This is a genomic window from Pseudochrobactrum lubricantis (genome assembly GCF_041929865.1).
GTDB lineage: Bacteria > Pseudomonadota > Alphaproteobacteria > Rhizobiales > Rhizobiaceae > Pseudochrobactrum > Pseudochrobactrum saccharolyticum.
Genome location: NZ_JBHEEE010000008.1, coordinates 56,906 through 114,576, shown reverse-complemented (window position 1 = coordinate 114,576; position 57,671 = coordinate 56,906). Strand labels below are relative to the sequence as shown.

Sequence of the window (57,671 nt, the reverse complement as noted above, 5' to 3'; positions counted from 1 at the left end):
ACAGCCAGAGCCGAGACTGTGAGCGCAACAGTCCAGGGCAATCCGCGAATGATATAGGAGAAATCTGCCAGCATTTAACGCTCATTCACCGCTTTGAGGAAACGCTGCGCCCGCTCCGTCTGCGGATTGCGCATCACTTCTCGGCTGGGCCCGCTTTCAATCACATTACCGTCGGCCATTACCATCACTGTGTCGGAGACATTCTCGGCAAAGCCCATCTCATGGGTCACAACAATCATGGTCATGCCACTGTCGGCCAGCCTGCGCATGACGCTCAGCACTTCCAGCCCCAGTTCGGGATCAAGTGCCGAGGTCGGTTCGTCAAACAGCATCACTTTCGGATCAAGTGCCAGAGCGCGGGCAATAGCGATACGCTGCTGCTGTCCACCGGAGCAACGCATCGGATATTGCTGCGCTTTATCAGCAAGGCCGACTTTCTCCAGCAGATCCATCGAGCGCTCAGCGGCCTCCTTTTTAGAGCGGCCAAGCACACGTTCCTGCGCCAGACTGACATTGCGCAGCACGCTCATATGCGGAAACAGATTAAACGACTGAAACACCATGCCGATAGAATGGCGCAGATCATGCAATTGTTTGGCAGAGGCTTTTTTCTCGGCCTGCAGGGTCACATCACCAACCGTGACAATACCGGCATCCGGCGGCTCGATATAATTGATGCAGCGCAGCAATGTGCTTTTGCCCGAACCGGACGGCCCGATAATCGCCAGCACCTCACCGGAGGTCACAGTCAGATCGATCTCTTTGAGAACAATATGCGCGCCATAATGCTTTTGCAGTTTTTCAAGCCGGATAACCGTTTTCTGACTGGTTTTCACCCGCAGTTTCTCCCCTTACGTATTCTCCATGCCTGTCCGCAACATTGCACAACCGGCACAGGATATTTCAACGGATCGCAGCGTTCTTTTATCTGATTGCAGACCGACGCTTTATGCCGTCCGGCTTGTTTTTGTTTTTATTGTTATAAAACAAAGCCCGTCATACATATTTATAAACCGGACAGACTGAGAGCCTGTAACCGGCATAGTTCCTCTTATGCTTATCAGCTTAGGCAAACTGGCCGTGCCAGCGAGAGCATAAAAAATAGCGGTTCCGATAACCCGTGGTTATGACTTGACCGCTATTAAAAGTTATTGCTCTTTTTGCGCCCCGAAACACGCTTTTCCGGCATTATATGTCGCATTATCACAGACAGAATATCTGTCATGCAGAATATGCAAATCTTGCATAACAACCAAAAAACAAAGCATTGGCTCTGCCGGATTTTTTTTCATAGCTTCAGTTTCAGCAGATTCCCATAAAATTTTAACGCCAAGGAATGCGTTGTGAGCCGAATTGTATATGTAAACGGTGCCTATGTCCCTGAAGAAGAAGCCAAGATCTCGGTCTTTGACCGGGGTTTCGTATTCGCAGACGGGATTTATGAAGTCAGTGCAGTTATCGATGGCAAGCTCGTTGACAATGATGCCCATATGGCGCGTCTCGGCCGTTCTTTGAAGATGATTGATGTACCGGCGCCGATGAGCGACGAAGACATCATCACCATGCAAAAAGAGCTGATCAAGCGCAACAATCTCACTGAAGGTGTGGTCTATATGCAGATCACCCGTGGTGCTGCGGATCGTGACTTCGTTTACAGCGCGGATATGAAACCGACACTGGTTGCTTTCACACAGGTGAAAAAGCTGATCGGTTCCGCCTCCCAGCAGAACGGTATTGCCATTCATGTTGTGGATGATATCCGCTGGCAGCGCCGCGACATTAAAACTGTGATGTTGCTGGCTCAGGTACTTGCCAAGCAGGAAGCAACCGCGCATGGTTGTCAGGACGCATGGATGCAGGAAGACGGCTATATTACTGAAGGTGCGTCCTCCAGTGCATTCATCATCACCGCAGAAGGCGCACTGATTGTGCGCCCGAATTCGAATGCAATTCTGCCGGGCTGCACACGTCTGGCCATGCTTAAAATTGCTGAAGAACAGAGCCTGAAGATTGAAGAACGCCGCTTTACGCTTGAAGAAGCCTTCAAAGCAAAAGAAGCCTTCCAGACCAGTGCTTCCGGTTTTGTGACCCCTGTTGTGAAAATTGCAGGCACAGTCATTGCAGACGGCAAGCCGGGTGCAATTACCCGCAGCCTGCAGGAAAAATATATCGAGATTGCTAAAGCAGTTTAAAAAACAGAACCGGTTTTCTTTGAAAACTGTGTTTCTAAAAACTGTCGGCTTAATTTTTCGATAAAACTGAATTCATCCGGCCATAATTTCGTAATTCTGGCCGGATACCGTCATGATCGCAAGCGCCCCGTAAACGGTTCTGATCTTTTGGGCCTCCCCCGGAAAAGACCGTTTAATTTCCTTGGCACTGATCATATGTCGGGCATTAGCACCACACTGAAACGGCAGTATCGCCGCAGAAGTGATACTACGTTTCTTTTTAATGCCTGATGATAATGCCCTGACAGCCCCTCCGGAAACCGGTCGGGCTGTCATTCTTTATCTGCGATCTGTTTCTTACCGCATGCCTCTACGGATTTAGAGCCGTTGCATTTAAGATGGATTTTTTAACCGCTCTAAATCTTTGTTTTCACGCATTATCCGACGCAATCCGCTTCGCACTTTTGTTGGAAATGCTTTAACAGGAGTATCCTATGTCTGCTTCAGCACGCGATTTCGGTATTGTTTGCGGCATCATGCCGACCGGTGCGCATAATGCCATTACCGATGTTCCGGGCGTTAAAGTCGGCCACACCACCATCCGTGAAGGCAATATCAATACCGGTGTAACCGCGATTGTGCCCCATGACGGCAATATGTTCCGCAAGAAAGTTCTGGCAGCATCCGAATCCATCAATGGTTTTGGCAAAAGCGCCGGTCTTGTGCAGGTCAACGAGCTTGGCTCACTGGAAACGCCAATCCTGCTGACCAATACACTCAGCACCGGCACCTGCGTGAATGCACTTATCAAACGCGCTATTGCTGCGAACAGCGATATCGGCCGCACCACCTCAACCGTTAATGCGGTTGTCGGCGAATGCAATGACGGCCCGCTCAATGATATTCAGGCTATGGCCGTTACCGAAGAGCACGCTTATGCGGCACTCGATACTGCAACCACGGGCGCAGTGGCACAGGGCAATGTCGGTGCCGGCACCGGTATGACCTGTTTCGGCTTTAAAGGCGGTATCGGCACTTCATCCCGCCGCATCAAACTGGATGGCAAAGACTATCATCTGGGCACATTGGTGCTTTCCAATTTCGGTCGCAAAGGCGATCTGACACTGCCGGATGGTCGTCATCCGACACCGGATTTCCCCGACAACGAAGAAAAAGGCTCGATCATGATGATTATGGCGACCGATATTCCGCTGGAACACCGCCAGTTACAGCGTGTCATTCGCCGCTGCGGTGCGGGTATCGCACGCCTTGGTGCATTCTGGGGTCATGGCAGCGGGGATATTGTTATCGGCTTTACCACCGGCAACACTATTGATCACGACCAGAAGTCCGATCTGGTGACCATGCAGGCGCTGAATGAAGACAAGATTGACCAGTTGTTCCGTGCAGCAACAGAATCCACGCAGGAAGCCATCCTCAATTCCATGTGCGCTGCAGAGAGCTTTACCGGCCGTGACGGTAACAGCCGAAAATCGCTGGCAGACTGGCTGAAGCTCAATAGCTAATCGCCAATATTCCACCAATAAAAAAGCCTGCCGTGATAATCGCGGCAGGCTTTTTTATTTATGCAGAGACCGTGAAAGCCACATCAGCATTGGCTTTGAGCGTATTGCTGACCGTACACATGGCTTCAGCCGCTTCTGCCAGTTCATGGCGCTCATCATCAGACAGTTCACCGGCAATCAAAAACTGCACAGTGAACCGCGTGATGCGATATGGCTCATGCTCCGTTTTCTCACCGCTGACTTTGACCTCATAGCTGCTGATACGCTCAATCAAACCGAGCTTGCGCGCGGCTATACGTGCACTCATCACCAGACAGGCCGAGAGAGACGCATAAAGCAGATCAATCGCGTTGAAACCCGCACCGGAAACCGTATTTTCCAGCGTCAGCTCACCGCCGGTCAGCGAGCGGATCAGCGGCTTCTCCTGCCCCTGTAATGTCGCTACTGCGCCTGTTTCTCTGGTTCGTACTGCCAATCCAACCATGCTCTTATTCCGGTTTCAACCCAACGGCTTCTGCCAGCAATTCAAATGAATGCAGACGCGCCTGATGGTCAAAAATTTGCGCTGTAATCATCAGTTCGTCAACATCAGTACGGGCAACAAAAGCATCAATCTGCTGGCGTATCGTTTCTTTATTGCCCACAGCAGAGCAGGCAAGAGCGGCCTTGATAATCGGCACAAAGCGCGGATCGAGATTTTCTTCATAGCCTTCTACCGGCGGCGGCAACTGCCCTGCATTACCGGTACGCAAATTAACAAAAGCCTGCTGGATGGAAGTGAACAGCAAACGGGCTTGCGCATCTGTATCGGCTGCAAAGACGTTAAATCCAGCCATCACATAAGGTTTATCGAGATATTGCGACGGTTCAAAACGGTGCCGGTAAAGCGCAATCGCATCATCCAGATCACCCGGTGCAAAGTGGGAAGCGAAAGCATAAGGCAGGCCAAGCATAGCCGCCAGCTGTGCCCCGAACAGGCTGGAGCCAAGAATCCACACCGGCACATTCAGGCCCGAACCCGGATAAGCACGCACACGCTGCTCCGTAGTCGGCTCGCCGAAATAGCCCAGCAACTCCACCACATCCTGCGGAAAGGACTGCGCATCCGAGCTGGAATTGCGCCGCAAAGCATAGGATGTCACCTGATCCGTGCCCGGCGCACGCCCTAAGCCCAAATCAATACGGTTCGGATAAAGCGAGGCCAAGGTGCCGAATTGTTCGGCAATCACCAGTGGCGAATGGTTCGGCAGCATAATACCGCCTGCCCCGACACGGATGGATTTTGTGGCACCGGCCACATGGCCGATCAGCACGGCTGTCGCCGCACTGGCAATGCCCGGCATATTATGATGCTCGGCCAGCCAGTAACGCCGGAAGCCGAGTTTTTCGGTATGTTGTGCAAGCTCAACACTGTTCTGCATGGCTTGTGCTGCGGTGCTGCCGAGTGTGATCGGCGCGAGATCGAGTACGGAAAATTTGGTCATGGATCATATATATAGTAATGACTACACAATACCAGAGCCTGAAATCACCACAGTGAAAAATTTTGTATTTTTACCGGTAAAATTTGGAAGCAACATCTTCAAATAAAAAGGCCGGTCTTTTGACCGGCCTTTTTCTTATTTTATATAACCGCTCTAGTGATGGGCAGACTGCACTTCCGCCTTCAGCTCTTCCTCTGTAGGAACCGAAACCAGAGGTTTAACGGTCTTCGCAGAGATCAGCGTGTAGAACATCGGCACCACAAACAAGGTGAACATTGTACCGACCATCAGACCGGTGAAGATCACCAGACCCATGGAGTAACGCGCTGCCGCACCGGCACCGGTTGCCATCATCAGCGGCACAACGCCGAGCGCCATAGCTGCAGTTGTCATCAGGATCGGACGCAGACGGGTTTTAGCCGAAGCGATAATCGCATCGTGACGGCTCAGTCCGTGTTCATGGCGCTGCTGATTGGCAAATTCCACCATCAGAATACCATGCTTGGTAATCAGCCCCACAAGGGTAATCAGACCAACCTGCGTATAGATATTCAGCGTACCGAGACCAAGGTTCAGCGGCACAATCGCACCGAAAATCGACAGCGGAACGGTCATCATAATAATGAACGGATCGCGGAAGCTTTCGAACTGTGCAGCCAACACCAAATAAATCACAACAACAGCCAGCGAGAATGCGATCAGGATTGTATTACCCTGCTCGATTTCCAGACGCGACTGACCCGAATAGTCAATGAAGAAGCCTTCCGGCAGCTTGGCATTGGCAATATCAAGGATCGTTTTCAGACCATCACCGGTGGTAACACCTGGCAGCGGCAGAGCCGAAATCGTTGAGGAGTTCAGCTGGTTGAACTGTTCAATTGCAGTCGGGGAAGCCTGATTTACAATCTTCACCACGGCAGACAGTGGCACCATCTCACCCGAAGCACTGCGAACATAGAATTCACCGAGCTTGGACGGATTGCGGCGATACTCATCCGGCACCTGCATGATAATATCATAGCTGTTATTATCACGGTCGAACTGGGCAACCTTACCACCACCGGTCATCAGACCGAGGGTCGCGCCGATTTCGCTGACAGTCACGCCCATTGCGGATGCACGTTCACGGTCAACTTCAATCGTTGTCTGCGGAGAATTGAACGACAGGGAGTTCTGAACAATGATGAACTGTCCCGAAGCCTGCGCTTCATTCTTGATTTCCTCAGAGATTTCGAAAACCTGATCCGACGAACCTGTCGACTGGATCGCGATCGAAATCGGCAGACCACCACCGGTACCCGGCAGCGACGGCGGAGCAAAGATGAAGGCCTGTACGCCGGTCACATCTTTAATACGCTTGGTCAGGTCTTCCTGAATCTGCTTCTGCGAACGGTCACGCTGCGACCAGTCTTTCAATGCCCACAGAGCAATACCTTCGTTTGTCGCACTGCCGAAACCGACAATGTTAAAACGGGCTTTCAGTTCAGGCAGATCTTTTGTCAGTTCATCGATCTGGTCTGCATAAAGCTTGGTATAGTCTGATGTCGCATATTTAGGGCCGCTGAACATCGAGAACAACGCACCGGAATCTTCTTCAGGAGCGAGTTCCGATGAGGTGTTCACGAACAGGAAGCCCATAACACCAACCAGAGACACAACGACCAGCATGGTGATCGGACGATAGTTCAGAGAACCGGAAACCCAGCGTTCATAGCCGTTTTCAAAACGCGTGAACAAACGGTCTACAAACTGGGCAAAGCGGCTGGCTTCACCATGTTTCAGCATGCGCGAACACATCATCGGAGAGATGGTCAGCGCCGCCACACCGGACAGAATAACCGCACCGGCAAGTGTGAACGCAAATTCACGGAACAGCGAACCGGTCAAACCACCGGTAAAGCCGAGCGGTGCAAACACCGCAGCCAGTGTAATCGTCATCGCCACGATGGAAGAGGTAATTTCCTTCATGCCCACAAAGGATGCATGGATCGGTGTCAGACCTTCTTCAATATGGCGGTGAATATTCTCAAGCACCACGATCGCGTCGTCCACCACCAGACCGATGGCAAGAACCATCGCCAGCAAGGACAGAAGATTGATCGAGAATCCAAGAATGAACAGGAAGAAACACACACCGATCAGCGAGATCGGAATGGTAACAATCGGGATCAAAACCGAACGGAACGAGCCAAGGAACAGCAGGATCACGATAACAACGATAATCATCGCTTCTGCAATTGTCTTGAAAACCTCAACAATCGAAGAAGAAATCTGCTCGGTCGCATCATAAACCAGAATGATGTTCATGCCCTGCGGCAGGCTGTCCTGAATGCTCGGCAGTTCCTTGTTCACGGCTGTTGCCATGTCAATCGGGTTAGCCGAAGGCGTCGGGAATACACCGATAAATGTACCGCTGGAACCGTTGAATGTCACAACAGTATCCGTGCTCTTTGCGGCCAGTTCAACATTGGCAACATCACGCATACGGATAATATCGGAACCTTCCGCACGGATCGGCATCTCCGCAAAAGCCTCAGGCGTCTGCAAAGTGGAACGCAGAGTAATCGCAGTTGCGAAATATTCGTTCTTTGTCTTACCCGGTGCCGACAGGAAGTTGGATGCTTTAATCGCAGCCAGCACTTCCGATGCGGTTACATTACGGGCAGCCATACGGATAGGATCAACCCATACGCGCATGGAATATTCCTGACCACCGAGGATCTGCGCATCGGCCACACCTTCAATGGTGGACATGCGCGGACGGATCACGCGGTCAATATATTCCGTGATCTGCTCATTGGTCATATTCGGGTTCTGAACGGCGAGATACATGGTCGCAAAGGACTGACCGGTACCTTTGGAGATGACCGGATCTTCCGATTCACTCGGCAGATCGCCGCGAACCTGATTGACCTTGGAGATAACCTCTGTCAGCGCCGCATCGGGATTAGCCCCGAGCTTCATCTGAACCGTAACAGTGCTGAGTGACTGGCTACTTTTGGAAGTCACATAGTCAACATTTTCAGTCGTCGCCACTGCTTTCGCAATAGGCGCGGTGATGAAGCCCTGAATGAGCTCCGCGCTGGCACCGGCATAGGCGGTCGTAACGGTGATAACCGTTTCGTCCACTTCCGGATACTGCCGCACTGACAGATTAAAAATCCCCTGCAAACCAAGCAGGATAATCATCAGCGCAACAACAATCGAAAGAACCGGCCTGCGTATAAAACTATCAGAAAAGCTCATCTCTCGACCTTATGGTTTCTTCTGGGCATCGGCAGGATTGACCTTATTGTCAATATGCGCACCCATCCCGTTGCTCAGGCGGTTCTGGCCGGAAGTCACGACAATATCGCCTTCCTTAACGCCGCTCAGAACTTCAACATTATTACCGGTACGGCGGCCAAGCTTCACAAACACCTGATGCAGGATCAGATCATCAGCTGTTGCTGCTGCATCTGTCTTTGGTGCATCTGCTGCCTGAGCGGTATCGGTTTTCGCAGCTTCTTTTTTCACAACAGTGAAAACATAGTCACCATAAAGGCTGGTCACGACACTGGTCAGCGGCAGAACAATCACATTGTTTTCTTCCGGCAGCACAACACGAACCTGTACGAACTGACCCGGTACCAGTGATTTTTCAGAATTATCAACCTGTGCCTGAATGGAAACCAGACGGCTCGCAGGGTCGATTTTCGGGTCAATACCGATGATTTTGCCTTTGAAAGCGTAATCCGCAGCGGATGCACCGATCTGAACTTCCTGACCGATCGACAGGTTCTTCAGTTCCTGTTCCGGCACGGTGAAGTCCACACGCATCGTGTCAACATTCTGCAATGTTGCCACAACATTGCCGGGTGCCATGAACTGGCCGATATCCACACGGGAAATACCGATCACACCGGAGAAAGGTGCAATAAGACGCTTCAGATCAACTGTTGCCTGTGCCTTGGCAACATTTGCCTTTGCAGAAGACAAAGCCGCAGCGGTTGTATCAACATTGGATACAGCGCCGACGCCCTGTGTGCGCAATGTCTGCGCGCGCTTGTAATTCTGCTCGCTCAGTTCGGCTTCAGCCTTGCTTGCTGCGAGATCAGCTTTCTGGATTTCATCATCCAGCTGCACCAGAAGATCGCCTTTTTTGACGTGCTGGTTAGGCTTGAAGAGGATTTCTTTGACAATACCGTCGATCTGGAAAGTCAGATTGACACCGTCTTCAGCACGGGCGGAACCGATTGCTTCAACGCCGGGCAGCCACTGGCCCGGTTTGACCTCAAGGGTTGAAACGGCCTGTGACGGCTGCTTCATATTTGCAAAGAAGTCCTTAATGGCCTGCGCACGGAACAGGTTAAACCCGATCAGCCCTCCGCATACCAGAACAAGCAATATAATCGCGATGATGAAACGCTTAATCATCTTATGTGGCACTCCTGCCGCAGAATGGATACAGAACGAAGAATGTCCAATCGGCATGGCTGGACACACGTTTTTATTAAATAGGGTGCGATAACTGTACGTTAAGCTGAAAATTGTCAACTCATGCTTGGTCACGCTATGGTCATCAGCATTGTCCGGCAACGAAATTACCGGCTCATATCAGGCCGGTTGGTAAACCCGTTTCCGGCTCAACGCATTCACAAGAAGGAAAATGCGGATCAGAAATGTCAGGATTTACCCAATTTCGGCACAAGATTTTGTCTGCAAACGGTAAATTTATCTCCGATCAATATAATTTTTGCCGTTTTCACATCAATTCTTTGAAGCTTAGACTAAAAACCGGATTTTTACACCTTATATTATCGGCCGCGCATCTTCCGGCATTACTCACGAAATTGTTATGAATTTTAACCATTCCGCCGGCGCGATCCGGCGGTTGTGCACTACGGGAATTGTTTTCCTGCACTATATTATGCCATGATTCATTGCTGATTATGAAGACAGCTATTATGCCAAATTCATCTCAGCCTGTAACAAACGGACAATGCTTTCCCATGAGAAAACGACAAACGGCAACATTATCCGCATTCATGACAGGGGCAGCCCTGCTGCTGACCTTGCCCGCCACGGCTCAGGACATGCGCGCACCGGTAAAGGCAACGCAGGAAACTCCCGAACCTGTCTACTCCCTGCCCGGTGTTAAACCTGCCAAACCCATTGTGACACCGCCGCAGGCAGAACCGGATGAAACCTATCTTCAGAGCAATCCGGACGGCAGCTTTATGGTCGGCAAGACCAGAGTGAAAATCAGCGGCTCGATCATCATGGATATCGGCAACAATCCGCCGAGCAATAAATAACAAGCGCCGCTCAAAATTCGGGTCACATATATTCCTGCATAAAATAAAAGCCGCAGAGACCAGACAGTCTTCGCGGCTTTTTTATATCAATTCAGATCGGCCGGAAATTACCGGCACTTGCTGCTCTTGTTAAAAATCACAGCAATGCCGTTTCCGCAGATCTCTGGCAGAGCAGGAATAATCTGAATTTCCCCTGCCCTCGTCACAGACTGATTAGCTGTTAACAGCGTCTTTCAGGCCTTTACCAGCCGAGAATTTTGGTACGTTGCGCGCAGCAATTTCAACTTCCTTGCCGGTCGAAGGATTACGGCCTGTGGAAGCTGCGCGATGGGAGACGGAGAAAATACCAAAACCTGGCAGACGAACTTCGCCGCCGTCCTTCAATGCACCGGTGACGGATTCAAGCACAGCGTCAACGGCTGAAGCAGCATCGGTCTTGGTGAGACCTGATTTTTCTGCAACGGCAGCAACCAGTTCATTCTTGTTCATGAGGTAATTCCTTTCGTGTTTTTTTCCGCTGGTTACGACTCAGCCGGATTGGCGAAGTTTATTCAAAGAAACAGCTGAACCAAGCAGAGTTTTCCTTTTCGACCCCGCAAAAGCAGGGTTAAACACAGAAATAACCCCTGAAAACCGGCATTTTGCCCTCTCTAGCACCAAGAGGTTCCTAATTTCACACGATCCAAGGCACGAAATGCCGGCATTGCGAATCTACAGACTGCTAAGGGATTCTGTCGCTGACAGGCCAGGATTCACCTGTTTGCCGGTCATTTTTCATGCAAGTTTCCGGCCGTGAGCGCACAATAAAAAAAGCGGCCGGAGCCGCTTTTTTCAAATTATCCGCGAGGACATTCCTGCCCTGCTCTATAAATCAGCCGTGAACTTTAGCGGCGATTTCTGCAACGCGCTTGCCCTGGAAACGTGCACCTTCGAGCTCCTGCTCTGAAGGCTGACGGGAGCCGTCACCATCGGCAGTGGTTGTCATACCATAAGGTGCACCACCGCGAACAACATCATTACCGAGCTGACCCTGATAGGCATAAGACAGCGGAACAATGATCATACCGTGATGCTGCAGCTGCCACTGGGTGGAGATCAGCGCCAGTTCCTGACCGCCATGCTGTGTTGCAGACGAAGCCATAACGGAACCGATTTTGTTCACCAATGCGCCTTTGGCCCACAAACCGCCGGTCTGGTCAAAGAAGTTTTTCATCTGCGAGGACATGGTGCCAAAGCGCGAAGAAACGCCAACGATGATCGCATCGTAATTTTCGAGATCTGCAGGTGTTGCAACTTCTGCTTCCTGATTCAGCTTGAAGCCGGAAGCCTTGGCAACTTCAGCAGGCACCAGTTCTGCAACGCGTTTAATATCCACCTGAGCACCGGCTTCGCGCGCACCTTCTGCAGCGGCTTTCGCCATCTGTTCCATGTGACCATAAGCGGAATAATAAAGTACCAGAACCTTAGCCATATTCGAAAATTCTCCGTTTTAATCAGGTCTGCCGATGCTGTTCTGAGACAAAACCGACAACCACATTGATATCCATGCATCCTATTTAATACAGAAATTGAAATGCACCAGTCGCGACTTACAGGACGCACTGTTCAACATTCAGGACAATAACCGGCTGTTAACACAGCAATGCTTCCGCTTTATGAAACAATGCGGATCGCAAATCAGCACATCAGCATCACTTGACGATCGGTGCCCTGTCCGGTCATGTTCTGGTTGTGAATGGAGTCTCCCATGACGAATAAACAACCCGTGATTATCCGTGCGGCAATGCTGGCAATCGGCGACGAACTGCTCTCCGGCCGCACCAAAGATAAAAATATCGGCTATATGGCCGACCGCCTTTATGATGCCGGTATCGACCTGACCGAAGTTCGTATTGTCGCCGACGATCAGCCGGCCATTGTTAAAGCCGTGCTTGAGCTGAGCGAAGCATATGATTATCTGTTTACGTCCGGCGGTATCGGCCCGACCCATGACGATATCACTGCGGATGCCGTATCTGCCGCTTTCAGCCTGCCTTGTATTTATGATGAAAAAGCCATGGCCTTGCTGGCTGCTCATTATAAATCCAGAGACATGGAATTCACGCCGTCGCGCCAGCGCATGGCGCGTATGCCGCAAGGCGCACAGCATATTGACAATCCGGTTTCTGTTGCCCCCGGCTTCATTATTGCGAATGTCTATGTGATGGCCGGTGTGCCTTCCGTTTTTCAGGCAATGGTCGAGAATATTCTGCCGACTTTGCGTACCGGCAGCCGTTTTCATTCCCGCACAATTATCTGCCCGTTTGGCGAGGGTGTGATCGGCATTCCCCTGCGTGAAGTTCAGGAAACCCATCCTGAAACAATCATCGGCTCTTATCCGAAATTCGAGAACGGCAAGTTTTCGACAGAGCTGGTTGTGCGTGCACGCGATGAGGAAAAACTCGCCGCAGCAGCCGCAGCCGTTGAGAAAATGCTGGCAGATATTCAGCAATAATTGCAAGCATTTGCGTTTATCACCGCCATAAAATACGTTATAATACATGTCAGGTATTATTGAGGAAACGGACAGCAGATTATGACTGATCCCCCGCTATAAAAGGGGGATTGATGCCGAGAAATAAAATCATCTGAATTTGCGCAGCTTTCACGCGTAACGAATACGGAGTGTTATCCATGTCCTATCGTACCGTCATCGCCTATATCCGCAGCACACAGGAATTGCAGAGAATATACAGGGCTCTTGCGCTGCTCGCGCAAGACGGGGAGCCCATGCATGTAACCGGGCTCTATGTTATTCCGACACCGGTTATTTATTCTGATGCAAGCGGCTTTATAGATGCCAGTTTTTATGAAGGGCATCTTCGGCATCATCAGAAAAATGCCGAGGCTGTTGCCCACCTCTTTCAGGAACAGATTGCCCGCTATGCCACAACGTCTGAATTCCTGATCGTCCGCTCCGAAAGCGACAATGCGAGCCAGACCATCAATGAATTCGGCATGGCTGCAGATCTCATCCTTGCCGGACAGGCCGATCCGGATGATCCGGACACACAGATCACCCCTCTGGATCAGCTCGTATATAATACCAAAACCCCGACACTTATTGTGCCGTATAATTTCCATCCGCCCCGCAGCATCCGCCAGCTCGCTATCGCTTTTAACGGAAAATATGAAGCGTCCAGCGCTGCTTTCGATGCTTTGCCGCTGGCACGCCATTGCGCAACCGTGCGCATTGTCTGGGTCAATGCGCCAAAACCCGAGAGTGAAGAAGCGGCAACAACGGTTATCCCTGCCCCGCACCGCGACCCTGACGCGCCGCGCGAAGCACCGGAAATCGCGGTCAGATTGCAGCAGGCCTATCAGCGCCACGATATCTCAGCCAGAATTGATCTGATCCCTTCCGAAGGGCAAACCGTTCAGGATCGCCTGCGCGCCTATGTCGAAGCCAATGAAATTGATGTGCTGATTATGGGGGCTTACAGCCAGTCGCGCTTGAAAGAGCTGATCTTTGGCGGTGTCACACGCTCATTTTTGGCGAACATGCCCTGTCTGACACTGTTTTCACGCTGATCCTTGTTTCCAGAGCATTTCCGGCAAAAGTGCGAAGCGGTTTTGCGTAGGATAATGCGACAAACTAAAGAATCTAGAGCGAGTATTGCGATCCAGCATGGACGTAAACCGCTCTAGAGCGTGTTGCGTTGAATTGCATTCACTGCGCTCGCTCTATCTCTTTGTTTTTACGCATGTCACTATCGGAAAACCGGTAACCACTTTTCCGCGATATGCTCCAGCGCAGAAGTGCTCTATATCCGGCGCCAGAAACGAAAAAAAACGAAAACAAGTGAAAATCACACACAACTGCAGATTTATCTGCGGTTGTGGCAAAGTTAATATTGCCAGAAAAGCGCTTTTTCGTTTATCACGGTAAATCACCTGAAAACGGTAAATCTGCAATGATGTGCCGAATTTAGGGTCTTGTACTCTGCCGGAATACCGTCATTATTTCTGATAAGAAGCGGATGTAATGAATCCGGTTCCCGGCGGATATTTTACTGTTTTCAAACTCTCTGCCGGTTTGAATCATACTGAAACGAAACAACAGTACAGAGCCACCGCAACTTTCATCTGAGACAGCGGATCTGTCAGACTATTTTATAAACGGAGCATTTCGATGTCCTTGCCTGATAAAGCTTTCCCGGTTTCCTGGGACCAATTTCATCGCGATGCCCGCGCACTCGCATGGCGTATTTCCGGACAGGGTAAAGACTGGCACGCAATTGTCGCCATCACCCGCGGCGGTCTGGTACCGGCAGCCATTATCTGCCGTGAGCTTGGCATCCGCATGATCGAGACCGTATGCATTGCCTCCTATCATGATTACAGTGAACAGGGTGAATTGCGCGTTATCAAATCCATCGGTGAAAAACTGCTGGAAAATGGCGGCGAAGGCGTTCTGGTCATTGATGACCTCACCGACACCGGCAAGACCGCAAAAATTGTACGCGATATGATGCCAAAAGCACATTTTGCGACTGTTTATGCCAAGCCGCAGGGACGCCCGCTGATTGATACATTCGTCACCGAAGTCTCGCAGGACACATGGATTTATTTCCCTTGGGATATGGGTTTCACCTATCAGGAACCGATTGCCAAAGGCCATCGTGGTTAAATGATTTGTGTCGCCGTCAGATTTTTCTGATGGCGACACTGCAATGCCGGCTCCGAGCAACTGATAAAACCGGCAGCTGTGCTAAATTTTTATCTGCATAAACTACAAAAAATAAGCGCTGCCAGATCATACTGACCGGAATGGGTGGTCAACATGATATCCTGACAGATAAAGCGCCGGAACTTAACAAATATAATTCGCCTTATTCTTAAGACGATCACACCTCAGACAATTTAAAACCATATTGATGAGGATAATGATTTGCATAAACAATATGCATCTCAGAATAAGTATATGAATAAATGCCATATATTCAAAATGGCCAACAAAATATATAAAAAGGTAAGTAAACTCAGTGAATATACAGGGAAGCGGAATTGTCGCGACAGATAAACGGATTTTAACAGCTGCAGGACGCCTTCTGCAGGTTGCGGCATTGGTCTATCGAAATCCCGGCCCCTCTCCTGAAATTCTGTTGATTACAAGTCGCGGCACCGGTCGCTGGATTACACCAAAAGGCTGGCCGAAAGCCGGCAAGACATTGCATGACATGGCACTGCGTGAAGCTTTTGAGGAAGCGGGAATTCGCGGCTCTGTTAATCCTGATCCTGTTGGTCAGTTTGATTATATGAAATATGATCTGCCTGCCGAAGCCATTCCAAGCTTTACAGTTAATGTCTATGCCGTTGAATTTGAACGCATGGCGAAGAACTGGCCGGAGCGCGGTCAGCGTATCAGTGAATGGGTCAGCCCTGAAGAAGCTGCAGCGCGTGTTGATGAACCGGAATTGAAAAAACTGCTGCTGAACCTGCCGGACTTCATCTACAGCAAATAAATTTCAGTAGAGCGCCGTGTGCCGGACTTGGCACACAAACTCGCTCTAACACTTTAAAATCAGAGCATAATGTTACCGTGAACTGATCCAGGTTTAAAGTAATATGCTCTAAAATTGTAAAGGCGCTGTGCATCAAACACAGCGCCTTTATTTTGACTCAGATTTTCGCGCAATGCTGCGTACGCCTCACATTTTCACCTCTGCTTAAAACAGCGCGACTTGGGGCATTATGCTTCAACGACCACCGGATACATCCAGCAGCGCACCGGATGTATAAGATGAAGCATCACTCAACAGCCAGACAATTGCTTCGGCAATTTCAACGGCTTCACCCGGCCGCCCCATTGGCGTATTCACACCCAGCCTGTGTGCTCTGTCCGGCTGCCCGCCGCTGGCATGGATATCCGTATTCACCAAACCCGGGCGCACAGCATTGACGCGCACCTTCTGGGCACCCAATTCTTTTGACAGGCCGAGCGCCAATGTATCCACGGCAGCTTTTGAACCGGCATAGTCAATATATTCAAACGGCGAGCCAATCCGCGAAGCAACGGATGACACCAGAACAATCGAACCGCCCTTGCCGCCCCGTTCAACAGACAGGTGTCGTGCACTTTCACGTGCGCAGAGATAGGCACCCAGCACATTCACGTCGAACATGCGTTTCAGCCGTTCCGCACTCATATCAGCCAATTGCTGTGACGGCGCAACAATACCGGCATTGACCACAACGCCATCCAGCTGACCAAACTGCTTTTCAGTCTCGTCAAACATGGCGATGACATCGGCTTCAACAGCGACATCGCCCTGTAAGGTGATCGCTTGTCCGCCTGCTTTGCGCACATACTCTGCAGTCAGCTCTGCAGCTTCGCGATTTCCGGCATAATTAATCCCAACCGACCAGCCTCTTTCACCGCATAAAATTGCTGCCGCCCGCCCGATACCACGGCTTGCACCTGTAATCAAAATAGTCTTGCTCATTATCTCCACCCTTTATTCCAGTCTGCATTCTTTGAGAAACATGCCCCTCCGGCATCTCAAAGCATTTTTATAAACAAAAAGCCGCCGGAAAATTCCGGCGGCTTTCTTATCTCAGCATTTTATCAAAGTTCAGCCTTCAATGGCTTTAGCAAGGGCAGCCAGTGCTTCATCAGCCTTGCCACCATCCGGGCCACCAGCTTGCGCCATATCTGCACGGCCGCCGCCGCCCTGACCGCCAAGCGCTGCCGACGCAACACGCACCAGATCAACGGCACTAAAGCGGGATGTCAGATCATCCGTTACAGCAACAACTGCACTGGCCTTACCGTCTTCGCTCACACCGATGAAAGCAACAATGCCGGAGCCGAGTGCTTTTTTACCTTCATCCGCCAATGGCTTCAGGTCTTTCGGTGCAACGCCGGTCACACTGCGTCCCATGAAGTGAACACCATTAATGGTCTTCGCTTCATTGTCCGATTTGGAAGAACCGCCGCTGAGAGCCAGTTTCTTACGGGCTTCCGTCAGCTCTTTTTCCAGTTTACGGCGTTCATCAATCAGACTGTTCACGCGATCAAGCGCTTCAGACGGTGTGGTCTTCAGAGCAGATGCAATCGCTTTAACACGGTCATCCTGCTCTTCCAGATAAAGACGTGCGGCTTCACCGGTCAACGCTTCCATACGGCGAACACCGGCTGCAACCGCGCCTTCCGATACGATGCGTACCAGACCAATATCACCGGTCTGGCGGACATGCGTACCACCGCACAGTTCCAGAGAATAGGTTTTACCGGCTTTTTCGCCCTGCGTCGCAGTACCCATGGAAACCACGCGGACTTCATCGCCGTATTTCTCACCGAACAGTGCCATCGCACCGGCTTCGATTGCATCATCCACGGCCATCAGGCGTGTCGTTACCGGTGAGTTCTGCAGAATGATCTCATTGGCAATGCTCTCAACCTTGCGCAGCTCTTCTTCGCTGATCGGTTTCGGATGCGAGAAGTCAAAACGCAGGCGTTCAGGAGCAACGAGAGAGCCTTTCTGCGCCACGTGATCGCCAAGCGTTTCGCGCAGAGCTTCGTGCAGCAGATGGGTTGCCGAGTGATTGGAGCGCATGCGGCTGCGGCGGTCATGTTCAACCACCAGCTCAACGGCATCACCGGCTGCGAGCTTACCCTCACGGATTATTGCCTGATGGACAAAAACACCGTCAGCTTTTTTCACCGTATCGGTCACTTCAATGACAAAACCATCGCCATAGATGAAACCGGCATCGCCCTGCTGACCACCGGATTCCGCATAGAATGGTGTCTGGTTGACGATAATGCTGACAGTTTCACCCTGCGCTGATTTATCGATGATCTGACCATCACGAACCAGAGCGGTTACAACGCCCTCAGCCTTTTCGGTATCGTAACCGAGGAACTCTGTTGCGCCGACTTTATCGCGTACAGAGTACCAGACTTTTTCCGTTGCTGCGTCACCGGAGCCTGACCAATTGGCACGGGCTTCAGCCTTCTGGCGTTCCATAGCCGCGCTGAAACCATCGGTATCAACAGTAATGCCGCGTTGGCGCAGGGCATCCTGCGTCAGGTCAAGCGGGAAACCATAAGTGTCATAGAGTTTGAACGCAGTCTCACCATCAAGGCTCTGACCTTCGCTCATATTCTCTGTTGCATCGCTTAAGAGACCAAGGCCGCGTTCCAGTGTTTTACGGAAACGGGTTTCTTCAAGCTTCAGCGTTTCAGAAATCAGAGCTTCTGCACGCACCAGCTCCGGATAAGCCTGCCCCATTTCGCGAACCAGTGTCGGCAGCAGACGATACATCAGCGGGTCGCGTGCACCAAGCAACTGCGCATGACGCATGGCACGACGCATAATACGGCGCAGCACATAGCCACGACCTTCATTCGACGGCAAAACACCATCGGCAATCAGGAAGCTGGCAGAACGCAGATGATCGGCGATTACGCGATGGCTGGCGCGCTGTCCGCCTTCAGCTTTAACGCCGGTTGCTTCTTCCGAAGCACGGATCAGTGCTTTGAACAGATCAATATCATAATTGTCGTGAACGCCCTGCAAGACGGCAGCAACACGCTCCAGTCCCATACCCGTATCAATCGACGGACGCGGCAAATCAATGCGCTCTTCTTTTGTAATCTGCTCGAACTGCATGAAAACGAGATTCCAGATCTCGATAAAACGGTCACCGTCTTCATCTGCTGATCCCGGAGGGCCACCCCAGATATGGTCGCCGTGATCGAAGAAGATTTCCGAGCAAGGGCCGCAAGGGCCGGTATCACCCATCGACCAGAAATTGTCATTGGTAGCGATACGAATGATACGATCATCCGACAGACCGGCAATCTTTTTCCAGTAATTCGCAGCATCGTCATCCGTATGATAAACGGTAACAAGCAGCTTATCTTTGTTCAGACCAAATTCTTTGGTGAGCAAATTCCATGCAAAGGTAATTGCCTCTTCTTTGAAATAATCGCCGAAGGAGAAATTCCCCAGCATTTCAAAGAATGTGTGGTGGCGTGCAGTATAGCCGACATTATCCAGATCATTATGTTTACCACCGGCGCGCACGCATTTCTGCGCAGTTGCAGCACGGCTGTAAGGGCGTGTTTCAAGACCGGTAAAGACGTTCTTGAACTGAACCATACCGGCATTGGTGAACATCAAAGTCGGGTCATTGCGTGGCACAAGCGGGCTCGACGCCACCGCTTCATGGCCATTCTTACGAAAATAATCGAGGAATGTTGACCTGATCTCGTTAACGCCGCTCATTATTCACCTTTGGGTTCTGCCCGATTTAAACCGTAGTAACACGGCCTGTCATATCTCAAATAAGTATGGGATCCGGTTTGCGCAACAGCTTGATCCGGCCAGATAATTACCCGATCGCCTTCAGCATGTAACCATATCCGTTATTGTTACTGCCTGCTTTTAAACAGATGATCATGCAGTGTCCAGATATCCGCCCATATATCTGCATGCATAGAAGTGCCGCAGCAACAAAATACCCCGCATCACGGCATGTAATGCGGGGTATTGCGATCTTATCAATGATCTGAGCGCAATAAATTACGCTTCAGCGGCATCCGGCGCATCATCGCCTTCAGGTCCGCCGTCCAGCATCTGCTCCGCAATCAGACCGGCATTCTGACGCAGGGTCAACTCAATCTCATTGGCCACTTCCGGATTTTCCTTCAGGAAGTTTTTCGCATTATCGCGTCCCTGACCAAGACGCTGCGAATTATAGGAGAACCATGAACCGGATTTTTCAACAATACCGGCTTTTACACCAAGATCGATCAACTCACCGGTCTTGGAGACACCAGCACCATACATGATGTCGAACTCAACCTGCTTGAACGGAGGAGCCAGCTTGTTTTTGACTACCTTAACGCGGGTCTGATTGCCTACGATTTCATCGCGTTCTTTAATCGAACCAATACGACGAATATCCAGTCGAACCGAAGCATAGAATTTAAGCGCATTACCACCGGTCGTGGTTTCAGGCGAACCGAACATCACGCCAATTTTCATACGGATCTGGTTGATGAAAATCACCATCGTATTGGATTTGGAAATCGAAGCTGTCAGCTTGCGCAATGCCTGGCTCATCAGACGTGCCTGAAGACCCGGAAGAGAATCGCCCATCTCGCCTTCAATTTCCGCACGCGGTGTCAAAGCTGCAACGGAATCCACAACCAGCACATCAATCGCACCGGAACGCACCAGCGTGTCAGTAATTTCCAGCGCCTGTTCACCGGTATCCGGCTGCGAGATCAAGAGATTTTCCAGATCAACACCGAGCTTGCGGGCATAAACCGGATCAAGTGCATGTTCAGCATCCACGAACGCACAGATACCGCCTTTTTTCTGCGCTTCGGCAATGGTGTGCAGCGCCATTGTTGTTTTACCCGAGCTTTCAGGCCCGTAAATTTCAACAATACGCCCTTTCGGCAAACCACCAACGCCAAGCGCAATATCCAAAGACAGCGAACCGGTCGGGACAGTTTCAATTTCCACTATCTTGTCATTTTGCCCAAGGCGCATGATCGAGCCCTTACCGAATGAGCGCTCAATCTGTGACAGTGCCGCGTCCAGAGCCTTTGATTTGTCCACTGATTTATCCTCAACAAGTCGTAATGAATTCTGAGACATTTTACACTATCCCTTTGCGTCACTTGAAGTCCGCAGAATGAAACTTTATGGATAATATGTATCCTATTTGTTCTCAATCTGCAATAGGATTAAGTCATTGATTTTAAATCAATATAACATTTTGTTCTTCTGATGTTCTAATTTATAAATAATGCAACACTAAAAAAGATTTCGAAAATTAAAACAAGACGGGAACGAATTTAGCCAAACGTCGATTCGATCATATTGTCGTAGCGGCACAGACTTAGCCCCCTTCCGGCAGGCAATAAAAAACCGCCCCGGTATGACCGGAGCGGCTCTTTGAAACAGCTTTAAAAGCCTTACACGCCTTTGAGCGGAGAAATCTCGATTTCCACGCGACGGTTCTGCGCACGGCCATCCGGTGTTGCATTGGAAGCAACCGGCTGGGTTGAGCCAAAGCCCATAATCGCAAAACGACGGCCATCGATGCCCTGACCACTCAGATAATTACCAACGGACATAGCGCGGCGCTGCGACAGATTCTGGTTATGTGAAGCAGAACCGGTTGAATCCGTATGACCTTTAATATCAACCAGTGTCTTGTCGAATTTACGCAGAACAATCGCCACTGAAGACAGTGTCGAATAGAATTGCGGCATTACAACATCCTGATCGGTGTTAAAGGTAATGCTGGAAGGCATGTTCAGAATGATGCGATCACCGTTACGGGTAACCGAAACGCCGGTTCCCTGCAGCTGAGCACGCAGTTCATTTTCCTGACGATCCATATAGTTACCGATTGCACCGCCACCCAGCGCGCCAAGACCGGCACCGATCAGAACAGCATTACGCTGCGCAGTGCTCGAGCCGCCGACCATCAGACCGCCCAGCGCGCCGACAGCAGCACCGATACCTGCACCGCCGGCGGTGTTGGAGATCTTCTGTTCGCCTGTATAAGGATCTGTTGTACAACCGGCCAGAAAGGTCGCTGCGGTTGCGGCAATAGCAATCTTTTTCAACATGGTTCAATTTTCCTGATTCAAGATGTGCCGCAGGATAACGGCAAATACGGCAGCATGTTGGTTAATTTTGGACGTAAGGTCAAATTCATATCGCGAAAAGCGTGTTTTAAAGTTTCACACTTCAATAAACACGCTTTAAAGCTGATAATTACATCCATAATTGCCCGTAATATTGGGCAATACAGAAGGGCAACCGGAAAATCCGCAAGGATTTTACGCTTATTTCAAGAATCGCGGCGCTTAGCGGATCGCACGCCCCTCGCCGTCAAAGCGATGGATTTTATCGCTCTCCGGCGTCGCATAAATCACAGTTCCCGGCTCCACACGATACTGGCCGAAAATACGCACTGTCAGCAGCCCTGCAGTCTCCGTATCCAGATAGACATTGGTATCAGCACCGAGTTGTTCAACGTGAACGACAGAGCCTTTCCACTGACCTGAATTGCTGTCCAGCGTAATATGTTCCGGCCGAATACCGATGCGCTTTGCCTGCCCGTCATTCAGCGCAGCGGCATCAACAAAATTCATTTTCGGAGAACCGATAAATCCGGCGACGAATTCATTATCCGGTGCATTATAGAGATCCATCGGCGCACCGACCTGCTCAATCCGCCCTGCATTCAGCACAACAATCCGGTCTGCCAGTGTCATCGCTTCCACCTGATCATGAGTCACATAAATCATGGTTGCAGACAGCTGGCGATGCAGCTTGGCGATTTCCAGACGCGTATTCACACGCAATGCTGCATCAAGATTGGAAAGCGGCTCATCGAACAGAAACAATTTCGGCTCACGTACCAGCGCACGGCCAATCGCCACACGCTGACGCTGACCACCGGAAAGTTCGGCCGGACGGCGCTGCAAATAGCTCTCAAGCGACAACATGCCGGAAGCCTGCGTAACCCGCTCATTGATTTCAGCTGCCGGTTTGCCAGCCTGTTTAAGACCAAGCCCCATATTGGCTTCAACCGTCAAATGCGGATAGAGCGCATAGCTCTGAAACACCATGGCAATACCGCGCTTGGCAGGCGGCGTCTGATTGACCACCTGATCGTCAATACGCACTTCACCGGAATTGGCATCCTCCAGCCCCGCAATAATACGCAGCAGTGTGGATTTTCCGCAGCCGGACGGCCCGACGAAAACGACCAGTTCCCCGTCCCGCACATCCAGATCGATACCTTTGATAATATCGACCTGACCATATGATTTACGGATATTATTGAGTTTCAGAGTTCCCAAAGTCGTTTTCCTGTCAGAATGTTTTCAAGGCCAAAGCTACGCAATGCAAATCGCAGGCTGTTTTATAATTTCACAGCCAGACCGCTGCGCACGCTTTCATCCGCGGCAAGACAAATACGCAAAGACTGCACCGCATCATCCATATGGCGGGTCAGGTCAATATTCTCAGTGATCGCTTTCAGCATGAAAGCCTGTTCACGATCGCACAATTCCTGATGATCCGGCTCACCCTGCATAGATAAAAGCTCGTCCTGCCTTTTGAACTTGCCCTCTGCATCAGTTTCAGCCTGATGCACGCGGATCACAGAGGTTTTGGTGTGGGTATTGATATCAGCAGAGCTTGCGCCCTCTTCCATCACGATGGAAACACAGCCCTTAGGCGAGATCACATCTTTCACGAAGAAAGCTGTTTCCGACATCATCGGCCCCCAGCCTGCTTCATACCAGCCGACCGATCCATCGGCGAATAACACCTGCAAATGGCCGTAATTATACATGCCTTCCGCAACTTCATCGCTCAGACGCACGCCCATGCCGCGCACTTCTATAGCCTTGGCATCGGTGATCTGGCACATCACATCCAGATAATGCACACCGCAATCGACAATCGGCGATGTGGTTTTCATCAGCTGTTTATGCGTCTGCCAATGGGCACCGCTGGACTGCTGGTTCAAATTCATACGGAAAACATATGGCCCGCCGAGATTGCGCGCTTCTTCAATCAGGCGTACCCATGACGGATGATGGCGCAGAATATAGCCGATCACCAGCTGACGGCCTGTTTCCTTGGCTTTTGCCACCACACGTTCCGCATCCGCCACGGTTGTCGCCAATGGCTTTTCAACGAAAACGTCGCTACCTGCTTCCATTGCCATAATCGCATAGTCCGCATGGCTGTCCGAATAGGTTGCAACACAAACCAGATCAGGCTTCAGCTGCTGCAATGCCTCTTCATAGGAGGTCAGCAGCGGATAGGAGCGCAGTTCCTCCGGCAGATTAACGCTTGAGCGATTGACCAGACCGACAATCTCGAAGCCCGGATTTTTATGATAGGCCAGCGCGTGGCTTAAGCCCATATTCCCCAGACCGGCGACCATTACGCGCAGTTTTTTTGCCCCGACTTCACTCATTTGACTGCTCCTGCGGTAATGCCGCGAATTAACTGACGGGAGAATATGAAATACAGGATCAGTACCGGCAGGATTGCCAGCGACAGCGCGGCCAGAACCGCATTCCAGTTGGTTACATATTGCCCGATAAACATCTGTGCGCCCAGCGTAACGGTTTTGGTTTCCTCAGACGGCGCAAGGATCAGCGGGAACCAGAGATCATTCCAGATCGGGATCATCGTAAACACCGCAACTGTTGCCATAGCCGGACGCACCAGCGGCAGCACGAGGCGGAAGAAAATACGATATTCACTCAGACCATCCATACGGCCGGCATCTTTGAGGTCTTTCGACACCTGCCCCATAAATTCAGACAGGATGAAAATCGCCAGCGGCAGACCCTGCGCTGTATAAACAAGGATCAGCGATGTCAGCGTATTCACCAGACCACTGGCCACCATCAGCTCCAGAATGGAAACTGTGCCAAGGCGGATCGGGATCATAATACCCAGCGCCAGATATAGCCCCATCAGCGTATTGCCGCGAAAGCGATATTCCGACAGTGCGAAGGCGGCCATTGCCCCGAAAATCAGCACCAGCGCAATCGCCACAACAGTGACAATCATACTATTCTGAAAATAGAGGAAGAAATTCCCCTGTGACGTGACGGTTTGATAACCGATCAGACTGAATGTTTCCGAATTCGGCAGTGACAAAGGCGAGCGAAAGATTGCCGCCTTGGTCTTGAAGGAGTTGATGATGATAATCACCACCGGAAACAGGGCGATCAGCGTATAGAGGATAAGGATCGCATGGGCGGCGATACTGCGTACCGGAGACTGTGTTGCGCGGCTCATATTAATATCCTCAGAACTGGTAGCGACGCAGACGTCGCTGAATACCGAACAGATAGACACAGACGCCGATCAGAATGATGAAGAACATCAGCGAGGCGATCGTTGCACCCATATTCTTGTCGCCAACCTGAAGCTGGAAACCGAAGAAGGTGCGGAACATGAATGTGCCGAGAATATCGGTGGAATAATTAGGCCCTGCCAGTGCACCCTGCGCCGAATAGATCAGATCGAACGCATTGAAATTACCGACAAAGGTCAGAATGGAGATAATCCCGATGGATGGCAGGATCAGCGGCAACTTAATCTTCCAGAACTGTGATGCGCCGGTAATCCCGTCGCATTCCGCAGCTTCAATAATCTCGTCAGGAATAGACAGCAGAGCCGCATAGATCAGCATCATAGGAATACCGATAAACTGCCAGACCGAAATCAGGCCAAGTGCTGTCAGCGCATATTCTTTCTGGCCGAGCCATGGTGCGAACAGGCTCTTCAGCCCAACCAGATCCAGCATATTCGGCGCCACGCCCCAAAGCGGTGACAGGATCAGCTTCCACACGAAACCGACAATCACAAAGGACAGAATGGTCGGAATGAAAATCGCCGAGCGGTAGAAAGCGGCAAAGCGCAATTTCGGATGGCTGAGCAATGCGGCAAGCAAAATACCGATCGGGTTCTGCACCACCATATGGATGATAAAGAACCACATATTATTGCCCAGCGCGTTCCAGAAACTCGCCGACCAGCGCTCATCACCGAGCAATGTGCGGAAATTATCCAGACCGACAAAAAAGCTTTCCTGATTTTCGACGCGGAACAGCGACAATTGCATGGTTCCGAAAAGCGGCAGGATCATAATAGCCGTATAAACCAGCACCGCCGGTGCCAGAAAAACCGCTATATGCCAGCGGAAAGGCGGTTTGCTTGTCGAATTTCGCGCCATACCGGTCGTAAGCTTTCAAACAGGGCATTTCCGGCAGAGCGACTTTTGTCTTGTGCCGGAACATGCATAAAAAACAGGTAACAATAATAACACGGCAAAAAGCCACCCGCCTGCCCCCGCACCACATATTCATCAGACAGTGGCACGGGTTGCGGCGAATGGCTTCAATTCATGTTACTTCGCAGGCTTGTACCAGCTGTCGAGGCCTTTTTGCAGCTTTTCGCCGGCCTGTTCAGGTGTCACTGTACCATTGATAACATTGGCGGATTCAATCCAGGTTTCGTTTTCCAGATTTGGTGTACCGCGTGAGAGGATCTGATAGGTCGAACGGATGGTCGATTTACAATCCTTACGCCAGCCAACCATTTCCGCAGCCAGCGGGTCTTCCAGTTTGATTTCATTGGAAGACAGACTGAAGAAGCCCGGCAGCGCATTCGCATAAATGGTTGCGAATTCATCCGATGCCACCCAGTTCAGGAACTTGGCTGCAGCTTCCGGATTTTTGGTCTTGGCATTCATGCCGATACCCAGATCGTTGTGATCGGAGATATAGCAGGTGTCGCCGTCTTTACGAACCGGAGGCGGAAACGCGCCCATTTTGAAATCAACCTGCGGGTTGAAAACGCTGATTTCCCATGAACCGGTCGGATAGATTGCGGCGCGGCCGAGGGTGAACAGGTTCTGGCTGTCCGGATAGGTCTGTGCTTCAAAACCGTCGCCCAGATAATCTTTCCATTTTGCGAGGGTCTTATAAGGATCAACCCAGTCTGCATCGGTCAGCTTCTGTGTACCGGCGATCAGAGCCTTACGGCCTTCCTCACCCTTCCAATATGTCGGGCCGATATTCTGATAGCCCATCGTTGCGGCTTCCCAGAGATCTTTGGTGCCCATAGCCATCGGAATATAGTTGCCGTCAGCTTTGATCTTGTCGAGCGCTGCGAAGAATTCTTCTTCAGTCTTAGGAACGCTGACGCCTACTTTTTCAAAGGCATCTTTGTTATAGATGAAGCCATGAATAACCGAGGCAACCGGCACGCAGAAAGATGTCTTGCCGTCATCGGTCTGCCATGCGGATTTTGCCACATCGCTGAAATTCTTCATACCATCGAGATCGTTGAGCGAAGACAGCTGGCCTTTTTCATAAAGCGCCAGTGACTTGTCGAACGGACGGCAGGTAATGATGTCACCGGCAGTACCGGCATCAAGCTTGGCACCCAGCGCCGCATCATATTCGGTTGGTGTAGAAGGATTGAAGGTAACTTTAATACCCGGATTAGCTGCTTCAAAAGCCGGAATGAGCTTTTCCTGCCAGATCGGCAGATCGTCATTACGCCAGCTTTCAATGGTCAGTGTTACATCCTGCGCCGAAGCGGCCGATACAGCACCCAATACGGAAGCACCAAGAACACTTGATGCCAGCAAAGCGGAACTGAAGTTTTTAAAGTTCATTTTACTCTCCCCGCGCGCACTCATTCAGAGGCGTCATTGAAATATGTTTGTTTCTGTTCTCAGAGCACTTCCGATTTTCCGGATAGTCACTTTCAGATTTACCGTTGCAAAAAGCTGCACCGGTTATTCATTATCAGCTGCCAATTCCGGCATACGGACAAAAAATCATGTCCCTCAGCCTCAGAACAGAACCATTGATTGCAGAAAGAAAAACTTCGGGAATTTTTATGATGCAGGTTGCGGTATATTCCTCAAATACCCCGTCCGGCACTCACAGCTCCCTTAAGACCTCTTCTCCCGTCTGTCCTCACACAGAGTAATGCGTAAATATCTTTTCCTGTCCAGCAAAAGCAAAGATTTTATCACCATTACTTGCATTCTCGGGCAGTCGTCTTATTCAAACAGCAATATTGGTTCTATTTTTTTCGACCATATGGATCATCATAAAAGACCATCCTTGAATACCAATTCACGTAACCGGAGTGAAAGCTGAGTGATGCGACTCGCAAAAGCATTTGGCGGGCAATTAACTGGCCTTGCGGATAATTTAAAACGGTTTAAATGAAAATATTCTCGGAATTGGCAATTTGTGTTACCTGCAATAAAACCCGTATCAGAAACGGGCAGAGAATCGGGAGCATAATGTGGCGGATTATATTCTTGGCATAGACGGTGGCGGCACCGGATGCCGTGCAGCAATTGCAGATACAACAAGTAAAGTCTTAGGTACCGGTCAGGCAGGCCCTGCCAATATCATGACCGATATGGATATATCCGTGGTGAATATTCTTGCGGCTACCGATGCTGCACTGCTTGCTGCCGAATTGCCGGTAAAATCCTATAGCCGCATTACCGCCTGTCTTGGATTGGCGGGTGCCAATGTTTCCGGCGTTGCCGAACAATTGCAGCAAGCCCTGCCCTTTGCCAGAAGCAGCGTGGTCTCCGACGGTATTATCGCGTTACAGGGCGCTATCGGCGATCAGGACGGCGTTGTGGTTATCCTCGGCACCGGCTCTGTTTATATTTCCCGCCACAATCATACTGTCACCATGAAAGGTGGCTGGGGTTTCAAAGTCAGCGATCTGGGCGGCGGAGCACGCCTTGGTCAGAAACTTCTGGAAGAATCCCTGCTGGCCTATGACGGTATTTATCAGCGCACACCGCTCAGCAATGCGCTGCTTGATCATTTTGACAATGAGCCGCATGCCATTGTGCGCTTCGCGCATGATGCACGCCCGAATGATTTTGGTCGTTTTGCGCCGATGGTTTTTGAATATGCTGCGCAAAATGACCCGCTGGCAGAAAAAATTCTCAAACAGTCGGTCGAGACGATTGAAGCCGCTCTCGACGTATCCATGAGTGATGATCAGCCGGTTCTGTCTCTGATTGGCGGTCTCGGGGCGCTTTACGGCCCTCGTTTGTCTGCACGCTATCAGCCGCGCCTGCGTACACCAGAAGCCGATGCTCTGACAGGGGCAGTTGCTCTCGCGGCCAAATTGAACAGCAAAGCCGCCGCACTCTGATGACCCGTATCAATTGCATACCACCACAGGAGCTGACGGGCCCGCATCTGGTAGCTGAATATCGGGAACTGCCGCGGATTTTCACCCTTGCCCGCGCAGCCATTGAGCGCGGAGAGAAGCCGGATGATCCGCGCAATCCGCGCAGCTATACTTTGGGCAAAGGCCATGTGCGATTTTTCTATCCGCGTCTGGGCTTTCTCGTGCAACGGCAACAGGCATTGATTGATGAAATGCTGCGCCGCGGTTATCAGCCGTCTTATCAGTCAACAGCACATCTTATTGAAGGCATTCCGCAACACTGGTGCGCTGACTGGCAGCCGGATGAAGCAGCAATTGCCATCAACAAAGCACGGATTTCTGAGCGACTGAATAAACCTCTTTCAAAAGAATAAAATATTATCATATCTTATTGATATAAATAAAAAACTCCGCATTCATCATGCGGAGTTTTTTTGCATTCTATAAAGCTGAAATCAGCACTCAACCACATTCACGGCAAGCCCGCCGAGACTGGTTTCCTTATAGCGCTCATTCATATCCACGCCGGTCTGGCGCATGGTTTCGATACAAGCATCCAGCGGCACGAAATGCGCACCATCGCCCTTCACGGCCAATGATGCACCGGTTACAGCCTTCACCGCACCCAGCGCATTGCGCTCGATGCAAGGCACCTGCACCAGTCCGGCAATCGGATCGCAGGTCATGCCAAGATGATGCTCAAGTGCAATCTCTGCCGCATTCTCGATCTGCTCCGGTGTTCCGCCCAGCACAGCGGCAAGCCCCGCTGCGGCCATAGCCGAAGCCGAGCCGACCTCACCCTGACAACCAACTTCAGCACCGGAAATCGACGCATTATGTTTGATAATACCGCCAACGGCTGAAGAGGTCAGCAGAAAGTCACGAATGCCCTTCTGGTCAGCATCATCATGGAAATGCAGGTAATAGCGCATGACGGCAGGCACGACACCAGCTGCACCATTGGTCGGTGCGGTAACAACGCGGCCACCGGCAGCGTTTTCCTCATTCACCGCCATTGCATAGACGGACAGCCAGTCATTAGCGAGCAGCGGATTATGACGGTTCTGGCGCCATTCTTCATTGAGCCGGTCATGCAGCTGCTTGGCACGGCGGCGCACCTTCAACCCGCCCGGCATAATGCCTTCCTGTGTCAGTCCGCGCTCAATACAACTGCGCATAGCATCCCAGATTTTATCCAGTCCCGCATCCAGCTCTTCACGGCTCATGCGGGTTTCTTCATTGGCGCGTTTCATTTCCGCAATGGAAAGGCCGCTTGCCGCCGACATTTGCAGCATCTCTTTCGCTGTGGAGAAAGGATAAGGCACATTATCGTCAACCTGTTTTTTGCCGCCGCTCACACGCGTTGCATTCAGCTCTTCTTCAGTGACGATAAAACCGCCGCCGATCGAATAATAAACGCGGCGCAGCAAAACACGATCGTCACGATCCAGCGCTTCAAAAGCCAGACCATTGGCATGTCCCGGCAAAGCCACTTTACGATCCATTACCAGATCGGCTTTGGGGTCAAAATCATAGGCGGGATGACCGCCCGGGCGAATTTTGTGCTCTTCATTCACCTTGGCCAGCAGATCGTCCATTTTATCCGGATCAATATTGGCCGGCAAAAACCCGCAAAGGCCGAGAATAACCGCCCGATCCGTCGCATGGCCGATACCGGTAAAAGCCAGCGAACCATGCAGATAGGCCTTGATACGTGTCACTTTCGCATTATGCGGACGTGGCCACTCGCCGTCTTTCAGCTCTTTCAGAAACTGATGCCCTGCCGTCATCGGCCCCATTGTATGGGAGCTGGACGGCCCGATGCCAATTTTAAACAGATCAAAAACTGACAGGAACATAGAAGATACCGTTCTTTCATTTCCAGAGCATATCGCAGTTAAATGGACTCATTTAGCGTCCGCGAATATGCAACAAAGCAAAGAATCCAGAGCGAGCGCTATGATCCAATCTGGACGTAAACCGCTCTAAAAGTGCAGGCAAATCACCGCCCGCAAACTCCCTCATCTCAAGCCCTATATAACCCGTTATGCGGTTCTGTAAAACCGGATCAGATAAGTGTCTCATTTAATATGGTGGCAACATGCGCGGATTGCACCAAAAAACAGCAAGAAAGCGACAATGTTTGAAATATCGCCCTTTGAAAAAGCAGGCTCTAGAGCATTTCACAGTCAAGTTGGATCAACTTGACGTCCGTGATAATGCGGCAAATTAAAGAATCTAGAGCGAGCACTGTGATCCAATCTGGACGTAAACCGCTCTAGCAAATCCGGTAGCACAATAAAAAATCACCGGGCTTTGTAAGCACCGGTGATCTGAACGCTCTGAAATTTCTTTTGAATATCCGTAATTACACGGAGAACAAATAGGTCAACAAAATTACAGCGGCCAATCCAATAACTGCCCAAAGGGTTACACCCCAGCAGGACTTCTGAACTGTTTCATCCATGGAATATTTTACTCGTTTCCGGTATTTCATTCATGAGAACATGCACCGCACTCATTGCTATGCCTGTCCTTTATTTATAATCCAAAGCCGGTTCACAAGCAATCTGCAATTGCGACGAAACCATGACATAGCAGCTATGCAAATTTACCATGATAGAAATTATCATTTAAATTCAATAGTTTAATTGCAAAACTTCATCTTGTCATATTTACCATTTCGGCCAAATTCTGTCTGAACTGCATGTAATAACCACACATTAAAGCTCGTTACCCTCTGTTACCGCGCCAGTCTGACCGCCAAATCACGACAAATCTCCGGTCATCTGTCAGCTTGTCACCGGCATGAACTCATTATAGCTATAGGCAATCAAATCCGTACAAACGCATCAGCTGAAAGTCTGCAATGAATCCGGCCAGCACTGCCCTTAACGCTGAAACACCGATGAAATCCGGTTCACGTCTCGGACGACTGGATATTGCCCGCGGGCTGGCACTGATTGCCATGGCGATCTATCATTTCGGCTGGGATCTGGAATTTTTCGGCTATCTGGTGCAGGGCAGCGCCAGTCAAGGCTGGTGGCGGATTTTTGCCCGCTGCATTGCTTCCAGCTTTCTGTTTCTGGTCGGCTTCAGTCTGGTGCTTGCCCATGGCCGCGCCATTCGCTGGCAGCCATTTTTCAAACGTCTGACACAAGTGGTTATTGCCGCTGCCGCAATCAGCCTGCTGACATGGTTTTTCATGCCGCAGGGCTTTATCTTCTTCGGCATTCTGCATCAGATCGCACTGGCAAGCCTGCTCGGCCTGCTATTTCTTCGTATACCCGTATGGATCACCATTGCACTGGCCGCAGCAATCATAGTCACACCGGTTTATTTCCGCGCAGAAATTTTCGACCATCCGGCGCTGTGGTGGGTTGGCCTTTCGACCGTCAATCCGATTTCCAATGATTATGTCCCGCTGTTTCCATGGTTTGGCGCAGTGCTGCTCGGCATTGCAGCGGCGCGCATTATGCAGTCAACCGGTTTGCTGCGCTTGCTCCAAGGCGGGATCAAACCGCAATGGCTGGAACGCCTGCTCATCTTTATCGGCCGTCACAGCCTGATCTTTTATCTGGTGCATCAACCGGTTCTGATCGGCCTGCTCTACGGATTTTCGGCAATCTTTCCGCCATCACCGGCAATTCAGGCTGCCAATTTTGTCCAGCAATGCACAATCCAGTGCAGTGCCGACAGCGATCCGCAGCTATGCCGGATCTATTGCGGTTGTATGCTGGAAAATATCCAGAGCAACCAGCTGACCAGCCTCTTGAAAAGCAGCACCACAACAGATGAAGAGCGTGAAAAACTCAGCACATTCTCCGCACAATGTGTTGCCAAAACGCAAGAAGGACAGCCTATTCAACAAGAATAGACTGCCCCTTCCGCTCAATAAAATTCGCTGTCAGGTACGCACACCCAGCTCGGCCATGCGTCCGATGCAGGCTTCTTCAACCTGATCCAACTCACTCAATGTCTCATCAATATCGCGGCGTTTCTGGCGTAAATCCTCGCGCTTTTCTTCAACGCGCTTGATGAGCAGGCGCAACTGACCGGCCTCACCCGGCGGTTCGCGATACATCTGGATAATTTCGTGAATTTCAGCAATCGAAAAGCCGAGCCGTTTGCCACGCATAATCTGTTTAAGCAAATGCCGGTCTGAAGGACGGAAAAGACGTGTCCGACCACGACGCAGAGGATGAATTAACCCCTCGTCTTCATAAAAGCGCAGAGTTCGTGTGGAAATCCCAAACTCCCTCGTCAGCTCCGTAATCGAATAATATTCACGCATTCAGTCCACCAACTTGTTTTTTTCTCTTTGTGACATCGCATTTACGTAAAAGTCAATATTTCATTCGCAATTGCTTGATAGTCATTGCCGGATTATTTTTGCCGGATTGTTTTTGGGAGTACCCGAAAAACAATCCGGCCTGTAAAAATCTCACTTTTGCTGTAAATCGCGAAAATCCCCGCTCACAAAGCAAAATATCATTCAATATTAAATAATAAAAAATACGCAACAAAAAATCGCATAAGGCGAATATTACGCAACTTTAAAACACATGGGATTTAAGAGAACGAGAAGCCGAACCACCAGGTCGCCAGACCGAGAAAGGCGAAGAAGCCGATCACATCCGTCACGGTGGTCACAAAAACCGCAGACGCAATGGCCGGATCCGCACCCAGACGGTGCAACAGCAGCGGAATGAGAATTCCGCCCAAGGCTGCCGCCAGCATATTGATAATCATTGCACTGCCGATAATGCCGCCGAGATGCCAGTTATCAAACCAATAACCCGCAACTGTGCCGATCATAATTGCAAACATCATGCCGTTAAGCAGCCCGATCAGCGCCTCACGGCGGATAACGCGTGCCGCATTGTGAATATCAATATTACGGGTGGCAATCGCACGCACAGTCACTGTCATGGTCTGGGTTGCCGCATTACCGCCCATTGAGGCAACAATCGGCATCAGCACAGCCAGCGCTACCATCTGCTGAATAGTGCCGTCAAACAGACCAATCACTGAGGCAGACAGAAAAGCCGTAAACAGATTGACGAACAGCCACGGCGAGCGCGAGCGGGCAATAGTCATGAAGCTGTCGGACAGTTCTTCATCACCCACACCACCGAGACGCATGATGTCTTCTTCGGCTTCTTCCTGAATAACATCCACCACATCGTCAATCGTCAGCACGCCGACGAGACGTTCATTCTCATCGAGAACAGCAGTGGACAGCAGGTTATATTGTTCAAAAATCTGCGCCGCTTCTTCCTGATCCATCGTTGCGGGAATAGCGTGGCGTGCCTCAACCATCAGGTCTTCCACACGCACAACGCGCTGCACACGCAACAGGCGGTCAAGATCAATCGTGCCAAGCAGATGAAAAGCCGGATCGATTACAAAAACCTGCGAAAACCTGTCCGGCAGGTCATTATCCTCACGCATATAGTCAATCGTCTGCCCGATTGTCCAGAATGGCGGCACGGCGACAAATTCCGTCTGCATACGGCGCCCTGCACTGTCTTCCGGATATTCCAGCGCACGACGCAGCCGGATACGCTCGGTAAATGGCAGCTTGGCCAGAATCTCGTCCTGATCCTGCTGGTCCATATCCTCAAGAATATAAACCGCATCATCGGAATCGAGTTCCTGCACGCCCTCGGCAATCTGCTCGTTGGGCATGGCATCCACGATCTCAAGACGGATCGCTTCATCAACCTCGGTCAGCGCTTCAAAGTCGAATTCTTCGCCGAGCAATTCTACCAGAGACTGACGCTCAGTGGCATCCAGTGCTTCAAGCAGATGGCCGAGTTCTGAAGGGTGCAGATCGCGCACTTCATCGCGCAGAAGATCGGCATCGCGCGCTTCAAGCGCAACCTCAATACGGGTTACAAGCGCCTCACTGACAGAACCGTCCTCATCATACACATCGTCGCGGATATGTTTTTCGGAATCAATATTTTGGGACGGGTCAGTGTGCTGCATATGAACCGTTTCAGTGAGAGAGCAGAAAATGGACGGGAAAGAACGCAATCAGGAAAACAGCGTCTAACAGAACTGTATATCCGTTTTGTGTCGTATCTGTGCAATGCGCACAGCAACTCTATAAAAAGCCATACGCATAATAACAAGGTACTGCACCGCAGCAAACCACCGGAAAAATGACTTATCATCGCCAATATGTCCGATGTGCAACACAGCTGAAATACGGGCAAAAGGTGCTCAATCCATAAATCTGCTCTGTAAAGCTGCCATAATTCATTAAAGCGTAGTCTAGAGCGGTTTGCGTTCAGATTGAACCATATCGTCCGCTCTAGATTCTTTATTTGGTCGCATTTTCACAGCCGTCAAGTTGACCCAACTTGGCGAATTTAAGAGCGTCAAGTTGACCCAACTTGGCGAATTTAAGAGCGTCAAGTTGATCCAACTTGACTGGGAAATGCTCTAGCCCTCAATCCCCCTCCGTGCTAAGGCGGCAGACAGAAGCCTTCCGAACCCGCTCCAGACAGGTTTACGATGAGAAAAGCAGTCATTGCATTGATCGGCATTGGTGGTGTGGTCGCAGCATCCTGCGCTGGCACCTATTTCTATACAATGTCTGCCGGACAGCAGTCTCTGAAACAGCTTGCTCAGGAAGGCGGGTTTTGTAAAGACACCCGTCAGACAGATTGCGCAGACGGCGTAGAATATGCCAAATCCTATCTCTCGACGGAATTTGGCCTTTCTCCGCGTGGCGTGCAATGGTGCATCGGCGTCGATGAAATCGCCGGCCGTGATTTCCTTCTCGGCGAGACTGTCAAAACGCTGTTTACCGAAATGCTGTATCTTCCCTGCAATGAGGATGAAATCCAGCAGCTACCGACTGACGAGGAATAAATGCGCCGTTTCCCTGTATTGCCTGTTCTTGCCTGGTTGATGCTGGCCTTGCTTCTTGCAGTAACCATTAGTCCGATCGGCTTTCGTCCGCATATTCCGGGCTATGTGACAGCCGAGCGTTTTACAATGCTGCTGGTAATCGGCCTGCTGTTTTGTCTGGCCTATCCGAAGCGCTGGGCGCTGGTTCTGATTATGCTGATTTCTGCTGCCGGCTTGTTTGAACTGATGCAGCGCCTGACGCCCGACAGACATGGCGAAATCTCGGATTTCATTGTCAAATCCGCTGGTGCCATTGCCGGTGTTACACTCGGAAAAATCATTCTCTTCTGGAAACAATCTTTAAAATAATCAAAAAGATACTTCATCTTCTTTATAAAATGGAAAAGGCCGGTTTTCACCGGCCTTCATTATATTTTGTATATGCATCGGGGATTAATTCCCGTTACCTTTTCAGGCAACAAAATCACCCCCGTTGCGTCTTACGCAACAAAATCGCCCCTGTTGCATCTTACGCAACAAAGTCACTTTGCGTGCCATGTGCTTCAATCGCCTGCGAGAGACGCAACAGCGCATGAACATAAGCGGCGGTGCGCATGGTTACGCCTTTGTCCTTGGCAACATTCCAGATAGCGCGACCTTCCCGCTCCATAATCACGCGTAAGCGCGAATGGATTTCTTCCAGTTCCCAATAATAGCACTGGCGGTTCTGCACCCACTCAAAATAAGAAACGGTTACACCACCGGCATTAGCCAGAATATCCGGCAGGATGGTCACGCCCATTTTTTCCAGAATAGCATCGGCTTCCGGTGTCACAGGACCATTGGCCAGTTCCACAATCAGCTTGGCTTTCACCGAACCGGCATTGCGTGCATGGATCATATCTTCCATCGCCGCAGGAACCAGCACATCACAGGCAACGCCGACCAGATCTTCCGCTGCCAGTGCCTCATGACCGCCATGCCCGACTGTTGCCAGAACCGAGCGGCCATTCTGCTTCGCATGGATCAGCGCCGCAACATCCAGACCGGATGCACAATAAACCGCACCTTCAGAATCCGACACCGCAACAATCTTATGACCATCACTGGTCATCAGCTTGGCCATATGCTGACCGGCATTACCAAACCCCTGAATGGTGACATGCAGTTCTTCCGAAAGGCCGAGATCGGCAGCCAGATGGCGCACCAGATAGAAACCGCCGCGTGCCGTTGCATCATCACGACCAAGCGAACCGCCGAGCGCAATCGGCTTACCGGTAATCACCGCAGGCGATGACTGGCCGACAATCTGCGAATATTCGTCAGCCATCCAGCCCATAATCATCGAATTGGTGTAAACATCCGGTGCCGGAATATCGCGGTCAGGCCCGAGAATACGGGCAAAAGCCTGAATATAAGCGCGTGACAACCGTTCCAGCTCTGCTTTGGAAAGTTTACGCGGATCAACCTGAATTGCGCCCTTGCCGCCGCCATAAGGCAGATTCATCACCGCGCATTTGAAGGTCATCCAGAAAGCCAGTGTTTCCACTTCTTCAGCTGTTGATTCAGGATGGTAACGGATGCCGCCTTTTGTCGGGCCGCGTGTATCATCATAACGGCAACGCCATGCAATGAAGGATTTTCGTGATCCGTCATCCATACGGATCATCAGTCGCACCTTGGTAGTCTCTCGGGCAAATTTCAGCTTTTCGATAACATCCGCATCAATATCCAGATGGCTGGCGGCTTCATCAAGACGAACGAGTGCATTTTCGAGAGGATTATCCTGCGACATCGAAATTTCCCTTTCTTGCGATTGCAGCATGAAAAATTACGTTTTGCATAACTTTTGCCAGCCATTCGCGCAATAAAAATATGGCAGCTATACTGACATTATGCAAAATCAGCACAATATCAGACCGTAAGCACATGATTAATGCGACATGCGCTGACGCGGAAATGTATATTAGAAAAATAATCTGACGCCGCCGTCTCACAAATCCCTGATGGCGCATATTTTCACCATTTGATTCGTATCAGCGAGACTTCACCTCTGCATCCTGCCAATGATTTTTACGCATCAATGCGCAATTTAATACAATTCATAACTATATATCCATATAAACAAATCTTTATATCATTATTGACATTCAGTTTTTAATGAGGCAGTCTCTCCATATCGTGGTTCTTCCTGCAATTGCGCAATCCTCCCAAACCTTTGCCCGATTGTATGAAAGCTAAGAGGGAATGCGGAGCGGCCAACAAATCGGCTTTCATGCAACTGAAATGGCGACATTTCGGGAAGACCGGAAGCGAAGGATGACCCGCAAGTCAGGAGACCTGCCCGTTACATCTTTAAGAGACAAAAAGGGCTACGCCTTCTGCCCGCAGCAACAATTTGCCAGCATTCGTCGGGGTATTGAAATGACCGTTACTACAGCCAATCTCGGTTTTCCGCGTATCGGAAAACAGCGCGAACTCAAATTCGCTCTTGAATCCTACTGGGCAGGCAAATCCTCACAGCAAGACCTGCTTGCCACGGCCAAATCCTTGCGCGCCGCCAACTGGAAGCTGCAGCAGGAAAAAGGCATTAAGAACATTCCGTCCAATGACTTCTCCCTCTATGACCATGTGCTTGATCTGGCAGTATCGCTCGGCGTTATTCCGGCAGTCTATGGCTGGAAAAGCGGCAAGGTTGATCTGGACACCTATTTCGCACTGGCACGCGGGGGTAAGGTCATTATACCGATAGAACTGGCAAGTTGCAGCTGCGGCCGTGATCACGGCAACGGCGCCTCCGGTAATGGCGTACCCGCGCTGGAAATGACCAAATGGTTCGACACCAATTACCATTATATGGTGCCGGAATTCAGCGTCGGTCAGACATTCACCCTGACCGACAATAAAGCGCTCAACGAATTCAATGAAGCTAAAGAACTCGGCATTCACACCCGCCCTGTTCTGCTCGGGCCAGTGTCATTCCTCAAGCTCGGCAAATCCAACGATGCCAATTTTGATCTGAACAAGACACTGGAAGCCCTGCTGCCGGTCTATACGGAAATTCTTGCCCAGCTTCATGCGGCAGGCGCTGACTGGGTGCAGATTGACGAGCCGGTTCTCAGCCTTGATCTTGATGCCCGCGACCATGACGCTATCCGCACGACCTATGAGTTTCTGGCGGAAAAACTGCCGGAACTGAAAATCCTGCTGACCAATTATTTCGGCTCCTATGGCGACAATCTGCTGACCGCAATCACACTGCCGGTTGCCGGTTTGCATCTTGATCTGGTTCGCGCACCACAGGATCTTGATGCCGCTGCTAAAATCGCCCGCCCCGATCTGGTGCTATCACTCGGCGTAATCGACGGCCGCAATATCTGGCGTGCTGATCTGCGTGGCATTAGCGAGCGCGTGAAATCAGTCATCGCCAAGCGTGGTGCAGATACTGTGCAGATTGCACCATCCTGTTCGTTACTGCATGTGCCGATTGATCTGGCATCGGAAAAGAAACTCGATGCGGAAATCCGTCAGTCCCTGGCTTTTGCTGTGCAGAAACTGGAAGAACTGGCTGTGCTCGGCACAGTTCTTGGCGACAAGCCGGAAACAGCAGAAGCCGCTTTAAAGGCCTCGGATGAAGCTATTGCCGCCCGCAAGGCCTCAGCCAAGGTCAATAATAAGGCAGTGCAGACACGCGTTGCAGCGATTACCGATGCGCAGTCACATCGCAACAGCCCGTTTGATACACGCGTCAAATTGCAGGCAAATCATTTAAAACTGCCGCTTTACCCGACAACAACCATCGGTTCTTTCCCGCAGACCACAGAAGTCCGTCAGGCACGTTCGCGATTTACTAAAGGTGAATTGTCTGCTGCCGACTATCAGACCTTCCTTGAGCAGGAAACCGAAACAGCAATCCGCTGGCAGGAGAAAATCGGCATTGACGTTCTGGTACACGGCGAATTCGAACGCAATGACATGGTGCAATATTTCGGCGAACAGCTCGACGGCTATGCCTTCACCCAATCCGGCTGGGTACAGAGCTACGGTTCGCGCTATGTGCGCCCTCCGGTAATCTATGGTGATGTTTCCCGTCCGGTTGCCATGACTGTCGAATGGGCAAAATTCGCCCAGAGCAAAACCGACAAGCCGATGAAAGGTATGCTCACCGGCCCTGTTACCATGCTGCAATGGTCATTCGTACGCGATGATCTGCCACGTTCCGAGGTTTGCCTTCAGATTGCTCTGGCATTGCGTGATGAAGTGACTGACCTCGAAGCCGCAGGTATCAGCATTATCCAGATTGATGAACCGGCTCTGCGTGAAGGTTTGCCGCTGCGTAAAAGCGACTGGGCTGCCTATCTGGAATGGGCTGTGACAGCCTTCCGTCTTAGCGCCGCCGGCGTGAAAGATGAAACCCAGATCCACACCCATATGTGCTACTCGGAATTCAACGACATTATGCCTGCGATTGCAGCACTGGATGCTGATGTGATTTCGATTGAAACCTCCCGCTCCAAGATGGAACTGCTGAGCGCTTTCTCCGAACAGGGCTATCCGAACGAAATTGGTCCGGGGGTCTATGACATTCACTCGCCACGTATTCCTGATGTGGAAGAAATGGTCGATCTGATCGAAAAAGCAGCGCAGAAACTCAAGGCGCAGCAGATTTGGGTCAATCCGGATTGCGGTTTGAAAACCCGTGGCTGGGCAGAAACCAAACCGGCTCTTGTCAATCTGGTTGAAGCTGCCCGCCAGTTGCGCGCCGCTGCCTGACAATAAAGACAAGCAGCACAAACAAGATAAATGTCGTGACAGTCCCCACTGTCACGGCTTTTTCATTATGTGACAAATACGGATTGAATATTGAAAAACAATAAGATGGAATGTCTTCCTGATATAACGGGTCAATAACCGGTATCACTATGCCGTCACCAAACCTTGTATAATGGCCTTATGCGCCGTAAAAGCGCGAAAGATAGAGCATGGCGCAGCTAAATGGACTCATTTAGCGTCAGTGAACATGCGACAATTAAAGAATCTAGAGCGAGCACTGTGATCCAATCTGGACGTAACCGCTCTAGTGTTTAAATACCGGATAAGGACATGCCTTCTGCAATCCGACAGAGGCATGCAAGGACAAATCCATGACAGCGCCCCTGAATGATGACCAGAAAATCCAACCATCTGATGAGATGATTTATGGTCAGGATGTGCCTCTGATTTCACGTCTCGTGACAGTTGTTTTCCCCGGAGACACCAACCATCACGGCACATTATTCGGCGGTGCAGGCTTTGCTCTGATGGATCGCGTGGCGTTCATTGCCGCCACCCGTCACGGACGTGTGCCTTTTGTTACCGCCTCCTGTGAACGTATTGATTATACAGCGCCGGTTAAGCTCGGACAAATTGTTGAACTGACTGCCAGAGTTATCCGTGTCGGCCGCACCTCGCTTTCGGTTGAAGTGGAAATGGTGGCTGAGAATATGATCGGCGGCGAGCGTGTGCTCTGTACCCGCGGACTGTTTCACATGGTTGCTAAGACAGAGCTGACAAAAGACAAAGCATGGAGCCTGCCGCCTATGCCGAAGACAGAAACGGCAGAGACTATTGATGACCAGCCGACACTTTTGCGCATGTCGGATGTGGTATTTGCGGATCAGGCCAATTCCTATGGCACCATGTTCGGCGGTGAGGCTATGGCTGAAATGAGCAAAAGTGCTTTCATTGCCGCTACCCGTTATTGCCGCCTGCCAACTGTGCTGGCTTCTTCCCGCAGAATGGATTTCAAATATCCGGTGCGTGTGGGTTCTATTCTTGAACTCGTGTCTAAAGTCATCAAATCCGGTCGCAGCTCTGTGGTTGTTTCCACCGAACTCTGGTCGGAAGATCTGATGAGCGGCGAACGCCTGATGACCGCGAAAGGTGAATTCACCATGGTAGCGGTAGATGAAAGCGGCCATCCGGTGCCGGTACTGGCCGAAGAAGGCTCACGCCCTTAACTGCATCAATTCATGCCGGCAAAATCGTGTAATTTTGCCGGCGTATCCGGCCATTTAACCGTCAATTGCGCCGCAAATACAACAACTTACAAAAAACACTTTTATTAAAATCATATTTTGTATATTTCTCAAATCCATAATATTTCATACTAAAGTGCATTTAATTTCAGAATACTTATTGAATATCATAAAATAAATTTTGAGGCCATTATGCATCAATTCATTAAAGCCACAGCATTATTACTCTTCCTCACCCCTTCCGCGCAGGCGCAATCTATCTGGCACGGCAATCATATTCCCGTTACATTCCAGCAGGATGAAAAACCGGAAATTTTTACCGCGCCGGACTATAAACCCGGTGTCATTCGCCACATTGTCCTGTTTCGCTACAGGCCTGATGTAAGTGATGCACAACGCATGGCCGTTTTACTGCGTTTCCGGAATATGAAGCACACAGCAAGGCGCAATGGTGAGCCTTATATTGTTTCCATTCATGCGGGCAGACAAAACAGTTTTGAAAATCTTGGCCAGGGCTTCGACCAGGCATTTATTGTCAAATTCCGCTCTGAAGGTGACCGGAACTATTATGTCGGCACACCGGCCGTGATCGATCCCGCTTTTTACGATCCTGAACATCAGAAGTTCAAAGAATTTGTTGCGCCGCTATTGGCCGATCGAGGCTCGCTGGTCTTTGATTTTGTCTCCGACAAATAATCCATCCCCCAAAACAAAAAGGCGGCAGCTTCATGCTACCGCCTTATTCTGTACAGTCACTCACACTGTCAGGCTGTGCCTTTAAGTGCCTGATTAAGCAGCTTCAATGCGCCTTCTTTTGTCAGCTCAACCGGATTGCCACCGGCTGTCGGATCAACAATGGCCATTTCCGCAATCATATCCTTGCGGGCATCATCCATTTCCAGACCTTTGATAAATTCCGGCAGGCTGTCCGGTACATTCAGCTCTTTGCGCAGTTTCATCACTGCCGCAACGAAGCCGTCAAAGCCACCTGCAATGCCCAGATAATCAGCCAACCGTCCGATACGGGTTTCAATCGCCGCACGGTTATGATGCAGCACATAAGGCATAAAGACCGCATTGGTCATGCCATGATGCGTATCATAAAGCGCACCGATCGGATGCGACAGTGAATGAATAGCGCCAAGCCCCTTCTGGAAAGCTGTTGCGCCCATTGCCGCCGCAGCCATCATATTGGCACGCGCTGTAATATCGCGCCCGTTTGCATAGGCGACCGGCAGATTTTCAAACACCAGCCGGATACCTTCCAGCGCAATACCATCCGCCATCGGGTGATAGCCCGGTGCGCAATAAGCTTCCAAGCAATGTGCCAGCGCATCCAGCCCTGTGCCAGCGGTGATGAATGGTGGCATACCGACTGATAATTCCGGATCAGCAATCACCGTCACCGGCAGCATTTTCGGATGGAAAATAACTTTTTTGGTGTGCGTGGCTTCATTGGTCAGCACACCGGCGCGGCCAACTTCCGAGCCGGTACCGGCTGTTGTCGGCACCGCAATCACCGGTGCAATCACAGCACTGTCTGCACGTGTCCACCAATCGCCGATATCTTCAAAATCCCAGACCGGACGTATCTGCTTGGCCTGAAATGCAATCAGCTTGCCCAGATCAAGTGCCGAGCCACCGCCGAATGCAATCACACCATCATGATTACCGTCATTATAAACTTTAACACCGGCTGTCAGATTGCTCTCGACCGGATTAGGCTTCACTTCAGTAAAAGTGCCGTATTTCACACCGGCTTCATCCAGCACTGCCAATGTCGATGCCACAACCGGCAGCTTCGCCAGTCCCGGATCGGTGACGAAGAGCGGGTTACTGATACCGGCAGCTTTCAGAACTGCAGGCAGTTCTTTAATACGACCGGCACCAAACAGCACAGTGGTCGGGAAATTCCATTTTGAGATCAATGTTGTCATTGCATTTGCTTTCACATCAAAATTCAAAGGCGGATCAGATTTTCTCACGCAGATGATAGGATTTCGGACGGGTGAGATTGCCGTAACCGATAGAAGACAGCGAAGCGCCCTTGCCCGTATCTTTAACACCGGTCCAGACCAGTCCCGGATCGAGATAATCACAGCGGTTCATAAACACGGTGCCGGTTTCAATCTGATCGGCAATATTAGCCGCACGATCCGTGTCCGGTGTCCAGAGTGATGCTGTGAGGCCGAAATTACTGTCATTCATCAGCGCAACAGCTTCTTCATCGCTGCGCACTTTCATGATGCCGACAATCGGCCCGAAGCTTTCTTCGCGCATCACGCTCATCTGATGATCAACATTGGTCAGCACTTCCGGCGCGATATAAGGTGAACCGGCGCGGTCATTCTCAACCTGCATATTGATATGGGCTTTTGCCCCCTTACGCAGTGCTTCCGCCTTCTGCTCACGGATCAGATCGGCAAAACGGGCATGCGCCATTGGCCCCAGTGTTGAGGATGCATCCAGCGGATTACCCACCACATATTGGCTGGTCAGATCAACAAAACCGTCAACGAATTTGTCATAGACCGCCTCATGCACATAGATGCGCTCAATACCGCAGCAGCATTGGCCGGAATTGAAAAATGCACCATCCACGAGATTGGCAACTGCATGCTCGACATTAACATCCGGCAGCACATAGGCAGGATCTTTACCGCCAAGCTCCAGCCCGATACTCATAAATGTACCGGCAGCAGCTTTTTCAATCGCACGACCACCACCGACTGAACCGGTGAAATTCACATGGTCAATCGTGCCAGAAGCCAACAGCGATTCCGTGGTTGCATGTCCCAGCACTACATTGCTGAAAACACCTTTCGGCAGACCGGCAATTTCAAAGGCTTTGGCAAAGCGTTCACCGGCAAGCAATGTCTGCGTAGCATGTTTGAGGATAACCGTATTGCCCGCCATCAATGCCGGAATAATCGTGTTCACCGCTGTCAGATACGGATAGTTCCACGGCGCAATCACCATCACCACGCCAAGGGGCACATGCTTCACATAGCGGCGGAAACCGTCTTTCTCTTCCGGCACCAGAGGCTTAAGCGCCTCTTCCGCTATATTGATCATATATTGGCCGCGCTCCTGCACGCCGCCATTTTCCCCGCCATAGCGTACCGGCCGTCCCATCTGCCAGGCGATCTCCGGCACCAGCTCGTCATTCATTGCGGCCAGAGCAGCGAGTGCCGCCGAGCAGTATCCTGCGCGTTCAGCAATCGTCAGTGCTGCCCAACCTGCCTGCGCCTGTCTGGCAGCAGAGACAACGGCTTGCACCTGCCCCAGATCGAGGCAGGCACGCTCCGCATAAACAGAACCATCAATCGGAGAAATCAGTCTCGCCACTTCGCTCATGGCTTCATTCCTTTATAAATTTGCTGTGTGTTTGAATCAAAAAGCGGCAAGCTGTGGCGAAAATAGTGATTTCGAGAACCGGAACTTGAGCCGTACGTGTAAGTACGTGAGCCTCGGCAAGCACAGAAATTGCTATTTGCAGACCGGCATGATGTCTTTTGGATCAGACACTTAATAGCGCTCGAAACCACGATGTAGCTCCCAGTCAGTGACACGGCGGTCATATTCAACCTGTTCCCAATCTGCCGTATGGACATAATGATTGAGAACCTTCTCGCCCAAAGCCTCTTTCAGGAATTCAGAATTCTTCAGCGTTTCAATGGCATCGCGCAGGGTATATGGAATTTCTTGCAGCTTTACCGCCGCATAGGCATCGCCGACAAACGGCTCCTCCAGTTCCAGCTTCTCATCAATACCGCGCAAGCCTGCAGCAATCAGTGCCGCAAAAGCCAGATAAGGGTTGAGATCAGAGCCGCCGATACGACATTCAATGCGAATACCTTTGGTGCCCTCGCCGCAAAGGCGGAAACCGGCTGTGCGGTTATCCCGGCTCCATGTGATCTTGGTCGGCGCGAAAGTGCCTGCCTGAAAGCGCTTGTAGGAGTTGACATAAGGCGCGAGGAAATAGGTGTAATCGGCGGCATATTTCAGCTGTCCGGCCACCCATGAGCGCATCAGTGGCGACATGGTATAAGGTGCATCCGGATCATAAAACAGCGACTTGCTGCCATCCAGACTCCACAGTGAATTATGCACATGGCTGGAGCTTCCGGCTTTGCAGTAATCATATTTCGCCATGAAGGTGATGCATTTTCCCTGCGCCTCGGCAATTTCCTTCATTGCATTTTTCATGATGACATGGCGGTCGGCCATATCCAGCCCTTCGGCATAGCGAACATTGAGTTCCTGCTGACCGGAACCTGCCTCACCTTTGGAGTTCTCAATCGGAATACCGGCTTTGGCGAGATGATTACGCATCGCACGCAGCACCGGTTCTTCCTTGCTGGTCAGATGGATCATATAGTCCTGAATATATGGAGAGGATGTATCCATCTGCTTCCAGTATTTATCGCGCGCAGATTTATAAGTCTCATCAAAGAGATAGAATTCGAGCTCTGAGGCAAAATAGGCGCGGTAACCGCGCTCTTTCAGCCGAGCAAGCTGTTTCTTCAGCATTGCACGTGGTGAGTGCGCGAGATCTGAATGATCGTGATGATCGAGCACATCGCATAATACCAGTGCGGTTTTCTCAAGCCATGGCGCAATCCGCAGCGTGGACATATCCGGCTTGATGACAAAATCGCCATAGCCCTGATCCCAGCTGGCAGCCTCATATCCGGCAACCGGTTCCATATCGATATCATCGGCCAGCAAATAACTGCAACCATGGGTTTCATCATAGGCAGATTCAACAAAAAACTGCGCATAGAAACGCTTGCCAACCAGTCGTCCCTGCATATCTGTCAGGCAGACGAGCACGGTATCAATCTCATCATTCGCGACCGCTTTTTTCAGCGCATCAAAAGTCAGGTTTCCGGTCATTTACAACTCCGTGCTTCATCGGCATTTTATTAGAATGGAGTGTCGCCGCCCCTCCGGCGGCGACAGTTTTTGTAAATTTTCGTTATGCTCCGTAGCGATATGGTGCACCGGCTTTGCGCATGGTTTCCTGATATTTCTTCAGGATTTCGACCACTTTGGCATTGCGCGGGCTCTTGGCCGCAATTTCATCCCAGAACTTCATGGCCTCATCTTCAACTTTGCCCCATTCCGCTTCCGGAATAGTTGTCAGTTCAAGCTTGCCGCCGGTGGTGCGGTAATGGGCTTCACCCCACCAGTACCAATGCTGGCGGTAGTAATGGGAGCTGTCCATGCTTAGTTTAAACAGTTGCTGCAAATGCGCAGGCACGGCGTTCCATTTTTCCGTATTGGCAAAATAGGAACCTGCCCATGCCCCGCTGATATTATTGGTGAGATAATATTTATTAATATCAGCCCAGCCGACTGTATAAACTTCGGTCGCGCCCGACCAGCACACGCCGTCAAGTTCACCGGTCTGAATGGCCACTTCAATATCTTCCCAAGGCAGGGTTACAGGCACCACACCAAAACGGGTAAGGAACTGACCACCCGTCGGGAAGGTAAAGACGCGCAGGCCTTTCAGGTCTTCCAGCGAGCGGATCGGCTTGGTGGTTGCGAAGTTACACGGATCCCATGAACCGGCGCTGAGCCATGTGACACCCGGAATTTCCTTATAGGCTTCTTCCCAGATTTCATTCAAGCCGTACCAGTTGAACAGCACCGGCACATCAAGGCTGTAACGTGAGGCGAACGGGAAATACGCCCCGAACACCGACACATCCACCGGCGATGCCATGGAGTCATCATCAGACTGCGCCGCATCAATCGTACCCGCCTGTACCGCACGGAACAATTCGCCCTGCGGCACCAGCTGATCGGAGGTATAAAGCTCGATCACCATCTCGCCATTGGCAGCCTTGTTGAAAGCATCAATGGAAGGTTTGATGACGTGTTCTGCCAGAGCAGGCCCGGCATAAGTTTGCAGACGCCATTTAATCGGGCTCTGTGCTTTCACATAAGGGGTGGCGAGTGCAGTTGCGCCAACAGCCCCGACAGTGGTCAATGCAGACTTTTTAAGAAAGTCGCGCTTATTCAGAAATTTGCTGTCACTCATTTGCGTGTCTCCCGTCGCAATGGGCAGTTTCTGAGAAAAGTGGTAACCGGTTTTCCGCCAATTTTCTCAGTTTGAAACTGCGATAACAAACTACTTCACATTCAGTTTTGGTTCCCTTCACCGCAGTTTTGGCTTGTTGCCTTTTTTTGAACTGCGTTATGCACTTCACACTTTATCAGCGTCCCGAATACCAGTTTGGCAGCCACAGAGCGATCTGCGGGAAGATCATCAGAATGATGACCGTCAGCACCATCAGGAAGAAGAACGGAACGATAGATTTATAAATATCAACCATGGTCACGCTGGACGGTGCGAGCGCCCGCATCATGAACAGGTTATAGCCGAAAGGCGGGGTGATATAGGCAATCTGACAGGTGATCGTGTAAAGAATACCGAACCAGATCGCATTGAATCCGAGGCTTTTGACCAGCGGAATATAGAGCGGCGCCACGATAACCAGCATCGCCGTGTCATCCAGAAACATGCCGAGTACAACAAAGGACAACAGCATCAGGATCAGAATTGTCCATGGCGACAGATCAAATGTACCGATCAGCAGTTTTTCAATCGCCTTTACTGCGCCAAGACCATCATAAACGGATGAGAAGCACAGCGCCGCGAGAATGATCCAGAGGAACATACAGGAGATCATCAGCGAGTTGCGGGTTGTGGTTTCCCAAACCGCTTTGGTCATCCGTCCGGTGAACAATGCCGCCAAAGTTGCCAGCAATGCACCAACCACAGAACTTTCCACCAGACTGGTCACACCGGTCAGGAACAGCCCCATCATTGTTCCGAAAATAATCAGAGGCAGCAGACCGGCACGCAGCGTTGAAAATTTCTCCGCCCAAGTAATGCTGTCCAGCTCTTCTTTAGGCAATGTTGGCCCGAGCTCAGGATTAATCCTGCAGCGGATATAAATATAGACTGCAAATAATGTGGCCATCAGCAAGCCTGGCCCGATACCGGCCAGCCACAATTGCAATACCGGCTGACGGGCAATCATCGCATAAAGCACGAGAACCACACTCGGTGGGATCAGAATACCCAGCGAGCTGCCCGCCTGAATAACGCCGGTCACCATAATCTTGTTATAGCCGCGCTTCAGCAGCTCCGGCAGTGCCACCGTTGCACCAATGGCCATACCGGCCACACTCAGGCCATTCATAGAGGAAATCACAACCATCAGCCCGATGGTACCGAGTGCCAAACCGCCGCGAATACCGCCGAACCAGACATGGAACATGCGGTAAAGATTACTGGCAATGCCGGATTCCGAGAGCATATAGCCCATAAACACAAAGAACGGCACGGTAATCAGAGGATACCAGTTCAGCACCGCAAAAGTGGCATTGAACGGCATTTCAAACGCGCCGTTACCCCAGAGCAGCAGCGCCGCCAGCGAACCGACAAAGCCGATCACACCGAATACGCGCTGCCCTGTCATCAACAGCACCATCATTGTGGCAAACATGAAAAGAGTAATGAATTCCGAACTCATACAGTTTGCCCTTCCTGCGGTGCGGCATCAGGTATGTAAGCAGCAGGTTTGATCGGCGTGCCGCGCCAGATCGCGAAATCTTTGATAAGATTGGAGATGCACTGCAGCAGCAGCAGGAAAACACCGAGCGTCATCAGCGTTTTGATCGGCCACAGAACCGGAGCCCATGCCGTGTAATTGCGCTGATTATAGACATAGGCGTAATTGGTGCTGGAAAGCCCGCCCGCGAACATCACAACGAGATAGAAAATCACGCAGAGAATGGTAATGACATCTGTCAGCGCCTTCTTTTTCGGCGCGAAACGGTCATAAAACAAATCCATCCGCACATGCGCGCCCTGCTGCATCGCATAGGCACCACCCAGCAGATAATAGGCCGAGAGAATGAACTGCGACATTTCCAGCACCCAGTTCACCGGCGCGCCCAGCACAACCCGCGAAAAGGTGGAATAAAGCAGGCAGGCTGCCATCAAAAAGATGAGATACATCGCACAGCGACCGACCCGATAATTCAGCGCATCGACATATTTTACGAAGAGTCTGAGTATTTTCGGCACTTTTTTGTTCCCGTTGTTTCAGGCGTTTTATGGCCGGTTTTCCGGCTCTTTTGCCTGTATTCACCAGTTACCTGTTTCCCTTAAATCCCGCCTGCTCCTCAACAGAATGCGGTTAAGGTCATCATCTCCTCACTTCAGCTCAATTTCCTGTAAGATTGATGACAATCGTGCAGCCCAAAGCGCCTGCCCTTTCTCGTCAGCAATTTCATTATTACGGATTTCCACCATCGCGCAGAGATCACCGCGTTTACGCGCATGACATTCCACGGTGTAATAAACACGGTCATCCGGTGAATAAGGCTGGTTCACGCCAACATTGATGCCTGAGCTTTCGCCGTCTTTGCGTAAACCCGCGATCATACGCGCACCCAAACGGTCATCAGCATCATGAATGATCCCGATTTCCCATGGCCGCCCGACACCTTTATAAACCGGCGTATAGGAGTGAATGGTTATAACGCGGCTTTCTTGTCCGCGTTTTTTACGCGTCTCGATAACTTCTTCAATTTTATCGTGAAAAGGTTTGTGCGACAGGGATATACGCTCCTGCCGCTCTGCCTCTGACAGATTGTGATTGCCCGGTATCACCGTAAACTCACTAATCTCAGGAATAAGATCCGGCGCGGAAAGCGGCCGGTTACAATCAATCAACAAGCGGGAAAGACCAGCCTCAACAAGCGTAGCATTCAGCGCTTTGCTCATACGCCGCGCGACCTCAGCGGCACCCGGATCCCATGCAATATGGGCGGACATATCAGCCTCGCTCAATCCGAGGCGTACAAATTTCTCCGGCATAAAATTCGTGGCATGTTCACAGATCAGCAGATACGGGCTTTCACCCTGCTCATTGAGAACAGTGACAGCCGGTTTATCGCCACCGGCATCAGAATAACGGGTATGCATATCATTGCCGTGAGAATCGCGAATTTCCGCCATTCTTCCCCCCTCATGCGAGTAAATTTTATCATTTACACATGTAACTTATGTTACGTTATTTTTTATTTCGCACTATTGTGTATCATCTCATACGCATTATTATCTTTTGTCAAATAGTATTTTTAAATGGGTTGAATCAAAAAGCGGGCCATTCAGTCCACTGATGCAAACAGGTGTTTTATGATGAACAATTTCACCAGTATCGCCGAACTGATAACCGAGCGGATTGACACAATGCCTCCGGGTGAGCGCAATGCCGCACAAACGCTGATTGCCAGCTATCCGATGCTTGGCCTTAAAACCGTTGCTGAATTTTCTGCTCAGGCAGGAGTGAGTTCCCCGACTATTCTGCGGTTTATCAACCGGCTCGGTTTTCAGAATTATTCCGATTTTCAGGCGCGTTTGCAGGATGAACTGGCCGCCCAGCTGCAATCTCCGCATAACCGCAATGAAAACCGGCAAAGCCAGCCGGACACCGATTATCCGGCAGTCGAACACAGTCTTGAAAATATCCGCGAAACTTTCCGCCATATCAGTGAGAAACAGTTAAGCGATATCGTCACTGCACTGGCCTGTGCACGCGGCAATATTTATCTGATCGGGGGGCGTTTTACCGATCCCATTGCGCAATATATGGCTGCGCATATGACCGTGATCCGCCCGCATGTTTTCCACCTGTCGGGGCAGGAAAGCGCATGGCGCGACAGGCTGCTGGATATGGGCAAAAAGGATATATTGATTGTCTTCGACATCCGCCGCTATCAGGACAGTCTGCTGCATCTGGCTGAAACCGCCAAAAGCCGTGGCGTTGATATTGTGCTGATAACGGATCAGTGGCTGTCACCGATTGCCCGTTTTGCCCGTCATGTGATTGCGGGGCGCACCGGCGTTCCCTCGGCATGGGATTCTTCCGCCGCGTTGTTCGTACTGGCGGAAAGCATCATTCGGGAAATGACCATACAGCTGGAACAAGACAGTGCCGCGCGTATTAAAGAACTGGAAGGTCTGCGCTTCAGAAACCGGCCATAATAAGCTTCACATTTCTCCGGTAGAGATTTTTATAAAAACTCTTTTCTTCCAACCATGCATCTTTCGATGTAATGGGAAGGCGACAAAATTTCAGACGAGCCGCGCGTGTGGGAGGCACAAACGGATTTGGCTGATTTCCTCTTCAGGCAGGATTACTGCCCTGAGCTTTTAAAATAAACGCACATAATGAGAGTTGCCTCAGACACTTTCAATTTGTGTCCGCCCCCTATCAGAAACAGTTGCACATGCTGTTTCAGGAAAAATGAAATGACAGATTCCTCCCCCGCCATGGTGCTGGATGCCCCAGCTCTGGCCGATGCTGAAACGCTTGCTACAAGCGCAGATACAACAAATTTCAAACTGGTTTTGCTGGCACTGGCAATGGGTGGCTTTGCTATCGGCACCACCGAATTTGCGGCCATGTCCCTGCTGCCTTATTTCTCCGCAGGCTTAGGTATTGATGAACCAACCGCCGGTCATGTTATCAGCGCCTATGCGCTGGGTGTGGTCGTCGGCGCGCCAATTCTCGCTGTCTTCTTCGCACGTATGTCACGCCGCACGCTGGCTATGGGGCTGATGGCTGTATTTGCCATCGCCAATGTGCTCAGCGCTCTATCGCCATCCTATCACTGGATGCTGCTGTTTCGCTTTATGAGCGGCCTGCCGCATGGCGCATATTTTGGTGTGGCCGCACTGATGGCCGCCTCACTGGTACCAATGAACCGCCGCGCATGGGCTGTTGGCCGTGTTATGCTCGGCCTGTCTATCGCAACCGTAATCGGTGTGCCTTTTGCCACATGGCTCGGGCAGCATCTCGGCTGGCGCTGGGGTTTCGGTGTTACCGGTATTCTGGCCACGCTCACTTTTCTGATGATTATGGCTTTTGCCCCGAAAGACCCGCCACGCCCCGGTGCCACGCCACTGCGTGAACTGGCCGCTTTGAAGAACCGTCAGGTCTGGCTGACGCTCGGCATTGGTGCAGTCGGCTTTGGTGGTCTGTTTGCAGTCTATTCCTATATTGCCTCAACGCTTTTGGAAGTCACCGGCGTTGCGCCCTATTGGGTTCCGGTTGTGCTGACTGTTTTCGGTGCGGGTATGACCTGCGGCACGCTGATCGGCTCTTGGGGTGCTGACCGTGCCCTGATGCCGACTGCCGGTATTCTGCTGCTGTCAAATGCAATCTTTCTGGCAATCTTCCCATTCGTGGTGATGAATGTCTGGATTTTGACCGCGCTGGTCTTCCTGATCGGCTGTACCGGCGGCCTCGGCACCGTGCTGCAAACCCGTCTGATGGATGTGGCGCAGGATGCTCAGACCCTTGCCGCAGCGCTTAATCACAGCGCCTTCAATGTTGCCAATGCCCTTGGCCCGTGGCTGGCTGGCCTTTCCATTGCCGCAGGCTATGGCTTTGCCTCCTCCGGCTACGTCGGCTGTGCACTGGCGCTGGGCGGTCTGATCATCTGGGCAATTGCCCTGTGGGATGCACGCCGCAGCGGCACCTGAGACCATAAATACAACCAATAAAAAAGCCGGCAGAACCATCGTTCTGCCGGCTTTCTCTTTAGCTCAAAAGACCTGATTAATTGGCAACGATTTTGCCGTCTTCCCATTTATAGACCACGAAGGTCGGGGAAGTCAGATCGCCGTTTTTGTCATAGGTCAGGTTACCGATGATTGTTTTGGCTTCCAGACCATCATGCAGAGCCTTGGCAACGGCTGCCGGATCATCGGCTTTACCGACTTTCTCGATACCGTCTTTCAGCACCTGAACAGCAGCATAACCATTCAGTGTGAACACTTCCGGCGCAATATTCTTGGCCTTCAGCGCGTCCACAGCTTCAGCAGCAGCAGGATTCTGCGTCACATCAACAGCATTGGTGAAGAGTGTGCCTGCACCGGTTTCACCGGCAATCGCCCAATATTCAGTATTGGACAGGCCTTCACCACCGATCAGCAGCAGTTTCACGCCCTGATCTGAAAGCTGACGGGACAGAAGACCGGCTTCCGGATGATAACCACCGAAATACAGCACTTCCACGCCGCTGTTTTTGATCTTGCTCACCAGTGCGCTGAGATCTTTTTCACCCGGTGTCAGGGATTCATACAGAACCTCTTTCACACCGGCCTTGTTCAGGCTGTCTTTGAAGCTGTCTGCAAGACCCTGACCGTAAGGGGCTTTATCGTGCAGAACACCGACCTTTTTGTCAGCCAGATTTTTTGCCACATATTCAGCGGCAACAACGGCCTGCTGGTCGTCACGGCCGCAGGTACGGAAAACATTTTCCAGACCGCGATTTGTCAGGTTAGGTGAAGTTGCTGTCGGTGTTACCATAACCACACCGGCTTCAGCCAGCGCATCGGAAACGGCCATTGCCGAACCGGAGGTCACAGGACCAACAACAAATTTAACGCCGTCACCGATCAGCTGGTTGGCACCGGAAACACCCTGTTTCGGATCTGCCGCATCATCAACAAGCTTCAGAACAACTTTCTCACCAAGAATACCGCCGTTTTTATTGATATTTTCTACAGCGGTTTCGGCACCGTTTTTCACCTGAATACCATAGGCAGCCACGCTGCCGGTAACCGGTGCGATCAAACCAATGGTGATATCAGCCTGAGCCTGGGAAGCAAACGCAAGTGTTGCAGCAAAGGCTACTCCGGATAATAAAGACAGACGCATTTCTTCCTCCAATACAGTCCCCATCGGGACAGTTAAAACATAAGCCCCGTATGCGCTTAAAGTTGCGCACCGGTTCAACCTCGCCCCCCGCCTGTCCCAATAACTGGTCAGACACTCAGTCTTCTTTCTCCAGCATCTCCTTCACAGCGGTTGCCAGCTGCTTCAGGGAGAACGGCTTCGGAAGGAACCCGAATTGAGCATCTTCAGGCAGATTCTTTGCAAAAGCATCTTCAGCATAGCCTGAAACGAAAATAAACTTAATGTTTGGATAGGATTTGCGCAACTCTCTTAACAGCGTAGGACCATCCATTTCCGGCATAACCACATCGGAAACGATAATATCGACCTTGCCTTCCAGTTCTTCCAGCACTTCCAGCGCTTCAACGCCGGACGAAGCTTCATGAACTGTGTAACCTCTGGTCTGCAATGCGCGGACACCGCCCATACGCACCGCATCCTCATCCTCAACCAGCAGCACGGTTGCGGAACCGGACAGATCAGCCTGTTTTTCTGCTTTCTTTTCAACGGCAGCAGGCTTTTTGGCGACCACGGCCTGCTCATCAGGCTGCCCATTGGCATCCAGTACAACCGGTGCTTTTTCTTCAATGAAACGTGGCAGATAGATACGGAAGACCGTGCCTTTACCCAGTGTCGAGTCACAGAAAATAAAGCCGCCGGTCTGTTTGATAATGCCATAGACCATCGAGAGACCGAGACCTGTGCCCTTGCCTACTTCTTTAGTCGTAAAGAATGGCTCGAAAATCTTGGCAAGAATATCCGACGGAATACCGGTGCCCGAATCTTCAACTTCATAGAGCACATAATCGGCCTGCGGCAATTCGCGATAGCCAAGCGCAATAGTCTCGGCTTCTTCAACATTGCGGGTGCGGATTGTAATCGTACCGCCATCCGGCATCGCATCACGGGCATTGACCACAAGATTCACGGCAACCTGCTCAAACTGGCCAAGATCGGCTTTCACCGGCCACAGATCTCGGCCATGTTCAATTTTCAGGGCAATATCCGTACCGACAAGACGCGCCAGCAACATACGCAGGTCAGCCAGAACATCGGTGAGATCAAGCACTTCAGGACGCAAAGTCTGACGGCGCGAGAAGGCCAGCAACTGGCGCACCAACGAGGCGGCACGGTTGGCATTCTGCTTGATATTCATAATATCAGGGAATGACGGATCGGACGCGCGATGATTGCTCAGCAGCAAATCCGACGACATGATAATGGCAGTGAGTACGTTGTTGAAGTCATGGGCAATACCGCCTGCAAGCTGGCCGACAGCCTGCATTTTCTGGCTCTGCGCCATCTGGCCTTCCAGCGCCTTCTGCTCTGTGGTCTCCACCGCAGAAACAATCGCGGCTTCTTCTATCGCCTCGCCACCAATGTCAGACACCGGACTGACATAGAAACGGATATGACGTTCATCATTGCCCGGCAGAACCGTATCAATCGGCGAGATTGTCGCCTGTCCAGCAAAGGCAGATGCCAGCGCACGGGAAATCGTCTCACGGTCACGCGGATGCACCACGCTTTCCAGAGAAATCTGTTTATCCAGCGTATCGCGATCCACATCAGAACCGAAAATATCCAGAAAACGCGCATTGGTCGAAAGAATACGGCCATTCACATCCACCGAAGCAATTGCCATCGGCGCGGAATTGAAGAAGCGGGTAAAGCGCACTTCGGCGGAACGCTGCGCAGCGGAGGAATCATTGCCCTCGGCGCGGTTCAGCACAATGGTGCGGCTGGTGCCGCGCGAACCGTCACGCGGCTGCTGCACACGGTGATAAAAGCGCACAGCAAGGCTTTGACCGTTGCTCTTTGTCAGATCAAGATCAATCACCGTATTGCGGCTGGAGCCCGGATCGGCACGAACCGCATTAATCAGCGACATGCCGTTACCGGCAACAATATCCTGCAAGGTCAGCGAACCGGCGGTGAATTTGGTGAGATCAATTCCCAGCCATTCAGCCAGCGTGGCATTGATATAAATGATGCGGCCTTGCGCATCGGCCGAGAAAAATCCGGCAGGCGCGTGATCCAGATGGTCGATTGCTTCCTGCAAATCCTGAAAAAACCGCTCCTGCTCAGCACGCTCTTCCGAAATATCGGTAATCTGCCACGCAAACAAAGGTCCTGCGGTTTCGCTGAGCGGATTGGTCTGCGGTGCAATCACCGGCCGTGCTTTCACGCGATACCATGCAGCGGCTTCCATCCCCTTCGGCGAGGCACCGGTGAGACGGATTTCTTCCTGTGCCGCCAGACCATCACGCACAGCATTATTCAGACGGTAAACCGCTTCAAGCGCCGAAGGCTCACCGGCCAGTACAGCATCAAGTGTCGGCAATTCTGCCGCATTATCCGCCCCCATCATCTGCGCATAGGCCTGATTGGCATAGACAATATGCCCTTTGACATCGGTGATTACCGTACCTTCAGGCATGGAATCCAGCAGCGTATCGACCACATCGTCATGATCCTCACGCGGGCTGAACTGGATCAGGCCGGTTGCCCAGCCGATCAGGCAGAAAACCCCCATAATCGACAGCAGACCGAGCAGGATCAGCAAAAAGGCATCACCCAATTGTTCACGGAACACAAAATATAATCCCGCTACAGCAATCAGCAGAATACCCAGCGTCAGCAATCTGAGTGCAGCGGGGTTTTTCTTGGCAGGAGCGGTGGTTTTCGGAAAAGAATGCGTCCGTGATGGCTGAGACATAAGCCCCATTATCCCTTTTCTTGCGCCGTAACATCGGC

At 51.0% G+C, this 57,671-nt stretch carries 47 protein-coding genes (1 of these 47 cut by a window edge); 17 read left to right on the top strand and 30 right to left on the bottom strand.

Annotated elements, in window-relative coordinates:
* Together JNC80_RS16040 and JNC80_RS16035 are read right to left on the bottom strand one after the other, a co-directional pair.
* A protein-coding gene (locus JNC80_RS16040; RefSeq protein ID WP_376710864.1) for an amino acid ABC transporter permease crosses the window boundary here: on the bottom strand, positions 1-74 show its beginning. Its footprint begins 568 nt before the window's first position; only the first 74 of its 642 coding nucleotides appear in the window; the start codon lies at positions 72-74; the stop codon falls past the left edge of the window.
* On the bottom strand, positions 75-842 hold the full coding sequence (locus JNC80_RS16035) for an amino acid ABC transporter ATP-binding protein (protein ID WP_376710902.1): 768 nt from the start codon (positions 840-842) through the stop codon (positions 75-77).
* Between the two features lie 501 nt (positions 843-1,343).
* Here JNC80_RS16035 and JNC80_RS16030 point away from each other — a divergent pair.
* Positions 1,344-2,192, top strand: coding sequence for a D-amino-acid transaminase (locus tag JNC80_RS16030; protein ID WP_376710863.1), 849 nt, complete (start codon positions 1,344-1,346; stop codon positions 2,190-2,192).
* A gap of 473 nt (positions 2,193-2,665) precedes the next feature.
* Positions 2,666-3,697 carry a DmpA family aminopeptidase gene (locus tag JNC80_RS16025; protein WP_376710862.1) on the top strand — a complete coding sequence of 344 codons (1,032 nt, stop codon included), beginning with the start codon at positions 2,666-2,668 and terminating at the stop codon, positions 3,695-3,697.
* A gap of 58 nt (positions 3,698-3,755) precedes the next feature.
* On the opposite strand, the gene JNC80_RS16020 is transcribed toward JNC80_RS16025, so the two are convergent.
* The 4 genes from JNC80_RS16020 to JNC80_RS16005 form a co-directional block, all read right to left on the bottom strand.
* Positions 3,756-4,181 carry an OsmC family protein gene (locus JNC80_RS16020; protein WP_376710861.1) on the bottom strand — a complete coding sequence of 142 codons (426 nt, stop codon included), beginning with the start codon at positions 4,179-4,181 and terminating at the stop codon, positions 3,756-3,758.
* 4 nt (positions 4,182-4,185) lie between these two features.
* Positions 4,186-5,181 (bottom strand): LLM class flavin-dependent oxidoreductase, encoded by a 996-nt coding sequence (locus JNC80_RS16015; RefSeq protein ID WP_376710860.1) that lies wholly within the window; start codon positions 5,179-5,181, stop codon positions 4,186-4,188.
* 153 nt (positions 5,182-5,334) lie between these two features.
* Positions 5,335-8,427, bottom strand: a complete 3,093-nt coding sequence (locus JNC80_RS16010) for an efflux RND transporter permease subunit (protein WP_213598058.1) — start codon at positions 8,425-8,427, stop codon at positions 5,335-5,337.
* 9 nt (positions 8,428-8,436) lie between these two features.
* The gene (locus JNC80_RS16005; RefSeq protein ID WP_075654982.1) at positions 8,437-9,597 is read right to left on the bottom strand and encodes an efflux RND transporter periplasmic adaptor subunit; all 1,161 of its coding nucleotides are present in this window, start codon (positions 9,595-9,597) and stop codon (positions 8,437-8,439) included.
* A gap of 575 nt (positions 9,598-10,172) precedes the next feature.
* On the opposite strand from JNC80_RS16005, the gene JNC80_RS16000 reads away from it, so the two are divergent.
* On the top strand, positions 10,173-10,478 hold the full coding sequence (locus JNC80_RS16000) for a hypothetical protein (protein WP_376710859.1): 306 nt from the start codon (positions 10,173-10,175) through the stop codon (positions 10,476-10,478).
* A gap of 213 nt (positions 10,479-10,691) precedes the next feature.
* Here the strand turns inward: JNC80_RS16000 and JNC80_RS15995 are convergent, their stop codons facing one another.
* Both JNC80_RS15995 and wrbA read right to left on the bottom strand, forming a co-directional pair.
* A complete protein-coding gene (locus JNC80_RS15995; RefSeq protein WP_022711909.1) occupies positions 10,692-10,967 on the bottom strand; it encodes an HU family DNA-binding protein in 276 nt (91 codons plus the stop codon).
* 382 nt (positions 10,968-11,349) lie between these two features.
* Positions 11,350-11,949 carry an NAD(P)H:quinone oxidoreductase type IV gene (wrbA, locus tag JNC80_RS15990; protein ID WP_376710858.1) on the bottom strand — a complete coding sequence of 200 codons (600 nt, stop codon included), beginning with the start codon at positions 11,947-11,949 and terminating at the stop codon, positions 11,350-11,352.
* 276 nt (positions 11,950-12,225) lie between these two features.
* Between wrbA and JNC80_RS15985 the strand changes: the two genes are divergently transcribed.
* From JNC80_RS15985 to JNC80_RS15970, 4 genes are all read left to right on the top strand, one after another.
* A complete protein-coding gene (locus JNC80_RS15985) occupies positions 12,226-12,972 on the top strand; it encodes a competence/damage-inducible protein A (protein WP_022711911.1) in 747 nt (248 codons plus the stop codon).
* Between the two features lie 179 nt (positions 12,973-13,151).
* A complete protein-coding gene (locus tag JNC80_RS15980) occupies positions 13,152-14,048 on the top strand; it encodes a universal stress protein (RefSeq protein ID WP_151159107.1) in 897 nt (298 codons plus the stop codon).
* A gap of 601 nt (positions 14,049-14,649) precedes the next feature.
* Complete coding sequence (gpt, locus tag JNC80_RS15975) at positions 14,650-15,147, top strand: xanthine phosphoribosyltransferase (RefSeq protein WP_022711913.1); 498 nt, start codon at positions 14,650-14,652, stop codon at positions 15,145-15,147.
* Between the two features lie 355 nt (positions 15,148-15,502).
* Positions 15,503-15,982 (top strand): NUDIX hydrolase, encoded by a 480-nt coding sequence (locus tag JNC80_RS15970; RefSeq protein WP_022711914.1) that lies wholly within the window; start codon positions 15,503-15,505, stop codon positions 15,980-15,982.
* A 234-nt stretch (positions 15,983-16,216) separates the two neighbouring features.
* Here the strand turns inward: JNC80_RS15970 and JNC80_RS15965 are convergent, their stop codons facing one another.
* The 9 genes from JNC80_RS15965 to JNC80_RS15925 all read right to left on the bottom strand — a co-directional run bounded on the left by JNC80_RS15965 (position 16,217) and on the right by JNC80_RS15925 (position 27,716).
* Positions 16,217-16,963 carry an SDR family oxidoreductase gene (locus JNC80_RS15965; RefSeq protein WP_376710857.1) on the bottom strand — a complete coding sequence of 249 codons (747 nt, stop codon included), beginning with the start codon at positions 16,961-16,963 and terminating at the stop codon, positions 16,217-16,219.
* 129 nt (positions 16,964-17,092) lie between these two features.
* Positions 17,093-19,753: an alanine--tRNA ligase gene (gene alaS / locus JNC80_RS15960; RefSeq protein WP_376710856.1), complete on the bottom strand. Its 2,661-nt coding sequence runs from the start codon at positions 19,751-19,753 to the stop codon at positions 17,093-17,095.
* A gap of 297 nt (positions 19,754-20,050) precedes the next feature.
* Entirely contained in the window at positions 20,051-21,136 is a 1,086-nt protein-coding gene (gene recA, locus JNC80_RS15955; protein WP_121993172.1) for a recombinase RecA, read from the bottom strand.
* 320 nt (positions 21,137-21,456) lie between these two features.
* Positions 21,457-22,119 (bottom strand): YiaD family glycine zipper/OmpA-like lipoprotein, encoded by a 663-nt coding sequence (locus tag JNC80_RS15950; RefSeq protein ID WP_075654967.1) that lies wholly within the window; start codon positions 22,117-22,119, stop codon positions 21,457-21,459.
* 240 nt (positions 22,120-22,359) lie between these two features.
* The gene (locus tag JNC80_RS15945; RefSeq protein ID WP_376710855.1) at positions 22,360-23,361 is read right to left on the bottom strand and encodes an ABC transporter ATP-binding protein; all 1,002 of its coding nucleotides are present in this window, start codon (positions 23,359-23,361) and stop codon (positions 22,360-22,362) included.
* Between the two features lie 62 nt (positions 23,362-23,423).
* Entirely contained in the window at positions 23,424-24,491 is a 1,068-nt protein-coding gene (locus JNC80_RS15940; RefSeq protein ID WP_376710854.1) for a Gfo/Idh/MocA family protein, read from the bottom strand.
* Positions 24,488-25,327 carry a carbohydrate ABC transporter permease gene (locus JNC80_RS15935; protein WP_022711921.1) on the bottom strand — a complete coding sequence of 280 codons (840 nt, stop codon included), beginning with the start codon at positions 25,325-25,327 and terminating at the stop codon, positions 24,488-24,490. The genes JNC80_RS15940 and JNC80_RS15935 overlap by 4 nt, the downstream gene beginning before the upstream one ends.
* A gap of 10 nt (positions 25,328-25,337) precedes the next feature.
* On the bottom strand, positions 25,338-26,267 hold the full coding sequence (locus tag JNC80_RS15930; RefSeq protein WP_022711922.1) for a carbohydrate ABC transporter permease: 930 nt from the start codon (positions 26,265-26,267) through the stop codon (positions 25,338-25,340).
* A 174-nt stretch (positions 26,268-26,441) separates the two neighbouring features.
* On the bottom strand, positions 26,442-27,716 hold the full coding sequence (locus tag JNC80_RS15925) for an ABC transporter substrate-binding protein (RefSeq protein ID WP_121993202.1): 1,275 nt from the start codon (positions 27,714-27,716) through the stop codon (positions 26,442-26,444).
* A 644-nt stretch (positions 27,717-28,360) separates the two neighbouring features.
* Here JNC80_RS15925 and JNC80_RS15920 point away from each other — a divergent pair.
* Complete coding sequence (locus tag JNC80_RS15920) at positions 28,361-29,239, top strand: glucosamine kinase nucleotide-binding domain-containing protein (protein ID WP_376710853.1); 879 nt, start codon at positions 28,361-28,363, stop codon at positions 29,237-29,239.
* Positions 29,239-29,631, top strand: a complete 393-nt coding sequence (locus tag JNC80_RS15915) for a pyrimidine dimer DNA glycosylase/endonuclease V (protein WP_376710852.1) — start codon at positions 29,239-29,241, stop codon at positions 29,629-29,631. Before JNC80_RS15920 ends, JNC80_RS15915 begins: the two co-directional genes overlap by 1 nt.
* A gap of 81 nt (positions 29,632-29,712) precedes the next feature.
* On the opposite strand, the gene JNC80_RS15910 is transcribed toward JNC80_RS15915, so the two are convergent.
* Positions 29,713-31,116 (bottom strand): L-serine ammonia-lyase, encoded by a 1,404-nt coding sequence (locus tag JNC80_RS15910; RefSeq protein ID WP_376710851.1) that lies wholly within the window; start codon positions 31,114-31,116, stop codon positions 29,713-29,715.
* 1,010 nt (positions 31,117-32,126) lie between these two features.
* On the opposite strand from JNC80_RS15910, the gene JNC80_RS15905 reads away from it, so the two are divergent.
* Positions 32,127-33,134 carry an acetyltransferase domain-containing protein gene (locus JNC80_RS15905; RefSeq protein ID WP_376710850.1) on the top strand — a complete coding sequence of 336 codons (1,008 nt, stop codon included), beginning with the start codon at positions 32,127-32,129 and terminating at the stop codon, positions 33,132-33,134.
* Between the two features lie 30 nt (positions 33,135-33,164).
* On the opposite strand, the gene JNC80_RS15900 is transcribed toward JNC80_RS15905, so the two are convergent.
* Both JNC80_RS15900 and mgtE read right to left on the bottom strand, forming a co-directional pair.
* A complete protein-coding gene (locus JNC80_RS15900; protein ID WP_022711931.1) occupies positions 33,165-33,551 on the bottom strand; it encodes a MerR family transcriptional regulator in 387 nt (128 codons plus the stop codon).
* 278 nt (positions 33,552-33,829) lie between these two features.
* Positions 33,830-35,251, bottom strand: coding sequence for a magnesium transporter (mgtE, locus tag JNC80_RS15895; protein WP_075655737.1), 1,422 nt, complete (start codon positions 35,249-35,251; stop codon positions 33,830-33,832).
* A gap of 531 nt (positions 35,252-35,782) precedes the next feature.
* Between mgtE and JNC80_RS15890 the strand changes: the two genes are divergently transcribed.
* The gene (locus tag JNC80_RS15890) at positions 35,783-36,142 is read left to right on the top strand and encodes a hypothetical protein (protein ID WP_376710849.1); all 360 of its coding nucleotides are present in this window, start codon (positions 35,783-35,785) and stop codon (positions 36,140-36,142) included.
* Complete coding sequence (locus tag JNC80_RS15885) at positions 36,143-36,490, top strand: VanZ family protein (RefSeq protein WP_022711935.1); 348 nt, start codon at positions 36,143-36,145, stop codon at positions 36,488-36,490.
* Positions 36,491-36,650: 160 nt separating this feature from the next.
* Here JNC80_RS15885 and JNC80_RS15880 read toward each other — a convergent pair whose 3' ends face one another.
* A complete protein-coding gene (locus JNC80_RS15880) occupies positions 36,651-37,916 on the bottom strand; it encodes a Glu/Leu/Phe/Val family dehydrogenase (protein WP_022711936.1) in 1,266 nt (421 codons plus the stop codon).
* Between the two features lie 629 nt (positions 37,917-38,545).
* Between JNC80_RS15880 and metE the strand changes: the two genes are divergently transcribed.
* The 3 genes from metE (at position 38,546) to JNC80_RS15865 (ending at position 42,834) form a co-directional block, all read left to right on the top strand.
* A complete protein-coding gene (gene metE / locus JNC80_RS15875; RefSeq protein ID WP_376710848.1) occupies positions 38,546-40,894 on the top strand; it encodes a 5-methyltetrahydropteroyltriglutamate--homocysteine S-methyltransferase in 2,349 nt (782 codons plus the stop codon).
* A gap of 371 nt (positions 40,895-41,265) precedes the next feature.
* On the top strand, positions 41,266-42,120 hold the full coding sequence (locus tag JNC80_RS15870; protein WP_376710847.1) for an acyl-CoA thioesterase: 855 nt from the start codon (positions 41,266-41,268) through the stop codon (positions 42,118-42,120).
* 210 nt (positions 42,121-42,330) lie between these two features.
* Positions 42,331-42,834, top strand: coding sequence for a Dabb family protein (locus JNC80_RS15865; RefSeq protein ID WP_376710846.1), 504 nt, complete (start codon positions 42,331-42,333; stop codon positions 42,832-42,834).
* A 68-nt stretch (positions 42,835-42,902) separates the two neighbouring features.
* On the opposite strand, the gene JNC80_RS15860 is transcribed toward JNC80_RS15865, so the two are convergent.
* The 7 genes from JNC80_RS15860 to JNC80_RS15830 form a co-directional block, all read right to left on the bottom strand.
* Entirely contained in the window at positions 42,903-44,075 is a 1,173-nt protein-coding gene (locus tag JNC80_RS15860) for an iron-containing alcohol dehydrogenase (RefSeq protein WP_376710845.1), read from the bottom strand.
* A 34-nt stretch (positions 44,076-44,109) separates the two neighbouring features.
* Positions 44,110-45,495, bottom strand: coding sequence for an aldehyde dehydrogenase family protein (locus JNC80_RS15855; protein WP_376710844.1), 1,386 nt, complete (start codon positions 45,493-45,495; stop codon positions 44,110-44,112).
* 171 nt (positions 45,496-45,666) lie between these two features.
* Positions 45,667-47,037 carry a glutamine synthetase family protein gene (locus tag JNC80_RS15850; RefSeq protein WP_376710843.1) on the bottom strand — a complete coding sequence of 457 codons (1,371 nt, stop codon included), beginning with the start codon at positions 47,035-47,037 and terminating at the stop codon, positions 45,667-45,669.
* 82 nt (positions 47,038-47,119) lie between these two features.
* Positions 47,120-48,190, bottom strand: a complete 1,071-nt coding sequence (locus JNC80_RS15845) for a TRAP transporter substrate-binding protein (RefSeq protein ID WP_075654949.1) — start codon at positions 48,188-48,190, stop codon at positions 47,120-47,122.
* Positions 48,191-48,365: 175 nt separating this feature from the next.
* Positions 48,366-49,691 carry a TRAP transporter large permease gene (locus JNC80_RS15840; RefSeq protein WP_075654947.1) on the bottom strand — a complete coding sequence of 442 codons (1,326 nt, stop codon included), beginning with the start codon at positions 49,689-49,691 and terminating at the stop codon, positions 48,366-48,368.
* The gene (locus JNC80_RS15835) at positions 49,688-50,248 is read right to left on the bottom strand and encodes a TRAP transporter small permease subunit (RefSeq protein WP_116087403.1); all 561 of its coding nucleotides are present in this window, start codon (positions 50,246-50,248) and stop codon (positions 49,688-49,690) included. Before JNC80_RS15835 ends, JNC80_RS15840 begins: the two co-directional genes overlap by 4 nt.
* 129 nt (positions 50,249-50,377) lie before the next feature.
* Positions 50,378-51,151, bottom strand: coding sequence for an N-formylglutamate amidohydrolase (locus JNC80_RS15830; protein WP_376710901.1), 774 nt, complete (start codon positions 51,149-51,151; stop codon positions 50,378-50,380).
* Between the two features lie 213 nt (positions 51,152-51,364).
* Here JNC80_RS15830 and JNC80_RS15825 point away from each other — a divergent pair, with 213 nt between their 5' ends.
* On the top strand, positions 51,365-52,213 hold the full coding sequence (locus JNC80_RS15825) for a MurR/RpiR family transcriptional regulator (RefSeq protein WP_051139069.1): 849 nt from the start codon (positions 51,365-51,367) through the stop codon (positions 52,211-52,213).
* 267 nt (positions 52,214-52,480) lie between these two features.
* Positions 52,481-53,716 (top strand): MFS transporter, encoded by a 1,236-nt coding sequence (locus JNC80_RS15820; protein WP_376710842.1) that lies wholly within the window; start codon positions 52,481-52,483, stop codon positions 53,714-53,716.
* 76 nt (positions 53,717-53,792) lie between these two features.
* Here the strand turns inward: JNC80_RS15820 and JNC80_RS15815 are convergent, their stop codons facing one another.
* Both JNC80_RS15815 and cckA read right to left on the bottom strand, forming a co-directional pair.
* Positions 53,793-54,896, bottom strand: coding sequence for a branched-chain amino acid ABC transporter substrate-binding protein (locus JNC80_RS15815; protein WP_022709445.1), 1,104 nt, complete (start codon positions 54,894-54,896; stop codon positions 53,793-53,795).
* Between the two features lie 115 nt (positions 54,897-55,011).
* Positions 55,012-57,633 (bottom strand): cell cycle histidine kinase CckA, encoded by a 2,622-nt coding sequence (cckA, locus tag JNC80_RS15810; RefSeq protein ID WP_376710841.1) that lies wholly within the window; start codon positions 57,631-57,633, stop codon positions 55,012-55,014.
* Positions 57,634-57,671: the final 38 nt, after the last annotated feature.

Coding starts and splice junctions, on each gene's coding strand:
- gpt (WP_022711913.1), top strand. CDS start 14,650: ATGTCCTTGCCTGATAAAGCTTTCCCGGTTTCCTGGGACCAATTTCAT.
- JNC80_RS15825 (WP_051139069.1), top strand. CDS start 51,365: ATGATGAACAATTTCACCAGTATCGCCGAACTGATAACCGAGCGGATT.
- JNC80_RS15845 (WP_075654949.1), bottom strand. CDS start 48,190: ATGAGTGACAGCAAATTTCTGAATAAGCGCGACTTTCTTAAAAAGTCT.
- alaS (WP_376710856.1), bottom strand. CDS start 19,753: ATGAGCGGCGTTAACGAGATCAGGTCAACATTCCTCGATTATTTTCGT.
- JNC80_RS15935 (WP_022711921.1), bottom strand. CDS start 25,327: ATGAGCCGCGCAACACAGTCTCCGGTACGCAGTATCGCCGCCCATGCG.
- JNC80_RS15830 (WP_376710901.1), bottom strand. CDS start 51,151: ATGCATACCCGTTATTCTGATGCCGGTGGCGATAAACCGGCTGTCACT.
- wrbA (WP_376710858.1), bottom strand. CDS start 11,949: ATGGCTAAGGTTCTGGTACTTTATTATTCCGCTTATGGTCACATGGAA.
- JNC80_RS15980 (WP_151159107.1), top strand. CDS start 13,152: ATGTCCTATCGTACCGTCATCGCCTATATCCGCAGCACACAGGAATTG.
- JNC80_RS15915 (WP_376710852.1), top strand. CDS start 29,239: ATGACCCGTATCAATTGCATACCACCACAGGAGCTGACGGGCCCGCAT.
- JNC80_RS15925 (WP_121993202.1), bottom strand. CDS start 27,716: ATGAACTTTAAAAACTTCAGTTCCGCTTTGCTGGCATCAAGTGTTCTT.
- JNC80_RS15900 (WP_022711931.1), bottom strand. CDS start 33,551: ATGCGTGAATATTATTCGATTACGGAGCTGACGAGGGAGTTTGGGATT.
- cckA (WP_376710841.1), bottom strand. CDS start 57,633: ATGTCTCAGCCATCACGGACGCATTCTTTTCCGAAAACCACCGCTCCT.
- JNC80_RS15950 (WP_075654967.1), bottom strand. CDS start 22,119: ATGTTGAAAAAGATTGCTATTGCCGCAACCGCAGCGACCTTTCTGGCC.
- metE (WP_376710848.1), top strand. CDS start 38,546: ATGACCGTTACTACAGCCAATCTCGGTTTTCCGCGTATCGGAAAACAG.
- recA (WP_121993172.1), bottom strand. CDS start 21,136: ATGTCTCAGAATTCATTACGACTTGTTGAGGATAAATCAGTGGACAAA.
- JNC80_RS15910 (WP_376710851.1), bottom strand. CDS start 31,116: ATGTTCCTGTCAGTTTTTGATCTGTTTAAAATTGGCATCGGGCCGTCC.
- JNC80_RS15855 (WP_376710844.1), bottom strand. CDS start 45,495: ATGAGCGAAGTGGCGAGACTGATTTCTCCGATTGATGGTTCTGTTTAT.
- JNC80_RS16020 (WP_376710861.1), bottom strand. CDS start 4,181: ATGGTTGGATTGGCAGTACGAACCAGAGAAACAGGCGCAGTAGCGACA.
- JNC80_RS15860 (WP_376710845.1), bottom strand. CDS start 44,075: ATGACAACATTGATCTCAAAATGGAATTTCCCGACCACTGTGCTGTTT.
- JNC80_RS15985 (WP_022711911.1), top strand. CDS start 12,226: ATGACGAATAAACAACCCGTGATTATCCGTGCGGCAATGCTGGCAATC.
- JNC80_RS15870 (WP_376710847.1), top strand. CDS start 41,266: ATGACAGCGCCCCTGAATGATGACCAGAAAATCCAACCATCTGATGAG.
- JNC80_RS15905 (WP_376710850.1), top strand. CDS start 32,127: ATGAATCCGGCCAGCACTGCCCTTAACGCTGAAACACCGATGAAATCC.
- JNC80_RS15840 (WP_075654947.1), bottom strand. CDS start 49,691: ATGAGTTCGGAATTCATTACTCTTTTCATGTTTGCCACAATGATGGTG.
- JNC80_RS16025 (WP_376710862.1), top strand. CDS start 2,666: ATGTCTGCTTCAGCACGCGATTTCGGTATTGTTTGCGGCATCATGCCG.
- JNC80_RS15995 (WP_022711909.1), bottom strand. CDS start 10,967: ATGAACAAGAATGAACTGGTTGCTGCCGTTGCAGAAAAATCAGGTCTC.
- JNC80_RS15885 (WP_022711935.1), top strand. CDS start 36,143: ATGCGCCGTTTCCCTGTATTGCCTGTTCTTGCCTGGTTGATGCTGGCC.
- JNC80_RS15930 (WP_022711922.1), bottom strand. CDS start 26,267: ATGGCGCGAAATTCGACAAGCAAACCGCCTTTCCGCTGGCATATAGCG.
- JNC80_RS16005 (WP_075654982.1), bottom strand. CDS start 9,597: ATGATTAAGCGTTTCATCATCGCGATTATATTGCTTGTTCTGGTATGC.
- JNC80_RS15815 (WP_022709445.1), bottom strand. CDS start 54,896: ATGCGTCTGTCTTTATTATCCGGAGTAGCCTTTGCTGCAACACTTGCG.
- JNC80_RS16000 (WP_376710859.1), top strand. CDS start 10,173: ATGAGAAAACGACAAACGGCAACATTATCCGCATTCATGACAGGGGCA.
- JNC80_RS15850 (WP_376710843.1), bottom strand. CDS start 47,037: ATGACCGGAAACCTGACTTTTGATGCGCTGAAAAAAGCGGTCGCGAAT.
- JNC80_RS15965 (WP_376710857.1), bottom strand. CDS start 16,963: ATGAGCAAGACTATTTTGATTACAGGTGCAAGCCGTGGTATCGGGCGG.
- JNC80_RS15865 (WP_376710846.1), top strand. CDS start 42,331: ATGCATCAATTCATTAAAGCCACAGCATTATTACTCTTCCTCACCCCT.
- JNC80_RS16015 (WP_376710860.1), bottom strand. CDS start 5,181: ATGACCAAATTTTCCGTACTCGATCTCGCGCCGATCACACTCGGCAGC.
- JNC80_RS15880 (WP_022711936.1), bottom strand. CDS start 37,916: ATGTCGCAGGATAATCCTCTCGAAAATGCACTCGTTCGTCTTGATGAA.
- JNC80_RS15940 (WP_376710854.1), bottom strand. CDS start 24,491: ATGAGTGAAGTCGGGGCAAAAAAACTGCGCGTAATGGTCGCCGGTCTG.
- mgtE (WP_075655737.1), bottom strand. CDS start 35,251: ATGCAGCACACTGACCCGTCCCAAAATATTGATTCCGAAAAACATATC.
- JNC80_RS16010 (WP_213598058.1), bottom strand. CDS start 8,427: ATGAGCTTTTCTGATAGTTTTATACGCAGGCCGGTTCTTTCGATTGTT.
- JNC80_RS15890 (WP_376710849.1), top strand. CDS start 35,783: ATGAGAAAAGCAGTCATTGCATTGATCGGCATTGGTGGTGTGGTCGCA.
- JNC80_RS15820 (WP_376710842.1), top strand. CDS start 52,481: ATGACAGATTCCTCCCCCGCCATGGTGCTGGATGCCCCAGCTCTGGCC.